Annotated in this window: 52 protein-coding genes, 4 pseudogenes and 1 riboswitch (2 of these 57 only partly in view); of the genes and pseudogenes, 9 read left to right on the top strand and 47 right to left on the bottom strand. The window is 53.2% G+C overall.

From position 1 onward, the window contains the following. From SD71_RS12025 to SD71_RS22240, 19 genes and pseudogenes are all read right to left on the bottom strand, one after another. Positions 1 to 590 carry the 5' portion of a serine hydrolase domain-containing protein gene (locus tag SD71_RS12025; protein WP_052476194.1) on the bottom strand. Its footprint begins 379 nt before the window's first position, so only the first 590 of its 969 coding nucleotides appear in the window; the start codon lies at positions 588 to 590; the stop codon falls past the left edge of the window. Positions 591 to 603: 13 nt separating this feature from the next. Then, positions 604 to 1,461, bottom strand: a complete 858-nt coding sequence (locus SD71_RS12020) for a MurR/RpiR family transcriptional regulator (protein WP_041063061.1) — start codon at positions 1,459 to 1,461, stop codon at positions 604 to 606. A gap of 144 nt (positions 1,462 to 1,605) precedes the next feature. Beyond that, positions 1,606 to 2,747: pseudogene (gene ald / locus SD71_RS12015) on the bottom strand (alanine dehydrogenase). Between the two features lie 39 nt (positions 2,748 to 2,786). Next, the gene (locus SD71_RS12010) at positions 2,787 to 4,253 is read right to left on the bottom strand and encodes a CoA-acylating methylmalonate-semialdehyde dehydrogenase (protein WP_041063059.1); all 1,467 of its coding nucleotides are present in this window, start codon (positions 4,251 to 4,253) and stop codon (positions 2,787 to 2,789) included. Positions 4,254 to 4,283: 30 nt separating this feature from the next. Beyond that, entirely contained in the window at positions 4,284 to 4,532 is a 249-nt protein-coding gene (locus SD71_RS12005) for a hypothetical protein (RefSeq protein WP_041063056.1), read from the bottom strand. 12 nt (positions 4,533 to 4,544) lie between these two features. After that, complete coding sequence (gene hydA, locus SD71_RS12000; protein ID WP_041063053.1) at positions 4,545 to 5,972, bottom strand: dihydropyrimidinase; 1,428 nt, start codon at positions 5,970 to 5,972, stop codon at positions 4,545 to 4,547. Positions 5,973 to 6,004: 32 nt separating this feature from the next. Continuing rightward, the gene (gene preA, locus SD71_RS11995) at positions 6,005 to 7,276 is read right to left on the bottom strand and encodes an NAD-dependent dihydropyrimidine dehydrogenase subunit PreA (RefSeq protein WP_041063050.1); all 1,272 of its coding nucleotides are present in this window, start codon (positions 7,274 to 7,276) and stop codon (positions 6,005 to 6,007) included. 14 nt (positions 7,277 to 7,290) lie between these two features. Next, positions 7,291 to 8,637 (bottom strand): NAD(P)-dependent oxidoreductase, encoded by a 1,347-nt coding sequence (locus tag SD71_RS11990; protein ID WP_041063047.1) that lies wholly within the window; start codon positions 8,635 to 8,637, stop codon positions 7,291 to 7,293. Between the two features lie 24 nt (positions 8,638 to 8,661). Then, positions 8,662 to 9,543, bottom strand: coding sequence for a nitrilase-related carbon-nitrogen hydrolase (locus SD71_RS11985; RefSeq protein ID WP_041063044.1), 882 nt, complete (start codon positions 9,541 to 9,543; stop codon positions 8,662 to 8,664). 4 nt (positions 9,544 to 9,547) lie between these two features. Further along, on the bottom strand, positions 9,548 to 10,819 hold the full coding sequence (locus SD71_RS11980; RefSeq protein WP_152619428.1) for a M20 family metallo-hydrolase: 1,272 nt from the start codon (positions 10,817 to 10,819) through the stop codon (positions 9,548 to 9,550). A 45-nt stretch (positions 10,820 to 10,864) separates the two neighbouring features. Next, positions 10,865 to 11,944 (bottom strand): ABC transporter substrate-binding protein, encoded by a 1,080-nt coding sequence (locus tag SD71_RS11975; RefSeq protein WP_052476193.1) that lies wholly within the window; start codon positions 11,942 to 11,944, stop codon positions 10,865 to 10,867. A gap of 55 nt (positions 11,945 to 11,999) precedes the next feature. Next, a complete protein-coding gene (locus SD71_RS11970; RefSeq protein WP_052476192.1) occupies positions 12,000 to 12,860 on the bottom strand; it encodes an ABC transporter permease in 861 nt (286 codons plus the stop codon). Further along, positions 12,861 to 13,673 (bottom strand): ABC transporter permease, encoded by an 813-nt coding sequence (locus SD71_RS11965; protein ID WP_041063038.1) that lies wholly within the window; start codon positions 13,671 to 13,673, stop codon positions 12,861 to 12,863. 3 nt (positions 13,674 to 13,676) lie between these two features. Next, on the bottom strand, positions 13,677 to 14,462 hold the full coding sequence (locus SD71_RS11960) for an ABC transporter ATP-binding protein (protein ID WP_041063034.1): 786 nt from the start codon (positions 14,460 to 14,462) through the stop codon (positions 13,677 to 13,679). A 436-nt stretch (positions 14,463 to 14,898) separates the two neighbouring features. Continuing rightward, positions 14,899 to 15,357, bottom strand: coding sequence for a hypothetical protein (locus tag SD71_RS24445; RefSeq protein WP_200889594.1), 459 nt, complete (start codon positions 15,355 to 15,357; stop codon positions 14,899 to 14,901). A 107-nt stretch (positions 15,358 to 15,464) separates the two neighbouring features. Beyond that, positions 15,465 to 16,067 carry a hypothetical protein gene (locus SD71_RS11950; RefSeq protein WP_041063031.1) on the bottom strand — a complete coding sequence of 201 codons (603 nt, stop codon included), beginning with the start codon at positions 16,065 to 16,067 and terminating at the stop codon, positions 15,465 to 15,467. 213 nt (positions 16,068 to 16,280) lie between these two features. After that, positions 16,281 to 18,101 (bottom strand): DNA helicase RecQ, encoded by a 1,821-nt coding sequence (gene recQ, locus SD71_RS11945; RefSeq protein ID WP_041063028.1) that lies wholly within the window; start codon positions 18,099 to 18,101, stop codon positions 16,281 to 16,283. 12 nt (positions 18,102 to 18,113) lie between these two features. Then, entirely contained in the window at positions 18,114 to 20,105 is a 1,992-nt protein-coding gene (helD, locus tag SD71_RS11940) for an RNA polymerase recycling motor HelD (protein WP_326998740.1), read from the bottom strand. Continuing rightward, the gene (locus SD71_RS22240) at positions 20,106 to 20,468 is read right to left on the bottom strand and encodes a hypothetical protein (RefSeq protein WP_052476190.1); all 363 of its coding nucleotides are present in this window, start codon (positions 20,466 to 20,468) and stop codon (positions 20,106 to 20,108) included. It lies immediately after the preceding gene. 190 nt (positions 20,469 to 20,658) lie between these two features. On the opposite strand from SD71_RS22240, the gene SD71_RS11935 reads away from it, so the two are divergent. The 3 genes and pseudogenes from SD71_RS11935 to SD71_RS11925 all read left to right on the top strand — a co-directional run bounded on the left by SD71_RS11935 (position 20,659) and on the right by SD71_RS11925 (position 25,377). Beyond that, positions 20,659 to 22,053: a SpoVR family protein gene (locus tag SD71_RS11935; RefSeq protein ID WP_041063025.1), complete on the top strand. Its 1,395-nt coding sequence runs from the start codon at positions 20,659 to 20,661 to the stop codon at positions 22,051 to 22,053. Positions 22,054 to 22,111: 58 nt separating this feature from the next. Continuing rightward, the gene (locus SD71_RS11930; protein ID WP_041063022.1) at positions 22,112 to 23,008 is read left to right on the top strand and encodes an SDR family oxidoreductase; all 897 of its coding nucleotides are present in this window, start codon (positions 22,112 to 22,114) and stop codon (positions 23,006 to 23,008) included. A 240-nt stretch (positions 23,009 to 23,248) separates the two neighbouring features. Continuing rightward, positions 23,249 to 25,377: pseudogene (locus tag SD71_RS11925) on the top strand (ATP-dependent Clp protease ATP-binding subunit). Positions 25,378 to 25,435: 58 nt separating this feature from the next. Here SD71_RS11925 and SD71_RS11920 read toward each other — a convergent pair. The 5 genes from SD71_RS11920 to SD71_RS11905 form a co-directional block, all read right to left on the bottom strand. Continuing rightward, positions 25,436 to 26,782: an MATE family efflux transporter gene (locus tag SD71_RS11920; protein ID WP_041063019.1), complete on the bottom strand. Its 1,347-nt coding sequence runs from the start codon at positions 26,780 to 26,782 to the stop codon at positions 25,436 to 25,438. A gap of 129 nt (positions 26,783 to 26,911) precedes the next feature. Beyond that, positions 26,912 to 27,301, bottom strand: a complete 390-nt coding sequence (locus SD71_RS11915; protein WP_052476189.1) for a LytTR family transcriptional regulator DNA-binding domain-containing protein — start codon at positions 27,299 to 27,301, stop codon at positions 26,912 to 26,914. A gap of 30 nt (positions 27,302 to 27,331) precedes the next feature. Beyond that, positions 27,332 to 27,463: a cyclic lactone autoinducer peptide gene (locus SD71_RS23065; RefSeq protein ID WP_082034201.1), complete on the bottom strand. Its 132-nt coding sequence runs from the start codon at positions 27,461 to 27,463 to the stop codon at positions 27,332 to 27,334. Beyond that, positions 27,450 to 28,001 (bottom strand): accessory gene regulator ArgB-like protein, encoded by a 552-nt coding sequence (locus tag SD71_RS11910; RefSeq protein WP_082034200.1) that lies wholly within the window; start codon positions 27,999 to 28,001, stop codon positions 27,450 to 27,452. The genes SD71_RS23065 and SD71_RS11910 overlap by 14 nt, the downstream gene beginning before the upstream one ends. Next, positions 27,985 to 28,647 carry a hypothetical protein gene (locus tag SD71_RS11905; protein ID WP_041063015.1) on the bottom strand — a complete coding sequence of 221 codons (663 nt, stop codon included), beginning with the start codon at positions 28,645 to 28,647 and terminating at the stop codon, positions 27,985 to 27,987. The genes SD71_RS11910 and SD71_RS11905 overlap by 17 nt, the downstream gene beginning before the upstream one ends. Before the next feature lie 452 nt (positions 28,648 to 29,099). Between SD71_RS11905 and SD71_RS11895 the strand changes: the two genes are divergently transcribed. Continuing rightward, positions 29,100 to 30,341 carry a sensor histidine kinase gene (locus SD71_RS11895; RefSeq protein WP_041063011.1) on the top strand — a complete coding sequence of 414 codons (1,242 nt, stop codon included), beginning with the start codon at positions 29,100 to 29,102 and terminating at the stop codon, positions 30,339 to 30,341. Here SD71_RS11895 and SD71_RS11890 read toward each other — a convergent pair. Next, entirely contained in the window at positions 30,253 to 32,148 is a 1,896-nt protein-coding gene (locus SD71_RS11890) for a PrkA family serine protein kinase (RefSeq protein ID WP_041063009.1), read from the bottom strand. The genes SD71_RS11895 and SD71_RS11890 overlap by 89 nt on opposite strands. A 158-nt stretch (positions 32,149 to 32,306) precedes the next feature. Here SD71_RS11890 and SD71_RS11885 point away from each other — a divergent pair, with 158 nt between their 5' ends. Beyond that, positions 32,307 to 33,149, top strand: coding sequence for a DUF2161 domain-containing phosphodiesterase (locus SD71_RS11885; RefSeq protein WP_082034199.1), 843 nt, complete (start codon positions 32,307 to 32,309; stop codon positions 33,147 to 33,149). After that, positions 33,146 to 33,448 (top strand): Rieske (2Fe-2S) protein, encoded by a 303-nt coding sequence (locus SD71_RS11880; RefSeq protein ID WP_041063007.1) that lies wholly within the window; start codon positions 33,146 to 33,148, stop codon positions 33,446 to 33,448. The genes SD71_RS11885 and SD71_RS11880 overlap by 4 nt, the downstream gene beginning before the upstream one ends. Here the strand turns inward: SD71_RS11880 and SD71_RS22235 are convergent. Beyond that, on the bottom strand, positions 33,445 to 34,548 hold the full coding sequence (locus SD71_RS22235) for an aminotransferase class I/II-fold pyridoxal phosphate-dependent enzyme (protein WP_052476188.1): 1,104 nt from the start codon (positions 34,546 to 34,548) through the stop codon (positions 33,445 to 33,447). The two genes, SD71_RS11880 and SD71_RS22235, sit on opposite strands and share 4 nt — an antisense overlap. A gap of 158 nt (positions 34,549 to 34,706) precedes the next feature. On the opposite strand from SD71_RS22235, the gene SD71_RS24210 reads away from it, so the two are divergent. Next, positions 34,707 to 34,859, top strand: a complete 153-nt coding sequence (locus tag SD71_RS24210) for a hypothetical protein (RefSeq protein ID WP_165418312.1) — start codon at positions 34,707 to 34,709, stop codon at positions 34,857 to 34,859. A 109-nt stretch (positions 34,860 to 34,968) separates the two neighbouring features. On the opposite strand, the gene SD71_RS11870 is transcribed toward SD71_RS24210, so the two are convergent. The 4 genes and pseudogenes from SD71_RS11870 to serC form a co-directional block, all read right to left on the bottom strand. Next, positions 34,969 to 35,475, bottom strand: a complete 507-nt coding sequence (locus SD71_RS11870; protein WP_041063001.1) for a hypothetical protein — start codon at positions 35,473 to 35,475, stop codon at positions 34,969 to 34,971. A gap of 110 nt (positions 35,476 to 35,585) precedes the next feature. Continuing rightward, positions 35,586 to 35,828, bottom strand: coding sequence for an AbrB/MazE/SpoVT family DNA-binding domain-containing protein (locus SD71_RS11865; protein ID WP_041062998.1), 243 nt, complete (start codon positions 35,826 to 35,828; stop codon positions 35,586 to 35,588). A gap of 191 nt (positions 35,829 to 36,019) precedes the next feature. After that, positions 36,020 to 36,480, bottom strand: a pseudogene (gene trmL, locus SD71_RS11860) (tRNA (uridine(34)/cytosine(34)/5-carboxymethylaminomethyluridine(34)-2'-O)-methyltransferase TrmL). A 130-nt stretch (positions 36,481 to 36,610) separates the two neighbouring features. Continuing rightward, positions 36,611 to 37,699 carry a 3-phosphoserine/phosphohydroxythreonine transaminase gene (gene serC, locus SD71_RS11855; protein WP_041062995.1) on the bottom strand — a complete coding sequence of 363 codons (1,089 nt, stop codon included), beginning with the start codon at positions 37,697 to 37,699 and terminating at the stop codon, positions 36,611 to 36,613. A gap of 126 nt (positions 37,700 to 37,825) precedes the next feature. Here serC and thpR point away from each other — a divergent pair, with 126 nt between their 5' ends. Beyond that, positions 37,826 to 38,440 (top strand): RNA 2',3'-cyclic phosphodiesterase, encoded by a 615-nt coding sequence (gene thpR, locus SD71_RS11850; protein ID WP_041062992.1) that lies wholly within the window; start codon positions 37,826 to 37,828, stop codon positions 38,438 to 38,440. 315 nt (positions 38,441 to 38,755) lie between these two features. Here thpR and SD71_RS11845 read toward each other — a convergent pair. Continuing rightward, positions 38,756 to 39,049 (bottom strand): annotated as a pseudogene (locus SD71_RS11845) (VOC family protein); the annotation flags it as partial. A gap of 232 nt (positions 39,050 to 39,281) precedes the next feature. On the opposite strand from SD71_RS11845, the gene SD71_RS11840 reads away from it, so the two are divergent. Beyond that, on the top strand, positions 39,282 to 40,148 hold the full coding sequence (locus SD71_RS11840; protein WP_041062989.1) for a manganese catalase family protein: 867 nt from the start codon (positions 39,282 to 39,284) through the stop codon (positions 40,146 to 40,148). Positions 40,149 to 40,201: 53 nt separating this feature from the next. Here the strand turns inward: SD71_RS11840 and glnA are convergent, their stop codons facing one another. The 16 genes from glnA to liaF all read right to left on the bottom strand — a co-directional run. Further along, positions 40,202 to 41,626 carry a type I glutamate--ammonia ligase gene (gene glnA / locus SD71_RS11835; RefSeq protein ID WP_041062986.1) on the bottom strand — a complete coding sequence of 475 codons (1,425 nt, stop codon included), beginning with the start codon at positions 41,624 to 41,626 and terminating at the stop codon, positions 40,202 to 40,204. Positions 41,627 to 41,881: 255 nt separating this feature from the next. Beyond that, complete coding sequence (locus tag SD71_RS11830; RefSeq protein WP_041062983.1) at positions 41,882 to 42,742, bottom strand: MetQ/NlpA family ABC transporter substrate-binding protein; 861 nt, start codon at positions 42,740 to 42,742, stop codon at positions 41,882 to 41,884. A gap of 45 nt (positions 42,743 to 42,787) precedes the next feature. After that, positions 42,788 to 43,453: a methionine ABC transporter permease gene (locus SD71_RS11825; RefSeq protein WP_041062981.1), complete on the bottom strand. Its 666-nt coding sequence runs from the start codon at positions 43,451 to 43,453 to the stop codon at positions 42,788 to 42,790. Further along, positions 43,446 to 44,468 carry a methionine ABC transporter ATP-binding protein gene (locus SD71_RS11820; protein ID WP_041062978.1) on the bottom strand — a complete coding sequence of 341 codons (1,023 nt, stop codon included), beginning with the start codon at positions 44,466 to 44,468 and terminating at the stop codon, positions 43,446 to 43,448. The genes SD71_RS11825 and SD71_RS11820 overlap by 8 nt, the downstream gene beginning before the upstream one ends. A 77-nt stretch (positions 44,469 to 44,545) precedes the next feature. Next, a riboswitch (SAM riboswitch) is annotated at positions 44,546 to 44,657 on the bottom strand. 112 nt (positions 44,658 to 44,769) lie between these two features. Next, positions 44,770 to 46,428 carry a glycerol-3-phosphate dehydrogenase/oxidase gene (locus SD71_RS11815; RefSeq protein ID WP_041062975.1) on the bottom strand — a complete coding sequence of 553 codons (1,659 nt, stop codon included), beginning with the start codon at positions 46,426 to 46,428 and terminating at the stop codon, positions 44,770 to 44,772. A 24-nt stretch (positions 46,429 to 46,452) separates the two neighbouring features. Further along, entirely contained in the window at positions 46,453 to 47,946 is a 1,494-nt protein-coding gene (glpK, locus tag SD71_RS11810) for a glycerol kinase GlpK (protein WP_041062972.1), read from the bottom strand. Positions 47,947 to 48,171: 225 nt separating this feature from the next. Then, entirely contained in the window at positions 48,172 to 49,233 is a 1,062-nt protein-coding gene (gene aroF, locus SD71_RS11805) for a 3-deoxy-7-phosphoheptulonate synthase (protein ID WP_041062969.1), read from the bottom strand. 137 nt (positions 49,234 to 49,370) lie between these two features. After that, positions 49,371 to 49,862 (bottom strand): DUF2062 domain-containing protein, encoded by a 492-nt coding sequence (locus SD71_RS11800; RefSeq protein WP_041062966.1) that lies wholly within the window; start codon positions 49,860 to 49,862, stop codon positions 49,371 to 49,373. A 33-nt stretch (positions 49,863 to 49,895) separates the two neighbouring features. Beyond that, a complete protein-coding gene (locus SD71_RS11795; RefSeq protein WP_041062963.1) occupies positions 49,896 to 50,855 on the bottom strand; it encodes a 4-hydroxy-3-methylbut-2-enyl diphosphate reductase in 960 nt (319 codons plus the stop codon). Positions 50,856 to 50,944: 89 nt separating this feature from the next. After that, complete coding sequence (locus tag SD71_RS25905) at positions 50,945 to 51,301, bottom strand: sensor histidine kinase (RefSeq protein ID WP_052476187.1); 357 nt, start codon at positions 51,299 to 51,301, stop codon at positions 50,945 to 50,947. A gap of 10 nt (positions 51,302 to 51,311) precedes the next feature. Continuing rightward, positions 51,312 to 52,427 carry a histidine kinase dimerization/phospho-acceptor domain-containing protein gene (locus tag SD71_RS11790; protein ID WP_052476186.1) on the bottom strand — a complete coding sequence of 372 codons (1,116 nt, stop codon included), beginning with the start codon at positions 52,425 to 52,427 and terminating at the stop codon, positions 51,312 to 51,314. A gap of 2 nt (positions 52,428 to 52,429) precedes the next feature. Further along, on the bottom strand, positions 52,430 to 53,116 hold the full coding sequence (locus tag SD71_RS11785; protein WP_041062960.1) for a response regulator transcription factor: 687 nt from the start codon (positions 53,114 to 53,116) through the stop codon (positions 52,430 to 52,432). 67 nt (positions 53,117 to 53,183) lie between these two features. After that, a complete protein-coding gene (locus SD71_RS11780) occupies positions 53,184 to 54,692 on the bottom strand; it encodes a S1C family serine protease (protein WP_041062957.1) in 1,509 nt (502 codons plus the stop codon). A 267-nt stretch (positions 54,693 to 54,959) separates the two neighbouring features. After that, positions 54,960 to 55,634, bottom strand: coding sequence for a response regulator (locus SD71_RS11775; RefSeq protein WP_041062954.1), 675 nt, complete (start codon positions 55,632 to 55,634; stop codon positions 54,960 to 54,962). 1 nt (position 55,635) lies between these two features. Continuing rightward, positions 55,636 to 56,703, bottom strand: coding sequence for a histidine kinase (locus SD71_RS11770; protein ID WP_326998738.1), 1,068 nt, complete (start codon positions 56,701 to 56,703; stop codon positions 55,636 to 55,638). A gap of 5 nt (positions 56,704 to 56,708) precedes the next feature. Further along, positions 56,709 to 57,671 carry the 3' portion of a cell wall-active antibiotics response protein LiaF gene (gene liaF, locus SD71_RS11765; RefSeq protein WP_052476185.1) on the bottom strand. The gene runs 30 nt beyond the window's last position, so only the last 963 of its 993 coding nucleotides appear in the window; its start codon lies off the right edge, out of view; its stop codon occupies positions 56,709 to 56,711.

Here is a 57,671-nt window from a genome sequence, read left to right as displayed (position 1 = left end):
TGCACGCTTTTCTCGTCATGCACCTCTCCTTGAACCGGCTCTCCATCCACATATTCCGTCGGAGCGATCCGATCCCGGAGTGCCGGCGGGGGACGGAACATCGTTTCTTTCATGCCGAGCGGCTGAAAGACCTGCTCGGTCAGGAACCGGTCCAATCTTTGTCCGGACACCCGCTGAACGATTTCCCCGAGCAGAATCATGCCGAGATCGCTGTACACCATACGGGTGCCAGGCTCGCTGAGCGGCTGCTGATCCAGAATCAAAGCGAGCACATCGCGTGAAGCGTTCCGTGGGGCGTACGGCAAATCTGCGGGAAGTCCCGATGTATGTGTCAGCAGATGAAGAATGGTTACAGCGGCGTCATATCTGAACTCAGGGATGTAGCGGCTGACCCTGTCGCTGAACTTTAACGCCTCTCTTTGCGCGAGAATGAGCAATCCCGGCAATGTGGCCGTCACTTTAGTCAGTGAGGCAAGATCGTATATCGTATCTGCACGGCTGTTCCCGAACGAGGTGCGATAATGGAATTTCTCATGCCTGATATCTACTGCCGCGCCGGGCAGAAGACCGTCCCCGATCCAACCGCGCATCAATCGCTCCCACTCAAACATTGCTTTTAGAGATTCGAACGGCTTTGCGCGTCCGGTCCAGAGAATCGATGCTTTCCTCGTAATGGCTGCCCGCGATTCCGACATACAGAATGTCGATCACGTTCAGCTGCGCGATCCTCGACGCCATCGCTCCGCTTCGGATGCTCTGTTCCAATGAGCTGGTGAACAAATGAATGTCTGCCTGGGCAGAAACAGGATTGTTGCTGAATTTAGTCAGACTGACGACTGTAGCGCCATTCGCTTTTGCAATGGATAACGAATCAATAATGTCCCGCGTCTCCCCCGAGTATGAAATGCCGAAAGCGACATCGCTTTCGATCATATTGGCGGCCAATGTCGCCTGACCGTCGAAGCCGAAAGCCGCCTCGCACCATCTGTTGATCCGCGACAACTTTTGCCTGAAGTCTTCGGCGATGACAGCGGAAGCCCCCACCCCGAACAAAGCGATTTTACGGGCGGAAGTCATTACCCGGATCGCCTTCTCCACCTCCTCGTCGGAAAGTACGGACAAGGTGTCCTCAATGGAGAGCATGTTATTGTAAGAAATGGATCGTATGAGCGAATCCGTTGATCCTCCCACCTGAATCTCCTGATAGGTAGAGGGTGTCTGTTCCGAATGAACCAGATCTCCTGCTATACGCAGCTTGAGCTCCTGAAAACCTTTGTAATTGAGTGACCGTGATAAGCGAATGATCGTTGCTTCACTGACGCCGGCCTCACCCGCCAGTCTCTGAACGGAGTATTTCACGATCTGCTCCGGCTTGCTGAGAATGTACTCCGCCGCTTTTCTCTCCGTCGGCTTTAACGTGGACAACCCTTCTTTAATGCTGATAAGTCCGCCCTTCAACATTAAAATCGGCTCCTTATGTAAGCGCTTCTCCTATCTATTCTAAAATGAAATTTCATTTTGTAAATACTTTTTTGTAATTTTATTTCATAAATGCAAAAGGAAAAGCCTGCTCAAGCGCGGCCTGGGCAGGCTTCAATTCGTTCTTCAAGCGGTCAATATGGATCCTTGAAGCAGTGCCTGTATATCGGTATACGGATAGCCATGCGCTTCGGCTACCGCCTGGAAGGTAACCTTTCCTTCCGCGACGTTAATCCCTCTAGCCAGCGCGCGATTATCGATCGCCGCACGCTTGTAATTCTTGGTCGCGATCTGCAGCCCGTAAGGCGTCGTCACGTTGTTCAAAGCGATCGTGGACGTTCGCGCCACCGCACCCGGCATATTGGCTACGGCGTAATGGATGACCCCGTGTTTCTCATACGTCGGCGCGTCATGGGTGGTGATGCGGTCGATTGTTTCGATGGATCCGCCTTGGTCGATAGCCACGTCAACGATGACCGAGCCGGGACTCATCGTTTTCACCATTTGCTCGGTAACCAGACGGGGAGCCCGCGCACCCGGAATCAGAACGGCCCCCACCACGAGATCCGCTTGCTGCACCGCTTCGGCTATGTTATGCGGTTATGCGGATTGGACATTACGGTTTTGAGCCGGCCTTGGAAAAGGTCATCCAGCTGGCGAAGGCGTTCCGGATTAATATCAAGAATGCTGACCTCCGCCCCCATTCCAAGGGCCATGCGTGCAGCGTTCGTCCCGACGATCCCGCCGCCTACCACCGTTACTCTGCCCGGCGCGACACCAGGAACACCGCTCAGCAATACCCCTTTGCCGCCGTTTGCCTTTTCAAGGAATCGGGCGCCGATCTGAATGGACATCCGCCCCGCCACCTCACTCATTGGAGTGAGAAGCGGCAAGCTGCCGTTGTCCAGCTGTATCGTCTCATAAGCGATTGCCGTATCTTTGCTCTGTACCAGCGCTTTCGTCAGCGCCGGCTCCGGTGCCAAGTGCAGATACGTATACAAAATCAGGTCTTCACGGAAATATACATATTCTTCAGGCAGCGGTTCTTTCACTTTGACGACCATCTCCGCAGACCAAGCGTCCCTTGCGGCCGGCACAATCCGTGCCCCGGCGTTCTTGTAATCTTCGTCGGAGAACCCGACCCCTGTGCCGCATTCGGTTTCGACAACGACTTCATGCCCCTGCTTCACGTAAGACAGAACGGATGCGGGCGTCATGCCGACCCGGCTTTCGTTGTTTTTGATTTCCTTCGGAACCCCGATAAGCATATAAAGCCTCCTTAGACCCATAGACAGCTGACGCGTGCATCAATAACGTGCGGTAACCATTTTTTTACGCGTGTAAAATTCGACGCCATCCTTGCCGTTGGCATGGAGGTCGCCATAAAAGGAATTCTTGTATCCCGAGAACGGAAAGAATGCCATGGGCGCCGGCACACCGAGATTGATTCCGAGCATGCCGGCATCAATTTCTTCGCGGAATTGGCGAACCGCCCGCGCGCTGTCCGTGTATAGACAAGCGCCGTTAGCAAATGCAGACCGGTTCGCAATTTGGATGGCTTCCGTCAGGTCCTGCGCACGCATGACCGAAAGAACGGGAGCAAACATTTCATCGGTCCATATTTTCATGCCGGGCTGAACGTGGTCGAAAATCGTCGGTCCTACAAAATAGCCTTCACCTGAGGTGGCCGTATCCGTTCTCCCGTCACGAGCGAGCAGGGCGCCTTCGCCTTGTCCGATTTCAATATAGCGAATGGTGCGCGCCTTGTTTTCCTCGCGGATGAGAGGACCCAGAAACACGCCGTCGTCCAAGCCGTTGCCGATCGTAATGTCGTCGGCCGCCTGCACGAGCCTCTCTACCAGGGTGTCCGCAATATCTCCGACAGCCACGACGACGGAAGCCGCCATGCATCGTTCGCCTGCACCGCCGAATGCGGCGCTTACAATATTCGTAACGGCGTTATCCAGGTCGGCGTCAGGCATGACGATCGAATGGTTCTTGGCGCCCGCCAGCGCTTGAACCCTCTTACCGTTAGCCGCTGCAGTCTTATAGATATACTCCGCCACAGGCTGCGAGCCGACGAAGGATATCGCACGTACGTCCTCATGCTCAAGCAGGCCGTTGACCACATCGCGGCTGCCATGTACGATGTTCAGCACCCCGTCCGGGAGCCCCGCTTCCTTCAACAGCTCCGCCAGCCTGCAAGCGAGCACTGGCGTCCGCTCGGAAGGCTTCAACACGAAAGTGTTGCCGCATGCTATGGCGAGAGGGAACATCCAGCAGGGCACCATCATCGGAAAATTGAAAGGCGTAATGCCGCCGACCACGCCAATCGGGTAACGGTACATGCCGGACTCGATGCCGGTGGCGATGTCCGGCAGCTGGCTGCCCATCATCAAGGTAGGTGCCCCGGCGGCGAATTCGACGCATTCGATGCCCCGCTGAACTTCCCCGTAGGCTTCGGTGTAGCTTTTGCCGTTCTCGATCGTCACCATGCGGGCGAGCTCTTCCCAGTGCTCAACCAGCAGCTGCTGATAGCGGAACAGAATTCTCGCCCGTCTCGGCACCGCCGTTTTGCTCCATTCCGGGAACGCGCTGCGGGCGGCCGCGACCGCTTGATCCAGATCAGCGCGATTCGACAAGGGCACTTTGGCGATGACTTCCCCTGTCGCCGGATTGGGCACTTCCTCATATTGGGAAGAGCTTGAGCTGACCCACTGTCCGCCGATGTAATTTTTTAGCGTGCCGAACATCGTTTGAATCGTATTCTCCATTTTCAGCAAACCTCCTAATCTATCGATCCGTTAAGAGACGGAACTCACGCTGGCTGATGACGCCCGCAATTGTGCGATCAACACAGACCCCAAATATTTGCGGCCATCCGCAGTCAATAATCGCAGCTCTTCGATCTCCAGCGTCCCGTCGCCCGAAACCCGCTCAAATCGGACGTCATCCCCATCGAGCAATTCCGTAACCTTCGTTACGCGGTAGCCCTTTGCAATCAAATCGTTAATCGTCGCTTTTTCTTTCATATATTCATGCCAGCTGGACATAAGCATCCTCCTTCAGCGTGAAGCCGAGATCGTACGGGACTCGGGCGCAGGCGGCTCGGAAGCGGCAAACCTGTTTCTCCGCAGATACTGCCCCGATCCGGCTTTACCGACGAACTGTTTATCACGGATGACGAATTGTCCGCGGGAGAGCACGGATACAGGCTCCCCTGTCACCTTCATGCCTTCGAAGGCGCTGTAATCCACCGCCAGATGATGGTTCGCCACAGAAATCGTTCGTTCGGCATTCGGATCGAACAGTACGAGATCCGCGTCGCTGCCGACCGCAATCGTTCCTTTGCGCGGGAATAAACCGAACAGCTTGGCACTTTGAGTCGCAATAACATCCACGAACTGGTTCAGGCTCAGCCTGCCTTTGCGCACGCCTTCCGAGTAGAGAATGGTGAACCGATCCTCAATGGTCGGGCCGCCGTTCGGGATTTTAGAGAAGTCTCCCCTTCCAAGCTCCTTCTGCCCTTTGAAATCAAAGGAGCATTGGTCGGACCCGACCGTCTGCAGCTCGCCGCTCTTAAGCGCGTTCCACAGAACATCCTGATTCTCCGGCTTCCGCAGAGGCGGCGACCACACATACTTCGCGCCTTCGAAATCCGGCTTCTCCAAATACGACTCATCCAGCACCAGATACTGGGGACAGGTTTCCCCGTACACACGGAACCCTTTGCTACGTGCTTCCGCAATTTGCCGCACCGCCTGCTCGCATGTCACATGCACGACATACAGCTGGGAATCGGCAAGCGCAGCCAGCTTGGCCGCACGTCCCGTCGCTTCACCTTCGAGCTCCGGAGGCCGAGTTCTCGCATGGTAGATCGGATCGGTGTTTCCTTCGGCCAAAGCTTCCGTAATCAGATAGTCAATGACGTCGCCGTTCTCGGCGTGCACCATAACAAGCGCGCCATGCTTCTTAGCCGACAAAAGCGTCCGGTATAAAGTGCCGTCGTCCGCCTGGAAAACGTTTTTATAAGCCATGAAGACTTTGAGAGACGTGATGCCTTCTTTTTCAATGATTTCAGGCAGCTCCGCAAGCACTTCATCATTCGTTTCCGAGATCATCAGATGAAAGCTGTAATCGATCACGGCGCGGTCCTTGGACTTGGCGTGCCAGGTTTGCACGGCGTCGCTGAGAGGTGCGCCTTTGGAGGTCAAGCAGAAGTCGATCACCGTTGTCGTACCTCCGAAAGCAGCGGCGATCGTGCCGGTCTCGAAATCGTCCTTCGTGGTCGTACCTCCGAAAGGCATATCCAGATGCGTATGCGGGTCGATCCCGCCGGGAAAGACATACAGCCCTTCCGCATCGATGACTTCCGCATCGGATGATTGCAATTGCGCGCCTATGGCTGTGATCCGCTCGTCCTCGATCAGAATGTCACCCTTGTAGATGTCGGCAGCGGTGACGATCGTTCCGCCCTTAATGAGCTTTTTCAAGGTTAACTGCCTCCTTTGCCTTATTTACTGTGCTAGTTGCCGGAACCGACTGCAGACAGTGCTTTGACGCGTTCGTTCCACGTCATCGGTTGAGCTTCAGGCGGTACTTCGACCATGGAGATCACACCGTCCACCGGGCAGACGATGGAACAAAGATTGCATCCGACGCAGTCGTCTTCCCGGACTTTCAAGTACGGCTTGCCTTCCACATCCATATGGCGCTCGATGCATTGGTGGGAAGTGTCTTCGCAGGCGATATGACACTTATTGCAATTGATACATGTCTCCGTATTGATGCGGGCGACGATGCGGTAGTTGAGATCCAGATCTCCCCAGTTCGTATATTTGCTGACGGACTTGCCGATCAGCTCGTCAACGCTTGTGAGTCCTTTCTCGTCCAGATAGTTGCTCAAGCCGTCGATCATGTCTTCAACGATCCGGAAGCCATGGTGCATGGCTGCGGTACAGACTTGAACGCCGGTGGCGCCCATCAGAAGGAACTCGGCCGCATCCTTCCATGTCGACACGCCGCCAATGCCCGAGATGGGCACGGTAACCTGCGGATGGCGGGCGCACTCCGCCAACATGCTTAGAGCAATGGGTTTAACCGCCGGACCGCAGTACCCGCCGTGGGCCCCTTTGCCGGCGACCTGAGGGATCGTGTTCCAGGAATCCAGATCAACCCCCATCAAGCTGTTGATGGTGTTAATCAAGGAAATGGCATCCGCTCCGCCTTGAACGGCGGCAACAGCCGTAGCCGTAATATCCGTGATGTTAGGAGTCAGCTTCACGATGACAGGTGTCTGGGCGGCCTCTTTCACCCAGCTGGTCTGGGCTTCGACCAGAGCAGGCACCTGACCGGAAGCCGAACCCATGCCGCGCTCGGCCATCCCGTGCGGACAGCCGAAATTGAGCTCCAAGCCGTCTACGCCAACCGCTTCCACCCGCTTCACGATTTCATGCCAGGCTTCACGCTTCGGTTCTACCATTAACGATACGACCAGGGCATGGTTCGGAAACATTTTTTTCGTTTCATAGATTTCCTTCAGGTTGACCTCTAGCGGGCGGTCCGAAATGAGCTCAATGTTATTAAAGCCGGCTACCCGCTGGTTGCCGATATTGTAACCTCCGTAACGGGAGGTCGTGTTAATGACGAGGCTCCCCAGCGTCTTCCACACCGCGCCGCCCCACCCGGCATCGAACGCCCGCTGCACTTGATAGCCCGTATTTGTCGGCGGGGCGGAGGCAAGCCAGAACGGGTTCGGTGAACGAATGCCGGCCAAATCGGTTCTTAAATCTGCCATATCTCTCAGCTCCCTTATGCCGTTTCGGCGGTTTGCCGGTTTAACTGCCTATGAATCTCGTGAGCGGTCAATTTGCCTTGCTGGGCAGCGCTGACAACCATCGCTTCCCCTTGGCCATGGCCGAAAATGACATCGCCTGCTGCGTAAACCTTCGGATGGGAAGTGCGATACGTACGAGGATCGACTGTGACGACGCCCTTGTAATGATCCAGGCTGAACGCTTCAATTAGTCCGAGCAGCCGCGTTTGTCCGATCGCTTTAATGACCGCATCCACTTCCATCAGAAATTCCGAGCCTTCGATCGGAACCGGAACGGGGCGTCCGTCTTTACCCGCTTCGGAGAGCTCCATCCGCACGCATTCCAGATGGGTCACTTTACCCGATTCATCCCCGATAATCCGCTTGGGCGCGGTCAGCCATCTGAATTCGACTCCATCTTCTTTGGCGAAGCTGTATTCGAAGTCGTAAGCCGTCATTTCACTGCGTGTGCGGCGGTAAGCGATTTTGACGTTGCCCGCTCCGAGACGCACCGAACAGGTGGCGGCATCGATCGCCGTATTGCCCGCACCGATGACAACTACGCGCGCGCCGTCCATATCGCCGGTGAAAGCATCCGTCTTCACACTCTCGATCAGATCGATCGCATCGTATACGCCTTCGAGATTTTCGCCTTCAATGCCGAGGTTAGGCACCTGCCCCATCCCAACAGCCAGTACCACAGCGTTATACTTTTCGAGCAGCTGCTCCGGCTGAACATCCACACCCACACGTACGCCCGTCCGGATTTCTACACCCATCCGGCTGACCTGCTCGGCTTCCCATAAGGAGATTTCCTGAGGCAAACGGAAGGATACGATGCCGTAAGTATCCAATCCGCCGGGCTTATCTTTCGCTTCGTATATTGTCACCGAGTAACCGAAGCGCGCCAGTTCCCGAGCCGCGGATAAGCCTGCGGGTCCGCTTCCGACCACCGCCACCTTAAGCCCGTTGCTCGGCCCCGGCGCAAACAAGCGCTCGCCGCTTTTGATCGCCGCATCCGTCGCAAAACGCTGCAGCATACCGATCGCAATCGGCTCAGACGCGTCATTCAGCACGCAAGCCCCTTCGCAAAGCTGTACTGTAGGGCATACACGCGCGCAGGAGGCTCCGACCGGGTTGGCGTCCATGATGACTTTCGCGGAGCCCTTCAAGTTGCCGGTGGCGATTTTCTTGATGAACGACGGAATGTTGATTCCGGTCGGACAAGCCGTGATGCATGGAGCGTCGTAACAGAAAAGACAGCGGTTCGATTCGTCCATCGCCTGAGTAGAGGTAAAGCCGGGATACACTTCAGCAAAATTGTGCCGCAATCTGTCATCCATCGAATAAGCTCCTCCTTTTTCAGCTTACAGCCGGGCTAGCTCCTGGTACGTTTCAGGCCGGCGGTCCCGATAGAATTGCCAGCTTTCGCGAACTTCACGGATCAGGGATTTATTCATTTGCCCAATGACGACCTCATCCTTGTCGCGGCTGCCTGTCGCCACGAAATTCCCCCGCGGGTCTACCAGATACGACTGCCCGTAGAACTCGCCCATGTTCCAAGGCGCTTCGAAACCGACCCGGTTAATCGCTCCTACGTAATACCCGTTGGCAACCGCATGGGCGGGCTGCTCCAATTGCCACAAGTATTCCGACGTTCCGGACACGGTAGCCGAGGGATTCAGTACGATCTCCGCCCCGTTCAGGCCAAGCATGCGGGCTCCTTCCGGGAAATGCCGGTCATAGCAAATATAGACGCCGACTTTAGCGAACGCGGTGTCGAACACCGGATAACCCAAATTGCCGGGCTTAAAATAGTACTTCTCCCAGAAGCCGCATCCCGCGCCGCCTGCAGCCACATGCGGAATATGATGCTTCCGGTACTTGCCGAGCAATGCGCCGTCCGCGTCGATAACGGCGGCCGTATTGTAATAGGTCGCGATTCCTTCGCGCTCGTAGATCGGCAGCACAATGACGATGCCATGCTCCTTCGCGACTTCCTGGAACTGCTTCACCGTAGGGCCGTTCGGAATTTCTTCAGCAGCGTCATACCATTTCGGCGTTTGTTCGGCGCAGAAATACGGGCCGTAGAAAATCTCCTGCAGGCAGACGATTTGGACTCCTTTGGCCGCGGCTTCACGGACAAGCCCCAAGTGCTTCTCGATCGCTTTCTCTTTGTGAACCGCGACAGGCTCGTCGCCATGCACATCATGTTTCGCTTGAATGAGACCGATCGTTACCGTATCCATAACTTCACTCTCCTTGCGCCGAGGAGGCGGCTGTCTTGCGTGAAGCCATCTCCAGTGCCATGTGGTACAACAGCTCCGTCCCGAGCGATAAATCTTCAATCGACGCATATTCTTTGGGATTATGGCTGATGCCGTCTTTGCAGCGGACGAATATCATTCCGTAATCGCACACATAAGAAAGGACCAGCGAATCATGGAACGGGCCGCTCATCAATTCCGGAGGCGTCAGACCCATCTTGGCCGCGCCGCGTCTCATTCCCTCCATAATGGCAGGTGCGCAGTACCGCGGTTCGCTGTTCGTATCCTCTGTGATTGTATAGGTGAGCCCGTGTTCCGCTGCAGTGCGGTCGATCTCTTCCCGCAGCAGCATTTCCAGTCGGTTTCGCCGGCTAAGCTCGATATCTCTCAAATCCACAGTAAAGCGGACTCTCTCAGGAATGATGTTGCGAGAATCGGGAAATACCGAGAGAGAACCAACCGTTCCTACAGTCGGCGCCCCCGGCTCGCTTGAAGCGAGTTCATTGAGCGCGAGGATCACCTTAGCTGCTCCTACGAGCGCATCTTTCCGCATCGGCATCGGCACGGAGCCGGCATGGCCGGCGAATCCTGTGAACTCAACGGTCAGCCACAGAGGGCCGGAGATGCCGGTTACGATTCCGATCGGCTGATCGAGCGATTCCAGCACGGGCCCTTGCTCAATATGCAGCTCGAGAAAAGCACCGATTTGTCCCGGACGATAGCGTGAGCTCTCGAACAGATCCGGGTCGCAGCCGAAGTCTATCAACGCCTGCCTGCGTGTGATGCCGTTCTTGTCGGTACGTTCCAGCTCCCCGTCTTCCAGCTTGCCTAGGATGCCGCGAACGCCGAACAGCCCTTTGTTGAACCGGCAGCCTTCCTCATCGCAGAATGCCGCAATCTCCACGGCCATCTCCGGTACGAATCCTTGCTCCTTGAAGGTTTGGGCCACTTCCAGCGCTCCAAGCACACCGGCCGGCCCGTCAAATCTTCCTCCATACGGCTGGCTGTCTATGTGAGAGCCCATCATCAAGACGGGGGCGTCCGGGTTTCTCCCTTCCATCCTGCCGATGAGGTTGCCGAATGCGTCGACACGGGCTTGCAGGCCCGCCTCCTCGAACCAGCTTTTTACGAGATCCACCGCTTCTCTGTCTTCCTTGGACAACGTCAGCCGGCATACTCCGGTTTCTCCGATTTTGCCGATCTGAGCCAAGCGCTGGATGCGGCCTTCAAGCCGCTGTGAATTGATGTTCAGCTTCATCGCAGGCACCTCGATCACTATCGATTTTGTGTCGGATCAATGCTTCTATTTCTTCATTGCCATATCTACGATTTCGTTCGTATAAGCTTCCTGCAGGTTAGCGGCTTTCTTGATGATTCCAAATTGGAGGGCGATATCAGCCGTTTGCTTGAATTTCGCGTCGTCCGTGTACCCCATCTTCTCCAGATCAAAGCCCTGCGGAGCAACCAGTTTGGCGACTTCCTGCATCATCGTCAGCTGATGCTCCCGGGTAGAACTGCCTGCTTCCGCAGATTTCATGACCATATCCACTGCGGCCTCCGGATTCGCGATCGCTTCCTTCCAGCCTTTAATGGAAGCGCGGACAAATTTGGCCGCCGTCTCCTTGTTGTCAGCGAGCCAGTCCTTGTTTGCGAACAGATTATCCTGAAGCATGGCGACCCCTTCACTGTTCATATCGATGACATTCAAATCGCTTGCCGGCACGCCTTGCTCCAGCACCACATGATATTCGTTGTAGGTCATCGCGGAGGCGGCATCCAGTTCGCCGCTCAAAAATTGGTCCATCGTAAAGCCTTGCTTCACAAACTCCAAATCTTTGTTGGGATCGAGTTTATACTTATCAAACAGCGCCAGAATCTCGAATTCGTTGCCGCCCATCCAGTTGCCGACCTTTTTCCCTTTCAAATCGGCCGGTGTATTGATACCCGAAGTTTTTTTGGTGACCAGCTGCAGGCCGCTGTTCTGATAGATTTGGGCGATCTGGATCAACGGCAGGCCTTCCTCCTGATGCGGCAGCAAACTGGCCACCCAGTCGATCCCGATGTCAGCCGCGCCGCTCGCGACTTGCTGTTCGCCGACAATGTCCGGACCTCCGGGCAGGATGGTTACGTCCAGCCCTTCCTCGTCGTAAAATCCCTTTTCCTTGGCTACGAAATACCCGGCAAATTGGGCTTGCGGAACCCATTTCAATATGAGCTTGACGGGCACTTTCTCCGCAGGAGCGCCGGAGCTTGCAGATGCGCCGCCGGACGGCGCGGATGACCCGGAAGCAGCAGGCTCGGGATCGGCCGATTTTCCGCATGCAGCCAGAATTACTAGCGTCAATACTGTCAAAAACAGAAACTTCAATTTCCTCTTTTTCATCGATTTCTGCTCCCTTCTCATTTTCGAATCCATACATCAATGCAAGTAGGGCGGTTTAAGCCCTTTGCGATGGATGCCACTTAATGAACACCTTCTCCAACCGCTCGACGACCAGATAGAAAAGAACACCGGCGGCAGCAGCGATGACGATGCATGACCAGCCGAGAGGCATCTTGGCAACCTTGATAGAGTTGGAGAGCAGATATCCGAGCCCGCGGGAGGCAAAGAAAAACTCTCCCACGATCGCCCCGATCATGCTTGCGGTCGTATTTATTTTCAGTGCGGTAAAAACAAAAGGAAGGCTGCTGGTGATTCTCACATACCGGAAGACCTCAAATTTAGTAGCCGCGTAGGAATGCATGAGATCCAAAGCCAACGGATCGATCATCTTCATTCCCTTGTGAGCGTTGATGGCCATGGCAGCCATCGTTGTGAAAGCTACGATCGCAATTCTTGAGCCTATATCAGCTCCGAACCATAGATTCATGATTGGAGCTAAAGCCACGATCGGCACTGCATTTAAAGAAGCCACGATCATGACGCCGCCGGATCCCCATCTCGGCCAGATGGCGGCAATGAGGGCAACCGCAAAACCGAGCGCCGATCCGATCAGCATGCCGAGAACCGCCTCTGTCAGCGTATAGCCGGCATAATTGACGAGCAGATCAAAGTTCTTGACCAGTGTCGTTCCAATGGCTGAGGGCAAAGGAAGCTGATAGGTTTTTAAGTCGAAAATACGATGAAAAATCTGCAATTCCCATAGAACGAAAAACAGGACGCCCCCGGCCAACGGGAGCCAGATCCGGCTCGCTTTGCCGTCTCCGGCCTTTCTTTTCGCCTTTTGTGACGCAGTTATCGTTTGATGTGTAACCGGGTCCTCTTGTGTTGCGACCTGCGCAGCCAAAGGTCCATCCATCTACCGGCCGCCTCCTTTGGAACGGAATTCGGGCTGCCAAGGTGCGGCAAGTCTCTCAATCCAGCCTATAATCAAATAGCTGAGCACTCCCAGCAAGGCGCCGACGATAACCGTTGACCAGAACATGTAAGTATGAGAGGGCCCATAGTACAAGTTGCGCAGCATGATCACGCCGATCCCGTGCTGCGCGCCCATCAGCTCCACCAGGATAGCTCCGGTCACCGCGAGAGGCGCCGCAATTTTGAGCCCGCTGAACAGACCCGGAAGCGATGCCGGAAATCGAAGCTTCCAATAGATCGTCCACGGCTTGGCGGCATAGGAATGCATCAGCTCGAGGGCGTAGGGATGCGCGCTTCGCAATCCCCGCAGCATATTCAAAGAGACGGGAAAAAAGGTGATATACGCGGCAATGATGATCCGTGCGGCTTGTTCATCCCGGACGATACCATACACGATCGGGGCGAGCCCCAGGATCGGAACCATCTGTGACGCGACCGCATACGGAAAGGCAAGCCGCTCCATCCACTTCGATGCGCTCATGAGCACGGCCAGCGATGCACCCGCCGCAGCACCGAGCGCAAACCCGAGCGCAGCGTTCGTTAACGTGACCCATCCTTCGTTCGCAAGTGTATTTCCGTATTGGCCGAACGTTGATACGATTTCATGTATGTAAGGAAGCTTGGATTGCGCCATCGGCACCTGCAGCACTTCAAGCAGGAGCCAGGAGGCAATCTCCCAAAGAGCGATCAAGGCAACCGCCCACAAGAAGGCCGGCAGGAAACGGAGGCGAGACAGACCGCTGAGCTCGTTCATCTCCTACACCCCTTCGAAGCTGTCCCGGATTTGCGCAATAAGCCGGAAGAAGGCTTCGCTGTTACGCATTTCTTTCGTTCTCGGACGAGGAAGGGAGATTTCCGCGACTGCCGATAGCCGGCCGGGATGGGGTGAAAGAACGAATACCCGGTCGGACAAAAAAACGGCTTCCGATATGTTATGCGTAACGAACACGATCGTATTGCCGACCTTGCTCCAGATCGACAGCAGCTCTTCGTTCAACCGCTCTCGCGAGAATTCATCAAGCGCGGAAAAGGGTTCGTCCATGAGCAATATTTCAGGCTCCATCGCTAAAGCCCGTGCAATGGCGACGCGCTGCTGCATGCCTCCGCTGAGCTGCCAAGGGTACTGATCGGCGAACTTCTGCAAGCCGACCAATTCCAGAAGCTCCATGGCCCTGGCCTCACGTTCGGATTTTTTGACGCCTTTGAGCTCGAGAGGCAGCGTGATGTTTTGTTTAACTTTCCGCCAATCGTATAAAACGGGGTTTTGAAAAACGATGCCGTACCGTTGGGCTAATCTCGCTTCCTTGGCCGACTTGCCGGCAACTTCGATTCGCCCGCCGGTTGGCTGGATGAGATCCGCCATAATACGCAGAAGCGTTGTCTTGCCGCAGCCGGAAGGCCCGAGCAGGGAAACGAATTCGCCCTTCGCGATGCTCAAGCTGACATCCTGAAGCGCCAACACATCGGAGAATGCCGCTGGATATTGCATGCTGATTTGTTCGAGCTCAATTTCTGGAACCAATGCTGCCGTCGATTCGGTCATATTCATTCTCCCTTCGCTGATCGTTGCTCGCCGCTTAGAGCTAAACAGGTTATATAATATTACTTTTAATTGGTAATTCAGAACTTTTTATGAGCAGCAGATATGGTGTAGTAAACACTCGACTATTATTTGGTCCACTCTTGTTTATATAGATGAAAAATGAAACTATGGAATAAAATTCCTATAAGGAAATGCATAAAAGATCAGAGTGTGTTCTGATTTCTGATTTCAAGTGGTTTACGTTTAGTTGTATGTTCGGCGTTAAGCGCAGGGTAAGGGGTCTTCCAGTGTTGATATTATTCGTGCGGTTAGTTTGAAAGGTTAGCTGAAGGGGAACGAAGATGTATTGTGATTGAAGTGCTGATGCGGTTGCGATAAGTGCTCGATTGAACCGATCACCTCTTGCTCTCAGGTTTTGTGAAGGGGGGCGCGTATGTCAGGAAATGGATATTGATGTTAAATTCGACATCTCCATTGTCTGTTCCTTCCGGCGCAATAAAGAATTCAAATCTTTCGTGCTTTCTCGAATTTGCGGAGCATGGGCGGTGTCCGGCAAATAATCGTTCCCAAGCGCATTTTCATTGTTAGTGTGTACAATTTGCAAAATCTCGACCGATTTTACAACCTCGACGATGACGGTATCCTTGACGACGAAGCGAACAATGGCCAGAGCTGTATCATCGAATGTATCGTACAATCTTCCGGCGCTCCTGCATCCGCGCGGAACGCTGAACGAGCTGTTGGCCACGTATCCCACTTTGCCGATCGGCGGAATCTCCGCGCGAATCGCTTCATCATCGTGCGGGTTACCGCGGTCTTTGACCAATTGCATAACAAGTCCTATTTTAAAAAAAATCGCTGCCGTAGTAATGGTTCGTTCCTGTAATCGCAACATACACCGGGTTGTCCATCCTGTTTTCCTCCTCATAAAAAACCGTTCTGCCGTGTTTATTCAACAATGACAGAACGGTTTGACAGGTGGCGGTCAGCGAATGCGTGTTCCTATTTGGATTTCGGCTTTCTTTTCTCACGATTTTGGGTATCGGCACGGATCAAGCTGTTCATGCCCGTCTTAAATTCTTCGTCTGTCCGCGGTGTATCAATCTTGGAATCCGGGAATCGAATGCCGTGCAGCTCCCAATTATTTGTAGCTTCGTTATGTTTAAAACCCTGGGACACCAAATACTTGCGTCTGTCGTCCTTGTATTCCCGCTGCTCCGGTTGAGGCTTCTGCATTGGCGGCTCCGGCGTCACGGGTGTCGGCTCCTCATGCGCCTCGGCTTTCAGCTCCTTGGTCAAAGGCTTCTTCTCTTTTTTACCTGCCAGCCACCCGAGGTCATAGCGCATTCTGGGATTTATCACATAATAAGACTTGCCCTTTATATTCTCTTTACTTATTTCGTCGGACAGCTCTTTGCGTTTCTTGAACCCATCGATAATTCGTCTAATCTGCTGCTTCTCGATATCAACCGGAACCACTTCGTTTCCCGGCATGAACACGTCGCACATGACCTGCGTGAACATAAAGTCACCCAATGCTGAATCATAATAATTGCTGAAGCTGACATTTATTTCTTTGTTATCAACCTTAATCGTCTGGTTCAAGTTGATCCTCCTTAAGATAAGCGGAACAGATAGCCTGCGTTTCTAGTAATACCCTCAATAGCTCAATCTTAGCAGGATAAAGCTGAGAGCGATACAGTGAGGCGACGAATGTCACGGAAATAACGGAACTGAGTTCCGCTAATGACTTAGAATCAACCAATCAGCTCTCGTAAAATGGCAATAGCGGAACTGAGTTCCGCTATTGTCAGCCGATCAATGTGAATATTGGCGTATGAGTTCGAGAAAATCGCGTCCGTACTTGGCAAACTTGGCTTCTCCGATTCCTTTGACGGCTCGCATGGCCTGCTCCGTCTGAGGCATGATGCTGCACATCTCGCGAAGAGTGGAGTCGTGGAAAATAACGAAAGGCGGCAAACTCTCCGCATCGGCGATTGTTTTCCGTAGCCGGCGGAGCGCATCGAACAGCTCTTGTTTTGCGACAGGAGCACTCGAACCGCGAGAGCCGGCGGAGGACGTCCGTCCGCCACGTACTGCCGCCGGATGAACAGGTTCTACCCGGCGATACACGCGTTCCTCATCCTGCATCACTTGCCGTACACGTTCGGTTAACTGCACGACCGGATATTGGCTGTCGGTCATACGTAAATATCCGTCGGCCACCAATGCGTGAATGAGCTGCACGACTTCCTTCTCCGGTTTGCCCTTCATCCGCCCATAGTAGAGTGAACGGTCGAATCCGAAATCGCGGACCTTCGCATCGTTTGCACCCCGCAGCACTTTTGCCGTCAACGTCACTCCGAATCGCTGGCGCATCGCCGCAATACAAGCAAAAACAAGCTTGGCTTCATCGGTGACATCAAGCAACTCGCGTTCATCGGTGCAATTGGCGCACATCCCGCACGGTTCGCCGTCCTCCTCGCCGAAGTAACGCACGATCGTTCGCTGCAGACAGTCACCGGTATGCGCGTACTGAACCATATCGTTCAACAGTCGGTAATCGTTCTTCTTGCGGTCTTCATCGGCTTCGCTTTGTTCGATAAAGAACTTCTGTGTGACGACATCTTGCGGCGAGAACAGAAGCACACACTCTCCGGGTTCGCCGTCCCGTCCCGCACGGCCGGCTTCCTGATAATAAGCCTCGAGGTTTTTCGGCATGTTGTTGTGAATGACGAAGCGGACGTTGGACTTGTCGATGCCCATTCCGAAAGCGTTGGTCGCGACAACGATCTGAAGATCATCCCTCTGAAAAGCGTCCTGCGTCCGCGCGCGTTCTTCTTCGCTGAGTCCCGCATGGTACTTCCCCGCTTCTACTCCCAGGCCGCTGATGAAAGCATGAGTATTCTCAACCTCCCGCCGGGTCGATGCGTATATGATGCCCGCCTGGCCCGGATGCTCCCGAATAAATCGGGCGACATATTCACGCTTGTCCGCGTTGCGAACGACGTTAAGTGTGAGATTATCCCGGGCATAGCCGGTCGTGACGCGAACCGGAGCTTCCAGCCTCAGCCTCGCGGCGATATCATCCTTGACGATATCCGTGGCGGTCGCTGTGAAAGCGGCCATGACCGGCCGCGGATGAATTTCTTTCAGCAGCCGTACAATGGTCATATAACTTGGACGGAAATCATGCCCCCATTGCGACACGCAGTGCGCCTCATCGACCGCAATAAGCGGAATTTGAAGCCGGCGCACGAGCATGCGGAAGTTCTCTGATTCCAGCCTTTCGGGAGCGATATACAGAAGCTTGTATCGTCCGTCCGCGACGGCCCTCATTCTTTCATTCGTCTCTCTTGCCGAAAGCGAGCTGTTAATGAAAGTCGCAGGGATCCCCGACTGATTGAGGGCATCGACCTGATCCTTCATCAACGAAATGAGCGGCGAGACGACTAACGTAACCCCGGGCAGCAGCAGCGCGGGAATCTGATAGCAGACCGATTTGCCCGCTCCGGTCGGCATGATTCCGAGCACATCTTTGCCCTTGAGCAGAGCTTCGATCAAAGCTGCCTGGCCATTGCGGAAGCCGTCGTATCCGTAAAATGTTTTTAACGCTCTAAGCGCATCTCGTATTTCCATTGAACCTCCAATTTAATCCTCCGGGAGCCAGCGAGACGGTTCACCCGTATGATAAACGTGCAGCACATGCAAAGCGCGGGTGCACACGGTGTACAGCAGCTTGCGATCTTTTTCCTTGCCGTAACGGGAATCGGACGCATCCCAGACAAGAACCGCATCAAACTCGATGCCTTTCGCCAAGTAGGCAGGCAGGACAGACACGCCCTTGGGCAGCTCCGCCGAACCTCCCGTTACATGGGTGATCGGCACCTCGTCCGGAAGCTGCTCCTTGAGCATAGCCGCAGCATTGCCGCTTTCGTGAGCCGTCTTCGTGATGACCCCGATCGTGCCGTAGCCCTGCTCCATCAGCCGGCTGATATCCACGGCTATTTTTGCCCCCAGCTGAGCTCCATCTTTGCATGCAACGACAAAGGGAGCTTCACCTTGGCGATGGAAAGGCCTGATGCCCTCCGCATCTTCAGGTGTCAGAATCTGCTTGGTAAACTCTACGATCGGTTCCGTAGAGCGATAGCTTGTCGTCAAGCGCCATACCGCCGTGTCTTCCGCAGGCATCAAGCGGGTCCAGCCGCCAAAACCGCCGTTGTCCTGAGATTGAAGATAGATCGCTTGATTGAAGTCTCCGAGCACGGTCATTCGCGCCCGAGGGTAGCGGCGCCGCAGGAACGCCGCTTGAAACGGCGAATAATCCTGGGCTTCATCGACAAACACGTGTAGAATTTCCCCCTCCACGCGCCGGAAGCCCTCTAAAGCTTCCGATACATACATGAGAGGTGTCGCATCTTCATGATCGACCTGTTTGCGTCCCATTGTTTCTTCCAGACGCTGAGACATCCACTCCCAACCCGCCGGAAGCTTGCCATCAGGAGAACAGGCCGTAAACAGCGAGCGGCTTTGAAACAGCTCTCTATAGGTAGCCACAGCATCGAGAAAACGATAGCCTCTAACCGCCTTCATAAGCGGAGCGATCGCTTCCTCGGCAACTCGCCGCTTCAGCCTATCCGTCATTTTCTCCTCGTCGTCGAACGCCTCATCGTGAAAGCCGCCGCTGCGCCGTACATCAACATAAGCCCGTTGGATTTCCTCGCCATCCACAAGCTCTGCTGCATCGGCGACCCAATCCTCATCCATCTGGGCTTCCACCCATGTATTCAGCCGTTCCACGAGCCACCGCCGCAGCGCCGCTGCCCGCACGCCAAAGCCTTCGGAGGCGCGAACGCTGTAGAACCGCTCCGACATTTCCGCCGCCGATACGATCGTTTCACTGCGAAAACGCAGCGGGCGAAAACGGATCCCGTCCGTCTCCAGCTTTTTGAGATAAGCTTCCACCGTTATAAAAAAGTGCTCCGAGCCTTTGTAACGAACAGACTGCTCGCGGCCGGCGCCTTGCGCTGTCGCGTCGGCCGCCGACAGTGCTTCCGTCTGCGAGAATAAATCCTCCACTTGGAATCTGCGGCCGAGCCTCGCCTCAATAATCTCGCGGAACGTCATCTGGCGCATGTTGGCTTCACCCAAATCCGGAAGCACCCGGGACACATAACCTTTGAACACCGGATTCGGTGAAAATAGAATAATCTGATCCGGCGACAAACTTTGGCGATACCGGTAAAGCAAATAGGCGATCCTCTGCAAAGCCGCTGAGGTTTTACCGCTCCCCGCAGCCCCCTGTACCACAAGCAAGCGATGCTTTTCATCCCTTATGATCTGGTTCTGTTCCTTCTGGATCGTTGCGACAATGCTTTTCATGGCAGTATCCGAGCCTTCCGATAACACGGCCTGCAGAATCTCGTCGCCCACCGTCTCGGACGTATCGAATACATGCTTCATCTGCCCGCCCCGGATGACAAACTGCCGCTTGAGCGTCAATTCCCCTTCGTTCTCGCCGTCGGGCGTCGTATAAGAAGCCGGTCCAGGCTCGTGATCGTAGAAAAGGCTTGATACCGGAGCTCTCCAATCGTATACATAAAAGGTCTCGCCATCCTCGCCCACCAGAGATGCGCGTCCTATTTAAATTACCTCGTTCCCGCGGCCTTTTTCCGTGAAATCAATCCGTGCAAAGTAAGGAGAATCGAACTGCTTGGTCAGCCTCTCTACCGTCTCCGAAGCGACGCGATGGCTGCGTTCCCGCTCCGCAAGCAGTTCAGCCTGCTGCATAATGCTGCGCCAGGTTTCGCTCACCTCCGACGAATCGGAGAAATTGAGCCGGACGTCATCCCAGAATTCCTGCCTGATGCCGACTACATCTTCACGCCTTTCTCCGAGTAAAGACAGCTCTTTGCGCATCCGGCGGCTTACCTGTTCCAGCACCTCGCGCAGCCGTTTCTCTTCCTCTTCCCGAAGCCTCGACTCCGGCGTCGATTCTTGAGTCACCGTTCCCGTTCACTCCTTAGTGAAACCATCATTGTATCCTCTGTTGTATCATGCTCATTGTGCAAGCGCAAGCGTCAGACCCCTTAGCTTATTCCCTTTTCCAATATAAAAAACCCCATACACTTCCCGCCTGCTCCAACATATACATAAGGTGGTGAAATCTCTGTTTACGGAGGGGGCTTGACTGTGTATGCCGCGTGAAGAAGAACAACGGGAGCTTGAGCATGCCATAGCGGAAATTACGGAAGTCGCAAAAGGCTTCGGACTCGACTTTTACCCGATGCGCTACGAAATCTGCCCGTCGGACATTATTTACACCTTCGGCGCTTATGGTATGCCGACCCGCTTCAGCCATTGGAGCTTCGGAAAAACCTTCAATAGAATGAAGATGCAGTATGACTTGGGGCTGAGCAAAATATACGAGCTGGTCATCAACTCGAACCCCTGTTACGCTTTCCTGCTGGACGGCAATTCCCTCATTCAGAACAAGCTGATCGTGGCACACGTACTCGCGCACTGCGATTTTTTCAAAAATAACGCGCGCTTCTCGATCTCCAACCGGAATATGGTCGAAACGATGTCGGCGGCGGCGGAACGAATCAGCCAATATGAAATGGAGTATGGAACAAGCGAAGTGGAACGCTTCCTGGATGCGGTCATGGCGATACAGGAGCATGTCGATCCCGCGATCCACAAGCCATACGGGCTGGACAAAAAGCATTACATGGAGCTTATGAAAAGGCGGCAAAAGGAAAAGGAAGGCGACAGCCATACCGCTCGTTCTCCCTACGAGGATCTATGGGAGCTGGAGAAGCCGGATACCGGCCATGGCCCTGAGCCCGCCGCCGGCCGCAAGTTTCCTTTGCAGCCTGAGAAAGATCTGATGTGGTTCATTCAGGAATTTTCGCCGGTACTGGAAGACTGGCAGCGGGACATCATGAGCATGCTGCGCGAAGAGATGTTATATTTCTGGCCTCAGCTCGAGACGAAAATCATGAACGAAGGCTGGGCCTCTTATTGGCATCAGCGGATCATGCGGGAGCTTCCTCTGACCAGCGAAGAGACGATCGAATACGCCAAGCTGAATTCCGCCGTCGTGCAGCCGTCGAGACATTCCATTAATCCCTATTACTTGGGAGTGAAAATTTTCGAGGATATCGAAAAGAGATTCGGGCGGGAACGGATTTTTGAGGTGCGTGAGCTGGACTCGGACCAATCCTTTCTGCGCAACTACTTGACCAAGGAATTGACGGATGAGCTGGATTTGTACATTTTCGAGAAGAAGGGACCTGAGTGGCAGATTACCGATAAAGCATGGGAAAATGTTCGGGATCAGCTCGTGTTTTCCCGCGTGAACGGCGGCTATCCGTGCCTCGAAATTACAGACGGCGATTGGCAGCGCAGCGGCGAACTTTATGTCACCCACCGGTTCGAGGGTATGGAGCTTGATTTGAAATATGTGGAGCGCACGCTTCCTTACCTGGTGCAGCTGTGGGGCAAAACGGTGCACCTGGAAACGACCACTGATGATAAAAGAATGCTTTTTAGCTGCGACGGTAAAAAAACCGCCCGCAAAGCTGTGTAACTGAAGGCTCATATGTTTAACCTATTCTATAAAGAAAGACGAAAGGAGAGGTTAAACGATGAGCAACTCGCACACAAATGATCCTGTAGGAGGGACGCCCGAGCGCCCCGGTTCTTTTCCCGAGCAGCATCAGAACCGGCAGCCGGGCTTGGAAACGAAGATGACTCCGCGGCCTGAGTCGGAATCTCCTGCCTATCTGCCTGCCGGCAAGCTGAAGGGCAAAGCGGCCATCGTCACCGGCGGAGACAGCGGCATAGGCAAATCCGTCAGCATTGCGTACGCCAAAGAAGGCGCGGACGTTGCGGTCGTTTATTTGAACGAGGATGCGGACGCGCAGGAAACGAAAAAACAGATAGAAGCCGAAGGCCGCAAATGCCTGCTCATCGCCGGCGATATCGGCGATCCGGAGTTCTGCAAGAAAGTCGTCGATCAGACGCTCAGCGCGTTCGGGCGTCTGGATATCCTGGTCAATAATGCCGCCGAGCAGCATCCGAAGCCGAGAATCGAAGACATTACGCCGGAACAGTTGGAAAGAACTTTCCGCACGAACATTTTCTCGATGTTCTATCTTACTTCCGCCGCTATGCCGCATCTCAAGTCCGGCTCGGCAATCGTGAACACGGCTTCTGTAACGGCATACCGGGGCAGCCCGCAGCTGCTCGATTACTCTTCTACCAAGGGCGCGATCGTGTCTTTCACCCGTTCCCTGGCGCTTAACGTGATCGAGCAAGGAATTCGTGTCAATGCGGTAGCGCCGGGGCCGATCTGGACGCCGCTCATTCCTTCCACGTTCGATGCGGACACGGTGGCCAAATTCGGTTCGAACTCCCCTATGAAACGTGCAGGGCAGCCTGACGAGCTGGCTCCCGCCTATGTATACTTGGCGAGTGACGATTCGTCGTATATGGCGGGTCAGGTGCTGCACGTGAACGGCGGGGAAGTCGTCAACGGATAACCTGTTCGACTATCATGAAGGCGGCTCGCCGGCTATGGCTGAGCCGCCTTTTTGTGCAATGATTTAGCAGTAAAGCGTGCCGCCGTGCATGCTCTTGCACAATTCATTAAAATTTACTATAATAAAAGTCAAAGTTAGTCAAAGTCAAAATGAACAAATGTATTTGTAGAGATCACATGCAGCCTTCGTTTATATACACGCAGCACTGTCAGTCATTTTAACGGAGAGGGGTAAGACGCTATGCATTGTCAAAAATGTAATATTCAAGAGGCCGCCATTTGGCTTAATCTGCAAGTCAATCAGAAATCCGAAAAACTTTACTTGTGCAAAGATTGTTATGCAAAGATGCGGAGCGGCGCACCGTTCCCAGCGGCAATCGGTTCTCATTCCAACATGCCGTCCTTTGAAGACTTCTTTAAAGGATTCATGCAGCCGTCGGAACAGCAGGCACCGCAAGCTTCCGCCGAAGCGGCGGGTAAAAGAGGCGGTATCCTGGATCAGTTGGGCCGGAATCTGAACGATGCGGCCAAAGCAGGTATGATTGATGCGGTAATCGGCCGGGAACAAGAAATCGAGCGTGTCATCGAGATTCTGAACCGGCGCAACAAGAACAACCCTGTGCTGATCGGGGAACCCGGCGTCGGCAAGACCGCGATCGCGGAAGGCTTGGCACTGCGAATCACGGAGGGTAAAGTTCCTTCCAAGCTTCTGAATAAAGAGGTGTATTCCCTCGATGTCGCTTCTCTGGTCGCGGGCACCGGCATTCGCGGTCAATTCGAGGAAAAAATGAAGCAGTTGATCGCCGAATTGCAGCAGCGCAAAAACGTGATTTTGTTCATCGATGAAATCCACTTGCTGGTCGGTGCAGGTTCCGCTGAGGGATCCATGGATGCCGGTAATATCCTGAAGCCCGCTCTTGCTCGCGGCGAAATTCAGGTAGTCGGCGCCACCACGCTGAAGGAATATCGTAAAATTGAAAAAGACGCCGCGTTGGAACGCAGGCTGCAGCCGGTCACTGTCGAAGAGCCTACAGTGGCAGAGGCCGTTGAAATATTGAAAGGGCTTCGGGCTAAATATGAAGAGTTTCACCAGGTGCAATACCCTGACGAAACGATCCGGGCCTGCGTGCAGCTGTCCCATCGTTATATCCAGGATCGTTTCCTGCCCGATAAAGCGATCGACCTTCTAGACGAAGCCGGCGCGAAACTCAATCTCCGGGCATCCGAAGGAAACGGCGGAGAGCTTCGCGCACGTCTGGAAAAAATTAAAGCGGACAAAGAGCTCGCTACCCGCGAAGAAAATTATGAACGCGCAGCGCAGCTACGCGATGAAGAGAACGAACTGCTTAAACAGCTGGACGGGAATGCGGGGGTGAATCCTGTTGAAGTTCGGGTTCAGCACATTCAAGAGATCATCGAGCGGAAGACAGGCATTCCTGTCGGTAAACTGCAGCAAGACGAGCAGGCCAAAATGAAAAACCTGGCCGAACAGCTTGCCGCGAAGGTTATCGGTCAATCGGAGGCCGTCGAGAAAGTGGCGAAAGCGATCCGCCGCAGCCGCGCAGGTCTGCAGCAGAAAAATAAACCGATCGCTTCCTCCTGTTCCTCGGACCTACCGGTGTCGGGAAAACCGAATTGTCCAAATCACTGGCGGAGGAACTGTTCGGGAACAGCGAAGCGATGGTGCGTTTGGATATGAGCGAATATATGGAACGTCACTCCGTGTCCAAATTGATCGGCTCTCCTCCGGGATATGTCGGTCATGACGAGGCAGGGCAATTGACCGAACGCGTTCGCCGCAATCCTTACAGCATCATCTTGCTGGATGAAATCGAGAAAGCTCATCCCGATGTCCAGAATATGTTCCTGCAGGTGCTCGACGACGGACGCCTTACCGACAGTCAGGGACGTACGGTGAGCTTCAAAGACACCGTCATCATTATGACTTCGAACGCCGGCACCGCGGAAAAGAAAATTACCGTAGGCTTTTCCGCCGAAGGGTCTAAAGCAAGCTCCATTATGGATTCGCTCGGTTCCTACTTTCGGCCGGAGTTTCTTAACCGTTTCGATGCCATCATTCCATTCGATTCACTGGGAGAAAACCATCTCATTAATATCGTGGACAAAATGCTGATGGAAGTCGAAAGTAATTTGCACGAACAAGGCATTACACTGATCGTAACGGACGAAGCAAAGAAAAAGCTTTCCGAGCTCGGATATCATCCGACATTCGGAGCAAGGCCGCTCCGCCGTGTGATCCAGCAATATATCGAGGATGGAATCACAGATCTTATTCTGGATTTGGAGCATGTGGAACGAATCCGGATCGACGTTCAAGACGATACGATTAAGGTCGACAAAGTCGCATAATGTGTATATCCGCCAACGACCTGCCCGTACTTACGGACAGGTCGTTTTTTTGCACCATTCAGACCCCCGCTTCCTTCACCCGAACGGCGTTGAAGTCCGTGCGATAGTAGCGGAACATGACGGACAAGCCTAACACAACAAGGAATGAATATAACGACAGCCATGCGCCAAGACTGCCCCAATCGAGCACGATAACGAACAGATAGCTTGAAGGCACGAACACGCACCAGCTGAGTACAAGGGAAGCGCGCATAAGGAACGTCGTATCGCCTATCCCCCTAAGTCCTCCGGCGTAGATATTATAGAAACCGTCAAAGATTTGCAGATACGCGGATACCTGGATGAGGAAAGCTGCAAGTTCATATACCGCCGGATCGTCACTGTATAACCTTGCGATCGGCTCCGCCCAGACCAATTCAATCGTACCCAGGACAATGAGGAATATTGCGCCCAGAATCGCCACATCCGTTCCCGCTCTTCGAGCGAGATCAGGCCTTTTGTGTCCGATTTCCTGTCCCACGATAATTGTCGCCGTCGCTCCGAACGCGAACGCCGGCATGAATCCGAATGACATGACGCTGAGGGCCACCTCATTCGCCGCCACCGCGAATTCGCCAAGCGTAAACACGAATATCGTAAAAATGTACATAGATACGCTCATTGAGAATTCCTGCAAGCCCAGCTTCCCGCTCTCTTTCCCGATCAGGCCCAGCTCTTTCCAGTTCATTGCCGGAATGTTCCTCGTTCCGAATCGACGATGCATCAGCCCCCAGAACACGACGGCACACAGCAGAAGACCTGCCGCTTCTCCGATCAGGATGGCCCAGCCGGCGCCGATGAGCCCTAAGTCCGGAAGCCCCCAGTGCCCGTAAGTGAGCGCATAAGTCAAGGCCACGATCAGCACATTGTTGATGATGGATATGATCATGGAAATTCGCGTATCTCCGACCCCGCGGAAAAAACCATGAAAAGCGAAATTGATCATGCTGAACGACATCGCGTAAAAACGCATTTCCAAATACGCATCGCCCGCCGCAAGCACGTTGCCGCTTGCCCCTGTGACGCGTAAGATCGCGCCGCTAGCCAGCCATCCGGCCAAGGCGATGAACAGAGCAACTCCAACGCTCACCACGAGGGCAAGATACGTTCTCTGCATGCCTTTGCGCATGTCGTTCCCACCGTAATTTTGGGCGACCAGGTAATTCACCGAGTGGCCGACTCCGGAAAATGCGGCGAAAACGTTATACATAATGATATTAGAAACACCCACCACAACAATGGCCGTAGGCCCGAGGTCGCCCACCAGAATCAGGTTAATGTTACCCGTCACCGTTTGCGTCGCGAATGCGAATAGCGAGGGCAGAGCTAAAAGAAGAATAGCATACCAATTTTTAAGTATTGTCATGTTGAAGAATCGCCCTTCGCTAAGTAGGATTCTCCCATTCTCCCGCAGCGGACATAGAAGTGTCAATGTGTGAAAAATAAAAACCAAGCCTCGGCGGCTTGGCAGATGATCCCTTGTAAGCTGAGCTGTTCACTTCTTCCACAACAAAGACGGTTTGGGAAACGTGTTATACTGCGGCTTGTCCTCTTTGGCCAAATGCTCTACCTTGCTCTTGTTGGCTTCAGAAACGGTGGCAAACTGGCTGTCTTTGCTCCAAGGATTCTCGAAATAAACCTTGCGAGCTTTAGGATCATAAGCCTGAACGTGATTCATGTTCACTAGATTAGTACGGTCCAACCGTTCGAATCCGAGATCCTTAAAAACGATAAGGAGCTCGTCCAGCGTTGTGGGGTAGAAATACATGCAGTCCTTCGTATGGAACTCCGGACCATCGCTTGTCGGCTTAATCGCGATCAGATCATTCAAATTCACTATGCATGAATTCCCGTCACGATCGAGCAAACGAATTTGTTCCGACATGTTTTCATCCCCTCCTTGCGAAGCTGTGAATTACGCTTGTTTCTTCAATTCACTTGGAGTTTCAGGACGATAAAGGACCCAATAAGATGCTGTGCTGACAAACACGACTGCGCATAACGCCAATAACTTTGAAACAATAGCAGCTGCTTTACTCGTTTTCATTGGTGCCCACCTCCTTTCTTTTAATATAGATGAGAGTGACAGACTGTGCAAATAATGCCAAAGTGATTACGGGATTTAGCCAGAAGTAGTTTATCACTACGATGACAACGGAGATCAGTTTAAACAAGGGAAAATACTTTTCCGAAACTTGAATATGTTCTTTAATGTTCGAAGGTGCGAAAATGGCCGTCAACGCCAAGCTGATGGTGTTAACGATCCAGTAAGAGTCGGATTGAAGTGGAATAAAAGGGATGGCAATGAAAATAATCGTTGAAAAAATAAAGCATGATAACGGAGTTTTGAAGTGGTATCCGCCTGAAACGAAACGTAAAGCCATAAAGCTGACGGCTGCCAGGAATGTCGCTAAGAGCTTGCCGAGTAACAATCCGATTAGAAATGCCGCCGAGAAGGTGATGGCATTATGTAAGATTCCGATGAGAGCATATCTCATAACCTCCACGCTGGCCGTATCCTTCGGATTCGCTTCTTTCAGCTTCACGGCAATGCGTGTGGCGAGCGCTTCAATCATTCGTTTCATCCCTTCTCAATGTCATATAAACGTGTATAACGAGAGTCAGCATAAGAACGGATGCGATCAGCAAATATGGCGGGTTGTCGCTTTTCAGCAGTGTTAGATTGGAAAACAGAGTGACGACGAACGCAATCAGGATGTAAACGATAAACCCTTTGTTTTTGCCGGTCAGCGAGTTCTTGGAAAACCGGCTGCGGGCCTCGATAAAGCTGAAGCCCCCTTTGAAGAAATAAGTCAAAAAGCTTAGGATCGATATCATGATAAAGGAACATGTCTGGAGGATATACGCAGTGGAAGTCGCAGCTTCCAATGTCTCCAGTACAATCAAACCGACATGTGAGGCCGCCGCAATGATGCAGGTCTGTACCAATCCGAACGCGATGTATCCTGTAAGAACCATGATGATGGAATTCGTCACGCTTACTTTCAGTGCGACCTGGATATAAATCAAAAATATTAAGTTTTGAATGAGAGGAGAGATCGCACCCAGGTCATTATTGATGAATGAATAAGAAACAAATGAAAGTAATATTGAAATCAGGATGATTTTGGAGATGTTTTCCCTTAAGGAGAAACGAAATTGTACCAGAACAAACAGAAAGGAACCAAAGTATTCTAGAGAAGAAAAGAAAATAAATTGGAATAAGCTCATCTGAAGGTGTTCTCCTCTGTGACGACGACACTGGTGAATTATACAAATATTTTATCATTATTCTCAGAAAACGCATCAAAAAATTTAATGCTATATATAATTGCTCAACCCGACTATAATTAATGGTATCAAATAACGATTATAAAGTTCATTTATACCACTTCATCCAAAAGAGGTTTCAGCATTGGATACTTTGCCGGACATTCTGAAACTGCATATCCTGGTATCTCTCCCGCAAACGTATATCTATCTGCTGTTTGTCTTTTCCTTTCTTCAACGGCAACCTAAGCGTCTATACGCTCAGCTTGCCGTATTTACATTTGCGCACGCCATCTATACCGATCTCTTAATGCTGTTTCTTCCTTCCTATCTGCACCTGATTAATTCACACTGCGCTGCTTGCGTTGTTTTTTATTCTGTTTAAAGATCTAAATACGAAGCAAAAATTATATATGTATGTTTTCAGCAATGTGTTCGCTATGGTCATGGATCTGATCAGTCTTGCTTTTGCCATATTTATACTGGGGGTTCAGAATCGGGAGAGTCTCATCGGCGAGCATCTCTATGAGGCCCTCGGCGTCTTGTACCCTCAACTGCTGATCATATTGGCCGCTTCATGGTTCATACGGAAACGCAACGTTTTTTCCGCGAAGCAGCTGTTCGTTTTAGTGATGGAAGGCGAACGAAGTGCCCTGACCAAAGTCATTGTGCTCATGATTTCGCAATTTGTGCTGCTTGCCGGGTTGATTATTATCCAGTACAGCAGCGATCAACATAAGCCGCTTATCGTCTCTATCGTTATATTCATGATAATAATCGTAAGCTTGTATGCCTTGGCCCTCACCCTTAGGCTGCTGATTCGCACCCGGGAGCAGGCGGTGCTCGCTACCCAAGAGGTGTACGTGGACGATATCAACGACATGTTTACTTCAATCCGCGGACAGCGCCATGATTTTCTCAACCATGTGCAGGTTATTCACACGATGGCCCAGATGGGCAAAACGGAACAGTTGAAGTCTTATGTCGGCGAGCTGGTAAAAGAAACCCGGGACGTGAGCGAAATTGTGCATCATTCGTCGCCTGCCTTGGCTGCGTTCGTTCAAGCGAAGCTGACCGTCGCGCTCGGCAAAGGAATCGTTTTTACTTATGAACTCCCGGATAACTGGAACGTGCAGCAATCCTCCGTCCGTATTATCGATATCGTGAAAATTATGGGAAATCTCGTCGATAACGCTTTTGACGAGGCGCTTCTCCTTCCTCCCGATCAGAGAAAGGTGCACGCGTCCATGCAGCTGCAAGATAACAGCATACTGCTAGAAGTTGTCAATGAAGGGCGGGGGCTGGATGACAAGGAAAAAGAAAAGATTTTCATTTCCGGTTATTCCACCAAAGGTGAAGGACATTCCGGTCTAGGACTGGCTATCGTCATGGAGCGGATCCGGCATTACCGCGGAGAGATCGCCGTGGAGAGTTCGGACGACGGAACAACCTCGTTCCGCATCAATCTGCCTCTTCGGGAACCGGTGTGCTCCCCGCGTCGCGTAAATAAAAAAACACCCTATACACTTGGGAGACCCAGGTGCAGGGTGGCGAGGAGGCTTAAGTTTACCGGTTTAGCAAGCTTCCCACATACCGCATCAGCTCGTTGGCGCAAACCGGGCAATAACCGTGCTCGTCGATCAAGCGCTTCGTGACCTCGTTGATGCGCTTTAACTGATTCTCATCCGGCGTTTTGGTCGATGTTGTGATCTTCACGATATCTTTCAAATCGGTAAACAGCTTTTTCTCTATGGCTTCGCGCAGGCGCTCGTGCGTGCTGTAGTCGAATTTTTTGCCTTTGCGCGAATACGCGGATATACGGATGAGAATCTCCTCCCGGAACGCTTTCTTCGCATTTTCCGAGATTCCGATCTGCTCCTCGATCGACCGCATTAACCGCTCATCGGGATCCATTTCTTCGCCTGTCAGCGGATCCTTGATCTTAGCCCAGTTGCAATAGGCTTCGATATTGTCCAGGTAATTCTCGAACAATGTGCGGGCGGACTCTTCAAAAGAATAAACGAACGCCTTCTGCACTTCTTTCTTGGCGAGATTATCGTATTCCTTGCGGGCAACGGATATGAAGTTCAAATATCTTTCGCGCTCTTCCCTGGTAATCGAGGGATGCTGGTCGAGGCCGTCCTTCATCGCACGGAGCACATCTAGAGCGTTGATACACGGCAAATCATGCTTGATCAGCGCGCTGGAAATCCGGTTGATGACATACCTCGGGTCGATGCCCGACATGCCTTCTTCCACATACTCGTTCTGCATTTCCTTCAAATCCGCTTCCTTGTAGCCTTCTACCTCTTCCCCGTCGTACATTCGCATTTTTTTGACGAGATCCATGCCCTGCTTCTTCGATTCCTTCAATCTGGTGAGGATGGAGAAAATGGCGGCGGCGCGCAAAGCATGAGGGGCAATATGAACGTGGCTCATATCGGACTGCCCGATCAGCTTCACGTAAATCTTCTCTTCTTCCGTTACCTTCAGGTTATAGGGGATCGGCATGACGATCATACGCGATTGCAGCGCTTCGTTTTTCTTGTTCGCAATGAACGCTTTGTACTCCGATTCGTTCGTATGGGCGACGATGAGCTCGTCGGCGCTTATAAGAGCAAAGCGTCCTGCTTTGAAGTTGCCCTCCTGCGTGAGGGAAAGCAGATTCCATAGAAACTTCTCGTCGCATTTGAGCATTTCCTGGAATTCCATTAGTCCCCGGTTGGCTTTATTCAGTTCGCCGTCAAAGCGGTAAGCTCTCGGATCCGATTCCGAACCGAATTCCGTTATCGTGGAAAAGTCGATGCTCCCCGTCAAATCGGCGATGTCCTGGGATTTCGGATCCGAAGGGCTGAACGTGCCGATCCCGATCCGGTTTTCCTCCGATATGAGCACCCTCTCCACCGGAACCTTTTCGATGTCGCCGTCGAATTCCGTTCTTAGTCTCATTTGGCATGAAGGACAGAGATTTCCCTCGATCCGCACCCCCAGCTCCTGCTCAACCTCAACGCGAAGCTCGTTCGGGATAAGATGGAGCGGCTCCTCATGCATCGGGCAGCCTTTGATCGCGTAAATGGCTCCTCTGTCGGTACGGGAGTATTGCTCCAATCCCTTCTTCAGAAGCGTCACGATCGTCGATTTACCGCCGCTCACCGGACCCATCAGGAGCAAGATTCTTTTGCGCACATCGAGCCGCCGCGCGGCAGAATGAAAATATTCCTCCACCAGCTTCTCCATCGTACGGTCGAGCCCGAAAATTTCAGAATTGAAAAACGTATATTTTTTATTGCCGCCCTTCTCCTCCACACCTTGAGAAACGATCATGTCGTAAACCCGGGCATGCGCCGTCATCGCTGGAGTATTGTTACCACGAAGCAAATCAATATATTCACCGAACGTCCCCGACCAGTTCAGCTTCTCACTCTCGGCCCGATAATCCGCGATCCGTTTGAAGATATCCATGCCGTTTCCTCCTCGCCCTCTTTCTCTAGCCATCATAGGAACGTACTACATAACTATGCGCAGGGATAAGCGAAGTTGCCCAATATCACGGTTGAAAACTCGCCGTGCATGCTATAATGTCGATAGCGTCAGCTTTACGTCAGATGGGGGAGAATCCGGTGGCTGTCAAACTAGAAACTGAACTTTACCCGCCGCTGAAAGCCTTTTTTACCGGACGCGGATATGAGGTGAAGGCCGAAATTCGCGGATGCGACCTTGTCGCCTACCGGGCGGACGAAGTCCTGCCGGTTATTGTGGAAATCAAAAAAATCTTTACTTTGCCGCTGCTGCTCCAGGGCGTAGACCGCCAGAAAACCGGAGCATCCGTGTGGCTGGCCGTCGAACGGAACCGCGCCAAGCGCGGCGCGCATAATCAGCGGTTTAACGAGCTCACCGCGCTGTGCCGCCGTTTAAATTTGGGGTTTCTTACCGTCACGTTCTACCAAACGAAGCCTGCGGTTGTAGACGTATGGTGCGAGCCGCAAGGCACCCTCCCAAGCTCGTCCGCGGCTGTGAGCGGCAAAGCTGCAGAGTCTCCGGAACCTTACATAGCGGCTTCGGCCGCAAGAGGGCCGCGGCAGAAAAAGAGAGCGGCGCGATTACAGCAGGAGTTCAATGCCCGAAGCGGCGATTACAACTTAGGCGGCAGCACGAAGACTAAGCTGGTCACCGGCTACCGCGAAAAGGCCATACAGTGCGCCTTGGCGCTCGCTTGCCACGGCCCCTCCGCTCCGCGGATGGTCAGGGAATGGACAGGCTGTCCGAATCCGGCAGCGCTCCTGCGCATTAACTATTACGGCTGGTTTAAGCGTATCGGCACAGGCTTATATGAGCTTACGCCCGAAGGTGCGGAAGCGCTTCTGGAATTCAGCGAAGTAACCGCCGTTTGGGCGGCGAAATTCCCATGGGCTGCGGAGTGGCAGCATGCTGCTCAGCGCTCAGGAGGAGAGCAGACGAAATGAAAGAAATCGAATTAGGGCCGATTGACTCCTTCAAGGAATACCCTGCGCAAATAACGCTGGACGAAACGCCATACTGGCTTGTCCATACGAAGGAAGGGGAATATCGGCTGCTTATGGCGATCTGTCCCCATGCAGGGGGAGAAATCCGCCCCGTTGAGAATATGTTCCTTTGTCCGCTGCATTGGTGGACTTTTGACGGCGAGACCGGCAATTGTACGAACGTTACGGATGAACGGCTTATGCAGCGTACCATTGAAGTCCGGGGCGGCAATTTGTTCGCGGTGGGTGAAGACCGCTAGCTCCGGGACCAGCGCCCCGTAAATTCTTCTATGCTCTCGCTGAGCCGTGTGACGCCAAGCTTAATTTGCCGTTCATCGGCAAAAGCGTGAGTCAGCCGGAGCGTGTTTTTATGCGGGTTCGCCGCATAGAACGGCGCTCCCGGCTGGAATATCAACCCTTTTAACCAGGCCGCCCGCAGCAGAGACTCTCCGTCCAAGCCAGAGGGAAGATGCAGCCATAGATGCAATCCGCCCTTCGGCGAAGTCCACATCAAATCCGGCTGACCGCAGCGCCTCAATTGTTCGGTCATCTGTCTCAGCCTCTCCGCACACTGTACCCGAAGCATCTCGATGAGCGGTTCTAACGGCTGCGTGTCCAGCAGCCGCGACAATGCCAAATGCTCCACCGGGAAGTTTGCTTTACCGGCGGCAGGCATAATGTCGATGGAAGAACCGGCAATCCAGCCGAACCGGAAGCCTGCGATGAGTCCGGGCGGGAGCTGCCCGATTGAAAGGCTGCCGGGCTCCGGCTTCTCCAGGCATCCATCATTGTCGTATAGAAGCATTTCCTGCCTGTCGTCCGTCACGAGCAATACACCGGATTCCCTGCAGGCTTGCGCCGCTTTTTTCTTGCGCTCGGGGCTCCAACTGCGGCCCTCAGGATCGGTGCATGCAGCTGATATATAGACCATTCTCGGGCGCTCCCGGTGTATAGCTGCTGACAGAGCATCCGGATGCATGCCCTCCTCGTCGCCCTGTACCGCCTTCACCTGCATGTCTGCCTTGCGAAAAGCGTGAAGCGCAGCTCTCGAGGTCAGATGCTCCGTTAATATGACGTCACCGGGTGTAAGAAGCTTCTCCAGCAGCCATGCCAAACCGGCATCTGCGCCGGATGTTAACATTAACAGCTGTTCGTCTCCTCCTGTTTTATGCTTCAACAATCCGGCCGCCAATTGCGCACGCAGCCTTTGTTCCGCTTGCAGGCGGAGACGTTCGGGAGCACGATTGACGGCTGACTCCACTGCTTCCTTAGCCGCAACAGTCAACCGTTCTTCCCAATCCGCTCCAGACACCAGCCCTTCTTTCGGCCAGCCGCCCATCCAGTTGATGATCGGGCTCAAGGCGATCCTCCCCCTGACTATCTCATGTTTGTTACCATTGTATGCCGGGGGGACTGAAGTCAGGTCGAGAAAAACGCAGGGGAAGTTCACAACAATTTGCGTTTTCTTTTTTTACCGGCGTTAGGTATAATAAGAGGAGCTAAGTGGAGGTGTGGGACATGTTTCTTGCGGAAACAGCAGCGAAAGCGGCGGAACATCTGGGATTCCTCGGGATGTCCAATAAGTTTTGGATTGTTATGATTGTCATGGTTTTGTTCCTGACCGCAATTTTGACATCCTCTTATAACGAAGACAAGACCAAAGGCCTTTAATGAACCACACAAGAAAAGCCGGATTCTCCCGTTCTGACAGGACGGAGAATCCGGCTTTTTTTCTATTGGAATGGCCATAGGCGATGTTGTCGTTTTCGGGACGGCATGATTAATCTTGCAGTACAACCACTTCAACAGCTTCAATAGCTGAATCCATTTTCTTATAAGGCTTGATCCAGACTTCCAACTCTTGATATTTGGTGTTTGGATTACGCGGGAGAGGCTTCGCAAATTCGTTCAATTTTAAAGGTGAAATAAGAGTTTTTGTATTTCCCTTTCGAATATAAACCTTCGTGCGCTCCGTAAAATCAATATGTCGAAATCCCTGAAAGTCTTTAGGATAAGTTGCGTTATATTTTTCGAAAACAGGCTCGGTCACATAAAATTTATCCATGTTCAATGTATACGCTATTCCGTACTCCTCGTTCACGGGCTCCTTCCTTTGATCCACTAATCCGATGAACTCACCCGTATAATGATATAGGATTTCTTCTTGCATCTCGGTGTTATTTAGGCTGCAACTGGAAAGAAGGAAGAGTATGCCAAGCAGTCCAACCAGCTTTTTTTCGCATCCACTTCCCCACTTTCCTGCATCTAATGAACATAATTTTACCATAAAATTGATAAAGTCCTTCGACTATACAAAAAATGGCGGCCAATTTGGACGCCATTTTTCCTAACAGAACCCGTTACCCACCGGGACGGTCTCATTATTGCAGGCTGTTATTACAGCCCTTGCATATCCTTCAGGCAGGATTCGCATACATAACGTTCCTTGAATTCTCCGACGCCTTCCATCGAAGAACAAAACACGCAGCGGGGCCGATAACGCTCCAGAATGATATGATCGCCCTGGACCAGAATCTCCACCGGATCGCCTTCATTCATTTGATATCTTTTACGCAACGATTTGGGCAATACTATGCGCCCTAATTGATCGACTTTACGAACCACGCCTGCAGGTTTCAATGCAGTTCCTCCATTCATACACTATTCTAGCTAGTAATACTGAAACCTTTTAGCCAACCTATAGCGTTCGATATTGCGACTCTATTTCCTTCTAAATACAAGATTTGCTTAAAATTATACAATGTTTCGACAAAAAACCTCGGAAAAACGAGGAATTTGTCGAACGATTAACATGTTGATCCCCCATCGTGTTAAGAAACAGGAAAATCATTTTGCCGAAGCGCCTCGTAAATGACAATAGCAGCGGAATTGGCCAGATTCAGAGAGCGCACTTTATCCGTCATCGGGATTCGGATCCCCGTCTCCGCATTGGCGTCCAGCAGCGCTTTCGGAAGACCCGCGGTCTCCTTCCCGAATACAAAGAAATCGCCATCCCGAAATTGGAAATCGCTGTACCGTTTGCTCACCTTTGTGCTCGCAAAGAAAAAGCGCCCTTCTGGATTGGCCTTTCGCACCTCTTCGAAGGATCGTAATAAGTAATATTAACCGCATACCAGTAGTCCAAGCCCGCTCTTTTTAATGTACGGTCATCCGTGTCGAAACCAAGCGGCCGAACCAGATGCAAATGTGTGCCGGTAGCTGCGCAAGTGCGGGCGATATTGCCCGTATTGGCCGGGATTTCCGGTTCCACGAGCACGATATGAAAAGACATGATTCAGTTACCCTCCTTTCGTTCGAAACAAACGCGGGATGTGCAGAGCCGTATCCCGATATTTATTGATTGCCCCTCCGGCCAGAAAAAATAACGGTACACAGTACCGTTATCTCCCGGTAAGTCCGATTTAGCCGTTCCGGCTTTGGAAATCCTTCATAAAATTGACGAGCGCACGGACACTTTCCACAGGCACCGCATTGTAAATGGATGCCCGCATGCCGCCTACGCTGCGGTGGCCTTTCAGGCCGACAAAGCCTTCAGCTTCCGATTCCTTGACGAACTTCTTATCCAGTTCCTCGGAGCCGAGGCGGAATGTCACGTTCATGATGGAGCGGCTGCCCGGTTCAGCGAACCCGCGGTAAAAACCGCTGCTTCCGTCGATCACTTCGTACAACAGCCGCGCTTTTTCACGATTCCGTTGTTCCATCGCCGCAGCGCCGCCTTGTTCTTTTAACCATTTCAGCGTCTCATTCATCATATAAACCGCAAAGGTCGGCGGAGTATTGTATAACGAGTCGGCTTTCGCATGCGTGCTGTACCGCAGCATGGTCGGAACGGGAAGATCGGGCTGTCCGATCAAATCCTCGCGAATGATGACGATGGTAACACCGGAAGGGCCGAGATTTTTTTGCGCGCCGGCATAAATGACGGCGAATTGGGAAACGTCAATAGGACGGCACAGAATATCGCTGGACAAGTCTCCGATTAACGGCACCGAGCCCGTGTCGGGATATTCCCGCCATTGCGTTCCCTCGATCGTTTCATTGGATGTAAGATGGAGATAGGATGTATCCTCGCTGTATTGCAATTCGTTGATCGCAGGAACGCGTCTGTATTGATCGGCTTCTGTGGAAGCTGCAATGGTAATATCGCCGAACATTTTCGCTTCCTGAATCGCTTTCGTCGCCCAGCTGCCCGTTGCGATATACGCCGGCGCCTTGCCCGATTTGATCAAATTCATGGGAACCATGGCAAACTGCGTGCTCGCCCCGCCCTGGATGAACAACACCTTGTAATTGTGCGGAATACCCATCAATTCGCGGAGAAGCGCAACCGCCTCAAAATGAACTTTCTCATAGACAGCGCCCCGATGGGACATCTCCATCAAGGACATGCCGCTGTTCTCGAATTCGACGAACTGCTTCTGCGCCCGCTCGAGCACCTCCAGGGGCAGAGCCGCCGGGCCGGCGTTGAAATTATAAGCACGGTTGGCCATCTTATTCCCACCCTCGTGTAAAATAATAATAGGCTTATCATAGCAAAGCCATGTGTATGGAGCAACCTAAAATGAACTGGTTTCGGCACACTTCTACATAAATTCCGAACGAAAGCGGTGTCAAGAATGGAAAATTTTCGTCTTTTTCTAGGATTGAGGTTATCGGAAGCCGCAACAGAATATCTTTCCTGCAAAATGCAGGCTTTGTCCGAAGCTGTCAGCTTTCGCAGCTGGGTACATCCGGCGGACTTGCACGTGACCCTGCATTTCCTAGGCGACACGCCTGTGGCGCGGGTGGATGCGCTAAGCGCTGCCGCGGCCGAAGCCGCCGCGGAGTTCGCGCCGTTCGCGCTTGCGCTGACCGAGGCGGGCACCTTCGGCCCGCGGTCGGCGCCGCGCGTGCTGTGGTCCGGCCTGGCGGAGCTGGCCGAACCAGGGGGCGCGCTGGCCGCGCTGCACGCGGCGCTGGGCGCGCGTCTCAGCGCCTCCGGCTTCGCGACGGAGGCGAGGCCCTTTCGCGCGCACGTGACGCTTGCGCGCGGCGGCGCCGCCGGCTTCAGCCCGGCGGCGCTGGAGGCAGCGTGGCGCGGCGCTGCGTGCGACACGCCGTCAGCGGGCGCTGCGCAGCCGGAATTGGCTCCGCCCGCCGTATGGACAGCGGACCAGGTCACGCTGCTCCGCACCCACTTAGGCCGCCGCCCCAGCTATGAGTCGATCGGCGAGTTCCCCTTCAGCCGCTGAGTCGCAGAACGTATGCCAGAGTGCACTGGGGTTGGGCGCCTCGATTAAAAGGAAATCCTGTGGTTAATTTCAGCTTTTGACGCCGTTTTGGCACTTTATATGGAAAGTCTCCAGCTAATTCAGCTCTGATCGACTTTGCAGTACTTTTGGCCGCGATAAGATGGCGCTTTTTAGCTCATTTTCTGCGAACAATCCTGGGGAAACAATTAGCTGGAGGATTTCCAGTTTATTTTCTCGTCACTGACGATCTCTCCATCCATCACGCAATAAAAAGGCATCCCCCGTATCAACACGGAGATTGCGCTGCCCGCCATTCTAACCTTTCAAAAGAAATTCGTTGCCGTCCTCATCCTCGAACCGCGCATAGGTGCCCCAAGGCATCGGGTTCGGCTCCTCCAAAAACTTCACGCCCGCCGCTTTCATCCGTTCGAACGTGCCGTTGATATCGTCACATAAGAATACGATCCCCGCCTTCATTTCCTCCCAGCCGGCCATCATCGACTTCGGATAAATCACGAGGCAGGATTGCGCATTGGGCGGTGCCACCTCGAGCCATCTGCCGTCCGGTCCCATCGGCGTGTCCCGGCGCAGCTCGAAGCCGGCTTTCTCCGTTTATTTTACTTCTAGCCTGCTTGGGATGCTCGTCCAACCAGGAAATTAAGCCCCCCCGACGACAGCCCAACGGTTTCCGGCTCTATCCGAACCCTTTTCACGCAAAGTTCCACTCTCGCCGACCATCAATAGCTTACCGCGTACAAACACCTATTCCCGCACATCGGTATAAAATGCTTAATCAAAGCCTCATCGGTTTGAGTCCATAGCATGAAAGGGGTGGAGGAGTTTGTTTTACCATATCAAAGAGCTGCAATACCAAGCGAGGCCTGAACGCCCCGACCCTCTCCTTGCCAAGCGGCTGCAGGAAATTCTGGCGGGTAAGTTCGGTGAAATGACGGTGGCGATCCAATATTTATTGCAGGGATGGAATCTTCGCGGCGACGCGAACAGCAAGTATAAGGATTTGCTGCTGGATACAGGCACTGAAGAACTCGCCCATGTGGAAATCGTGTCGACACTCATTGCGAGGCTGCTCGATAATGCGCCTTGGCAGGATCAAGATGCGATTGCCGCACAGAATCCTATGGTAGGCGCCATTCTGGCCGGTATGAGTCCGATGCATGCAATCTATTCCGGATTGGGAGCACTGCCGTCCGACGCTGAAGGGTACCCTTGGAACGGACGTTATGTAACGGCTACAGGCAATTTATTAGCTGACTTTCGGGACAATCTGGCAAAAGAGTCCGGAGGCAGAGTGGAGGCCGCGAGAGTGTATGAATCGACTACCGATCGCGGGGTTCGCGACACGCTGGCATTTCTGATTGCCCGAGATACGATGCATCAGAATCAATGGGCGGCCGCACTTTCCGAGCTTGAAGAGAATGAAGGATTTGTTGCGCCGGGTACGTTCCCGCAGGAAAGGGAGCGAAGAGAGTTTTCTTATGTGTTTTTCAACTTTTCGAGAGGCGAGCAAAGCGCACAAGGACGGTGGGCCCGTGGACCTTCATGCGACGGCAAGGGAGTCTTTCAGTATGTCACCAACCCGCAGGCCATGGGAGAGCAGCAATCTCTTCCGCCTGCACCGCCTTATATTCATGACACGCCGCCGTCTGTGGTGCAAGACTATAAGATGTCGATGCCTCCAAATATATAAAAAAACAAAAGCTCCCGCGATGGGAGCTTTTATCTTGATTGTTGAATCTCATATTAGCAGTCGAAGTACAGACCGTACTCGTGAGGATGAATGCGGATCGCGACCGCTTTGGCCTCAGCACGCTTCACACCGACATAGTTGTCGATGAATTCCTTCGTGAATACGCCGCCTTCGGTGAGGAAGTCGGAATCCGCTTCGAGAGCGTCGAGCGCTTCGTCCAATGTGCCTGGAACGCTGCGGATTTCTTTCTTCTCGTCATCGGAAAGCTCATAAATGTTCTTATCGAACGGACCGTAACCCAGAGCTTCGGGATCCAGCTTGCGCTTGATTCCGTCCAGACCAGCCATAAGCATCGCTGCGAAAGCAAGGTACGGGTTAGCCGTGGAGTCCGGCGTGCGGAACTCGACGCGGCAGCCTTTTGGCGTTACAGCCGCAACCGGAATACGGACAGCTGCCGAACGGTTACCTTTGGAATACACCAGGTTCACCGGCGCTTCGTAACCCGGAACGAGACGTTTGAACGAGTTCGTCGATGGGTTCGTGATCGCGATCAAAGCAGGTGCATGGTACAGAATGCCGCCGATGAAGTTCAGAGCCATTTGGCTAAGGTTCGCATAGGCGCCTTTTTCATAGAACAAAGGAGTATCGCCGTTGAAGATGGACGTATGCACGTGCATCCCGCTGCCGTTATCGCCGAAAAGCGGTTTAGGCATGAACGTTGCGACTTTGCCGTATTGGCGGGCTACGTTGTGGATGATGTATTTGTATTTCATCAAGTTATCGGCTGTTTTAGTCAGCGTGTCGAAACGGAAGTTGATTTCCGCTTGGCCGGCTGTCGCCACTTCGTGGTGGTGACGCTCGACGCGCAGGCCGGTTTCTTGCATCAGGCGAACCATCTCGCTGCGGATGTCCTGCTGGGCATCGACCGGCGCAACCGGTACATAACCGCCTTTGGTACGGATTTTGAAGCCGAGGTTTCCGCCTTCTTCTTTGCGGTTCGTGTTCCAAGAGGCTTCCTCAGAGTCTACGAAGAACGAAGAGGAATTCATAGTGGACTCATATCGAACGTCGTCGAAAATGAAAAACTCGGATTCCGGTGCAAAGAAAGCGTCCGTGCCGACACCGGATTTCTGCAAGTATTCTTCGGCTTTGTGTGCGATCGAACGAGGATCCCGCTCATAGCGGTCGCCGTCCGGTGTATGGATATTGGACATTACGATCAATGTCGCATGTGCAGTAAAAGGATCAACGTATGCCGTTTCCGCATCCGGCATCATGACCATGTCGGATTCCTCAATGCCCCGGAAGCCCACGATGGAAGAGCCGTCGAACGCAACGCCATTTACGAATGTATCTGCGTCAACTTCTGTGGCCGGCAGCGTGATGTGGTGAGCACGACCGGCAAGGTCGACAAAACGGAAGTCAACGAACTCAATGTTGTGTTCTTGAATCAAATTCAATACTTTTTGAGCAGACATCTTGGTATTTCCTCCCCATTTCCGAACATTAAGCGCGTGAAAACATCATTTCGTTCAAGTTTTCACCTTACTTATGAAAGTAATTATAAAACTCCACTTTTCGAGCGTCAATAGTTATGTCAGGTATTTTTTATTCATATGTGAGCATAGCTCACACTGTTCATCTAAAAGCCATGAAATCATTGGGACAATCGGCTTTCTCCATGAGAAAGCCCTATGCCAACGGGCATAGGGCAATTCGTGCGTTATCTCAACTTAGAACGCCGGTACGACGGCGCCTTTGTACTTATCATTGATGAACTGCTTCACGTCTTCGGAGTTCAGCGCCTTTGCGAGCTTCTGCATGGCATCGGACTGGGCGTTGTCCGGACGCGCGGTGAGGATATTCACGTAAGGCGATTCTTTGTCCTCAATGAACAGCGCATCTTTCATCGGATTTAGGCCTGCTTCGATTGCGTAGTTCGTATTAATCAGCGCAAGGTCCACCTCGTCCAGCGCACGCGGCAGCATGGCGGCTTCCAATTCCTTCAGCTTCAGGTTTTTCGGATTCTCTGTGATGTCCTTCACCGTACCGGAGATGCCGACGCCGGCTTTCAACTTGATCAAGCCGTTCTTCTCCAGCAACGCCAGCGCGCGGCCGCCGTTGGACGGGTCGTTCGGAATAGCCACCGATGCGCCGTCCTTCAGCTCATCCGTCTTCTTGATCTTGCTGGAGTATGCGCCGAACGGCTCGATATGAACGCCCGTCACCTTTACGAGATCCATGTTCCTATCCTTGTTGAATTGTTCCATGTACGGAATATGCTGAAAAAAGTTGGCATCCAGTTGCTTTTCATACACTTGTACGTTTGGCTGGACATAATCCGTGAATTCCTTGATTTCAAGGTTAACCCCTTCAGCTTTCAGCGCAGGGACGATATGCTCCAGAATTTCAGCCTGCGGTACAGCGGTCGCGCCGACTTTCAGCGTTACGGGTTCGGACGACGCGGTGCTGCCCGCTTCATTAGAAGCGGAAGCACTCGCTGAATCGGGACTCGTATTCTCCGGCTTCTGTCCGCAGGCGGACAGCGTAAATGCAAGCACAATGGTCAACGAAAGAAACAGTATTTTTTTCATGAGTGGTTCTCTCCCTTTTCTTATCTAATAATGTGTTGGTTCTCTCTATTTGCGAGAATAATGCCGGACCAGCCGGTCGCCGATCATTTGCAGGATCTGCACCAGGATCAGCAGGATGATGACCGTAATGATCATGACGGTCGTCTCGAACCGATAATAGCCGTAGCGAATGGCCAGATCGCCAAGACCTCCGCCCCCAATGGCGCCCGACATTGCGGTGTAGCCGACGAGCGTAACCGCCGTGATCGTAATGCCGGCGATCAGGCCGGGACGCGCTTCCGGAAGCAATACCCGCCGGATGATCTGCCATTTGGACGCGCCCATCGACTGGGCGGCCTCCACCACACCCCGGTCGACTTCGCGCAGCGACGTCTCGACCAGCCGCGCGAAGAACGGCGCTGCACCAATGACGAGGGGCGGAATCGTGCCGCGAACACCAAGCGAAGTACCGACTAGAAACTTCGTTACCGGGATGACGAGAATCATAAGAATGATGAATGGCACCGAACGCAGCACGTTGACGACCACCGAAAGCACCCAATATACGACCGGCTGCTCCAGCAGCTGACCTCGCCTTGTCATGTAGAGCAGAATGCCGATCGGCAGACCGAGAATCAATGTGAAAAGGGTGGACCCGCCGAGCATCGTCAATGTGTCCAGCGTATTCTGCCAGATGTCGCTCCAATCGACGTCAGCCAGCCAATCAAGCATGATCCATCACCTCCACATCAAGCCCACGGTTCCGCAGAGCGAGCACTGCTCTTTCGGTTTCCTCACCCGATCCCTTGAGTTCCAGAACCAGCTGACCGTAAGGCGTCTCCTTGAGGCGAGACACAGTGCCCTGCAAAATGATGAAAGGGACACCCGTGTCTCGCATCGTTTCATATAAGACGGGCTCATAGGTTTGCTCCCCTACGAAGGTAACACGGATTCTCGTCCTGTCACGCGGCTTAGAATCGTCGGTATCGATAAGCCTTGCGTCAGCAGCGTCCTCCGTCTGCGCAACAAATTCCCTCGTTGTCGGGTGCTGCGGCTTCAGAAAAACATCCGCAACGGCTCCCGATTCGACGATCCGGCCGCCGTCCAATACCGCAACCCGGTCGCAGATTGACCGGATAACCGCCATCTCATGCGTAATCAGTACGATTGTGATGCCAAGCTCGCGGTTGATTTCGAGCAGCAGCGACAGAATCGATTTCGTCGTTTGCGGATCGAGCGCGGATGTCGCTTCGTCGCAGAGCAGTACTTTCGGATTCGTGGCGAGCGCCCGCGCAATGCCGACACGCTGCTTCTGACCGCCCGACAATTGAGCGGGATATTTATTTTCTTGCCCCTCGAGGCCGACGAGTCCGACGAGCTCTCGTACCCGCCGCTCTATCTCTGCCCGGGGAGCCTTGGAAAGACTTAGAGGAAACGCAATGTTCTCCGCCACAGTGGCCGAGGAAAGCAAATTAAAATGCTGAAAGATCATTCCGATGTTGCTGCGCTCTTGCTGGAGCCGCCGGCCGTTCAGCGCAGTAAGCTCGATGCCGTCAATGTGGACTGTACCGTCCGTAGGCCGCTCCAGCAGATTGATCGTCCGGATCAATGTGCTCTTTCCCGCTCCGGAATGACCGATCACTCCGAAAATTTCTCCTCTGCCGACCTCCAGATTGAGCGTATCAAGCGCCGTTATCGTACCTCGGCCTGCTTGATAGTCCTTACGAATGCCGGACAGCTTGATCATTCCTTACCCCTCCTTTTTTCGGTATATAAAAAACCTCCATACCAAAGGGTACAGAGGCCTGTCGTTCGCTCATGACCCTCTCATCTTCCGGACCTTGCGTCCGGCGGAATTGGCACCGAACTCCACACTTGCGTGGATCGGTTGCCGGGCATCATAGGGCCGTTATCCCTCCGCCTCTCTTGATAAGAAGTTGTATATGATGATATGAAAATCATTATGAAACAAAGCAATGAATGTAATTTTAATAGATAACAACTAGTAAGTCAAGAAATGTGTCGAAATTTGTCTGACTTCATCTCATTCATCTAAGGGCTGTCGTCGCCGCATTGATTTCCACTAGCAGATCCTCCTCAAATCTTTCGCGCATCTCATTCGTCCAATTCAGTTTGTCGGACATAACGCGAATGACCGCCTCCCGCCATCTGCTTACCTTCTGTATGTCAAAGAATAGCGCTCCCGTGCGCCGAATGAAAAAGTCCGCCGGTGTCGCCGCCATTTCCTCATCCATTGCATACAGAAGCTCCGCGTAAAGTTCAACAGGCATTCCGTACGATTCTGCTTCATCCGTATTACGCGTTACCCGTTCGAGAATCTTCCCCGCATTCGTTCCATAACGATGAGCGAGCCGGGCAGCCGCCGCTTCATTTAGTCCGGCGCGAACGCCCTGAGCTGTACATTCTCTTACAAAAGCCGGGTATGCAGCGGATCCGTTCACTTCTCCACCCGATATCGGCAAGCTGCGGGTAATGGAGCCGCCGAACCGTGTGCCTTGTTTTGCAAGCTCCTCCGCCACGCGATCGACAACGGTCTCCGCCATTTTCCGATAGCCCGTGAGCTTTCCTCCTGCGATTGAGATGAGACCGGCATCCGAACGGAAGATTTCATCCTTGCGGGATATTTCCGAAGGATCTTTGCCTTCTTCATGTATGAGAGGACGCAGGCCGGCCCAGCTGGATTCTACGTCCTCGGCAGTAAGCTTGAGCTCGGGAAAAAGCGGATTGACCGCGTCGAGCAGGTACCGCCGGTCTTCTTCCGTCATGCGGGGATTCGCTTTGTCGCCGTTGTAATTGGTATCGGTCGTTCCGACGTAGGTTTTCCCGTCTCGGGGAATGGCGAATACCATCCGACGGTCCGGCGTATCGAAATAGACAGCCTGCCTCAAAGGGAAACGCTCGCCGTCAAAAACAAGATGCACGCCTTTCGTAAGATGCAGCGTCTTGCCGTGCTTGGACTCGTCTTTTTCTCTCAACGTATCCACCCAGGGGCCGGCCGCATTCACAACTGTCGCCGCATGAATTTGATATACTTCACCGCTCATCCGTTCCTCTACGGTCACTCCGGCGATCCGCCCGTGTTCATAGATGAACCCTGTTACTTGGGCGTAATTCACTGCGGCGACGCCGTGCTCGGCCGCCTTCTTCATCACTTCAACAGTGAGGCGGGCATCGTCCGTACGGTATTCAACGTAGTTGCCGCTTGCCAGAAGACCCTCTCTTTTTAACAGCGGTTCTTGATCAAGTGTCTGCTCAGGGCTCAGCATTTTACGCCGCTCTTCTTTTTTCACCCCGGCCAAAAAGTCGTATACCGCCAGCCCGATCGACGTGCTGAACCGGCCGAAAGTTCCGCCTTTATAAATCGGCAGCAGCATGCGGATCGGTGTAGTGACATGAGGCCCGTTCTCGTACACGATGGCTCTCTCCTTGCCGACCTCCGCAACGACGCGCACTTCCAGCTGCTTCAAATATCTCAGACCGCCGTGAACAAGCTTCGTGGAGCGGCTTGAAGTTCCTGACGCAAAATCCTGCATTTCGAACAATGCCGTAGTCATGCCGCGGGTTTGGGCATCCAGCGCAATGCCGGCGCCGGTAATACCTCCCCCGATGACGATCAGGTCGAAAGTCTGTTTTGCCATCTGCTGCAACCGTTCGTTACGGGTAGCTGCCGAGAATGATGCTGCCATTGTGATTCCTCCTCGTTGACCAGCTTATTTAAAAGCAATCGCCGCCTTGACGGCCTTTTTCCAACCGTTATACAGTTCACTGCGGCGCGCTTCATCCATTGCCGGATCATAACAGGTATGCACCTTGGCATGTTCGCTTAAAGCTTTACGATCTTTCCAGTAGCCGACCGCCAACCCCGCCAAATAAGCGGACCCGAGCGCCGTAAGTTCTCCCAGCTCCGGACATTCGACTTGGACGCCCAGCATGTCGCTTTGGAACTGCATGAGGAATTTATTGCCGACCGCGCCTCCGTCGACACGCAGCTTGGTCAGCGGAATTCCCGAGTCATCTTCCATCGCCTTAACCACATCCTTGGTTTGATAGGCCAAGGATTCGAGTGTAGCTCGAATCAAATGGGCTTTGCCGCTGCCCCGGGTGAGCCCGAATACCGCGCCGCGGACATCGCTGTCCCAATAAGGCGTTCCAAGCCCGACAAACGCAGGCACCACATACACGCCATCGCTGGAGTCGACTTTCTCGGCATAGGATTCGCTTTCGGAGGAACTCTCAATCAGCTCCAGCTCGTCGCGCAGCCACTGAATGGCGGATCCCGCCACAAAAACGCTGCCTTCGAGCGCATATTGAATATCGCCGCCAATGCCCCAGGCGATTGTTGTGAGCAAGCCGTTTTTGGAGCGGACCGCCTCGCTTCCCGTGTTCATCAGCATGAAGCAGCCGGTGCCATAAGTATTCTTAGCCATGCCCGGCTCCCAACATTGCTGGCCGAACAAGGCCGCCTGCTGATCTCCCGCTGCGCCTGCAATCGGCACAGCCATGCCGAAGCAGCTGGATGGATCGGTATGTCCGTAAACTTCAGATGACGACCGGACTTCCGGCAGCAGCGCCGCGGGAACGTCCAACAGCCGCAGCAGGTCGTTATCCCATTTGCGTTGATAGATATCATACATGAGCGTACGCGAAGCATTGGTATAGTCCGTCACATGCACGCTGCCGCCGGTCAAATTCCAGATGAGCCATGTGTCGATTGTTCCGAAGAGGAGCTCGCCTTTTTCCGCCAGGTCTCGTGCGCCGGTTACGGTATCCAGCATCCAGGTCACTTTCGTGCCGGAAAAATAAGGATCGATACGAAGCCCGGTTCGCTCGCGAAAAATATCCTCATGCCCCTGCCGCTTCAGTAGGTCGCAAAGATCCGATGTTTGACGGGACTGCCATACGACCGCATTGTGAATCGGCTGTCCGCTCCGTTTGTCCCATATGACCGCCGTTTCCCTTTGATTCGTAATGCCGATAGCCTCGATCTGGACGGCTTCGATGCCGGCTGATGTGAGGACGTCGCCCATCACTTTGAGAGCGGACTGCCAGATTTCAACCGGGTCGTGTTCCACCCATCCCGGCTTCGGATAGAACTGCTTTATGGACTGCTGCGCAATTGCAACCGAATGTCCGTCACGATCGAAAAGGATTGCCCGCGTGCTGGTCGTCCCTTGATCCAGCGATAAAATGTACGTGTCCTTCATGAGCTTATCCTCCAGAGCACCGGATCACGGCGCATCATGCTCCCTATCGTGCTCAGTTTAAAAGAAAAAGATGGGAAACTCAACGTACCGTGTGTCGATTAAGAGTTACTGGCGTTGACGGAGGTGAGTTAGCATGTGTCATAACGGCGCGTTCCACTAAAAAAATCACACCGCCGCTCGCCGTTTCGGCAAACAACCGGTGTGATCTCAGAATATTTGAGGGCCTTACTTCCTCCAGGTCGCAAAAGCTTCAGCCGGCGCTTTCTCGGTATTAAACTGCTTGCCGCAAAGCGGCGCAAGCTGTTCGAGCTCTTTCAGCAGATTTGCGAACTGATCCGGGAACAGGGATTGGACGCCGTCTCCCGTCGCGGAGTTGTCCGGATCGGTATGCATTTCGATAATGAGTCCGTTCGCGCCGGCTGCTACGGAAGCTTTGGTCATCCTTTCGACCAGCTCGCGGCGTCCCGTGGCATGACTCGGATCGGCGATAACCGGCAGATGGGACAGTTCCTGAATGACCGGGACAGCGGCCAGGTCGAACGTGTTGCGGGTATAGGTTTCGAATGTCCGAATGCCGCGCTCGCACAACATGACATTAGGGTTGCCGCCGGCTAAAATATACTCGGCCGCGTTAAGCCACTCGTCATAAGTGGAGCTGAAGCCGCGCTTGAGCAGCACCGGATTTTGAATCGTGCCGAGCTTGCGGAGCAAATCGAAGTTTTGCATATTCCGCGTTCCCACCTGCATGATGTCCGCATACTCCGCACAAATATCTACAAATTCGGGCGCCATAACTTCCGTAATCGTGAGAAGGCCGTATTTGTCTCCGGCTTCCTTCATCCACTTGAGCCCTTCCACACCGATTCCTTGAAAACTGTATGGACCGGTACGGGGTTTAAAAGCGCCGCCGCGCAGCACCTGGCCGCCGGCTTCCTTCACCAGACGGGCAATTTCATCGATTTGCTCAGGAGTCTCGACCGCGCAAGGCCCGCCCATCACAACCAGGTCGTCGCCGCCGATTCTGACGCCTTTCACTTCGATGATCGTATCATCCGGATGAAACTCCCGGCTCGCCAATTTATAAGATTTAGAAATCTTAATGACGTTCTCGACACCCTGCATGGAACGGATATGTTCCGCGAGAGACGGCTCGGCTCTGCCGATAATTCCGATGACCGTACGGTCTTTGCCATGAGACACATGCGCCTGAACGCCGCTTTTCTCAATATGGCGAACGATTTCCGCAATACGCTCTTCAGCGATATGCGGGGAAGTTATCACGATCATCAGTTTCACTCTCCCTATCATTTTAACACTTATACGCTTCAACGCTTATACGCTTTTAAGCACTAAAGTAAATATAGCTAAAAAAAGAGCACCTGTCAACCACGTTCTACTGCTAGAACGGACAGGAGCTCTTTGATTCAAGCGTTCGCTTCCAGAGTTGCGCGCCTTTGTTTTCTTTTGTCCCGGCGCTTGTTTTTGAATGCATTGATGCTGTATTTGATTGGAAAATAGAACAAGATGCCCAGCGCAACGCCGTCGATCATTCCACCGACAATCAGCTTCACATTGGCGAGCAGAAGGCGGTCCACCCATTCCGGGACGAACGACAAATGGAATGAGAGATGTTCCGGCAGCACCCATCCGCCGACGATCGAATTGGGGATCATCATTGGAATGTAGATCAGCTTGCCGAATACGAAGCCGATCAATGCAGCGGCAAAATTACCGCGAAGCAAGTACGCGAGCGGTAAAATTAACAGAAAAGCAAAACCCAAGGTGGGAAGTGTAAACATTTCGACGGCCAACCCGATCGCAAAGCCCATCGCGACCATCGAAGCTCCTCCCTTGGCGCGAATGAGCATCAAGTATTTGTATTTCAGCCAACGCCGCAGCAAGCGAATTCGATGCATGGAATGCTCCTTCCGATTCTATCGCAAAAGCGGTCACTTTCCGGCTTCGACTGTTTTCTCCCTGACATTCGGCAGGAGCTTGTTCGGATTCACCGTTCGACGCACTATCCAGGTGTCCGGTTGATTGGGGTCGTATTGTTCGAGGTACGAGATGACCTCTTTGGTCAGGGCGGTGGGCGTCGAAGCGCCGGAGGTCACTGCAACCCTTTCAATCCCCTGCAGCCACTCCTGCCTGATCTCGGTCACATCGGCCACCCGATAGGCGGGAACGCCGGCAATCTCTTGCGATACTTGTGCCAGCCGATTGGAGTTGTTGCTGCGCGGGTCGCCGACCACGATACAAAGCTGGGCTTCCTTCGCTTGATCGGCTACCGCTTCTTGACGGACCTGCGTCGCCAGGCAAATTTCATTGTGTATTTCGGCCGATGGAAAAGCTTTGATCAGCAGTGAGATGAGATGCTTAATGTCCCACTGCGACATGGTCGTCTGATTCGTAATGATAATCCGGTCCGTTGTTAGACTGAGCGCTGTTATATCTTCTTCCCGTTCAATCAGATGCACATGGCCCGGGGCGATTCCGATCGCGCCTTCCGGCTCGGGATGGCCCTTCTTGCCGATGTAGATGACCTCATAACCTTCAGCGGTCTTCTCCCGGATCAAATCATGGGTTTTGGTGACATCGGGACAAGTCGCGTCTACGACGGTCAGTCCTTTGTCCTTGGCCCTGCGGCGAACTTCCGGAGAAACGCCGTGCGCGGTGAAAATGACGGTGCCATGATCGATCTTCTCGAGAATTTCAATCCGGTCGTGCCCGTCCAACGTGATAATGCCTTCTTCCTTGAAAGCTTCCGTGACATGACTGTTATGCACGATCATGCCCAATATATAAATAGGGCGCGGCAGATCCAGGTTACGGGCCGTTTGCAGCGCCAACACCATCGCATCCACCACGCCGTAACAATAGCCGCGCGGAGATATTTTAACGACTTCCATAAGCTTTCGCCTGCTTTCTTGCCCGTTCTGCAAAAGCCTCCATGGATCGTAAAGGCTGCGGGCGTTACGATGTATATTATTATAACGCATCAATCGGAATATTGCACCGCCGTGATCGGCAGCCAGACGGTGAACGCGCTGCCTTCTCCGAGTTTGCTCCTTACTTCGAGCCTGCTGTCATGCATGTCGGCGATCCACTTGGCGATCGACAGTCCCAGTCCGGTTCCGGAGGTTTGACCTCTTGAAACGTCGGCGCGATAGAACCGCTGAAAAATGTGCGGCACTTCCTCAGGCGTTAATCCGATGCCGGTGTCGGATACCGTCAGACCGACATGAGATTCGGATTGCACCGCGGAAAGGCGAACTTGTCCTGACGGTGTGTACTTAAAGCCGTTCTCGATAAGAATGAATAACAATTGCAGCAAATAATCCCGGTTACCCCGCACCCATACGCCCTCAAGTGTATCGAAGGGTCCCGCAACCCATTCCGCGTTCCTGGGAAGAAAAGCCGCCCGCCGTGCGGCCTCTTCGGCTAACGGCCGCAGCGGCAAATTTTCCATCTCCATCACATACTCCCGCGTCGGCACGGGCGAGCGCAAGCAAATCATTAACCAGTCTGCTCATCCTGCGCGCTTCGTCTGCGATGTCCCGAATAGACTCCAATGACATCTGCCGCTTGTCGGCAGAGGACAGCCCGCTGCCGGCACCCGGCTCTCCTTCTCCTTCCCCCTGCCGCTGTTCATCCGACCAAATTTTCTCCAATAGATCGATGTTGCCGCGAATCGTCGTCAGAGGTGTCCTTAATTCATGCGAAGCATCGGAAACAAACCGGCGCTGCGCGGTGTTCGATTCCTCCAGCGTTTTGTATGCCCGCTCCAAGCCTGTCAGCATGCCGTTTAATGTGTCGGTTAAGCGCCCGATCTCATCATCGGATTTCTCCCGCGGAATTCTTAAGCCAAGCTCGGACCCGCCTTGAATTTGCTCTGCGGCTTCGGTTACCCGATTAAGCGGACGCAGCGCCTGCCGGGACAAGATCATGCCGAGCCAGAAAGCCGCTACCAGACCGGCAGCTACGGAAATCCACAATATCGTTCTTAACCGGGTGAAAAACTGCTCTTCTCCTCCTATAAATGCGCCGACTTGCAGCAATCCTACGATTTTGTTTCTCAATTGAATCGGCTGCTCGTAGACCAAGAAGGGATAACCTTGCACTTGGGTGGATACGAAGCGGTTCTCGGCCTCCAAGAAGTCCGGATGAGGATAGGTTATATTCCATCTGACCAGGTTATTCGTTTTGCTGCTGACGATGCCTTGCGTATCTTCCGTATAGTTGATGACCTGCACACCGATGGTATTCACATCGATGCTGCCCGTAATTCTAGCGTTCAAATCAATCCCGCCGGAGAAAAAGCTGCCGGAAACCCGGATCTGTTCCGCTTCCTGCTGCAATCGATGCCGCAGGTCCGACATCGTGTTGTTGTAGACGACGCTGTACACGATAATACCGACTGCCACCAACAGAACGGCCAGCAGCCCGGAATACCAGAGCGTCAACCGAAGCCGGATGGACATGCCTAGCTTTCTCCTTTCAAGATGTATCCCGCGCCTCGGACGGTTTGGATCAGCCGTTTCTCTCCTTGCTCTTCGAGCTTCTGCCGGAGCATGGCGATATAGACCTCGAGCACGTTCGACTCACCGCTGTAGTCGTAACCCCAGATCCGCTCCATGATCAAATCCCGTGACAATACCCGCCTGGGATTCAGCATAAAAAGATGCAGCAGGTCGAATTCTTTGGCGGTCAGCTCGATCCGCCTGCCTCCCCTAGCCGTTTCTCGCGCCTCAACATCCAAAGAGAGATCCTCATACTGTAAGAGCGTCTCCGTACCGGCTGTCTCCGGCCGCCTTCTGAGCAAAGCCCGAACACGCGCCATCAGCTCTTCAAGAGCAAACGGCTTAACGAGATAGTCATCCGCTCCGAGATCCAGTCCCTTCACCCTGTCATGCACTTCATCACGCGCAGTCAGGAGGAGGACCGGAGTCTTGATCCCGGCCTCGCGCAGCCGCCTGCACACCTCCCAGCCATCCATGTTGGGCATCATGACGTCCAATATAACCAGATCCGCGTTCCGCCGGCTGAGCAGGTTCAAACCCGCCGTACCGTCCGGAGCCGTCGTTACTTCGTAACCCTCGAACGCCAAGCTGCGCCTGAGCAGCGAAGTGATTTTCTCATCATCATCGATGACAGCGATATGAGGCCTCATCCGGATCGTCCTCCCCTGGCACAAAAGAGCGGGAAAACCGGTTATGGCCCTCCCGCTGTTTCCAACGTTACTGAGTCTGGTACTCGTTCCTGTCGCCGATCTCTACAGGGACATCGATTTTCTTGTCTGACCTTATTACATTAAGCGTGACCTTATCTCCGACCGTTTTCTTCTGAATGGCTGCGATCAATTCTTCCTTCTTGCTGACACTTTGACCGTCGATTCCGACAATAACGTCATATTGACGCAGGTCGCCTTTGTAAGCGGGGGAGCCGTATAGAACTTCCGTGACGAAGGCGCCGGCGGTGCTTTTATCAATACCGAGCCTCGTTGCGATATCCGCTGTCATATCCGCAAGAGTTGCGCCAATGAATGGTGCCGGCTTTTGCGGAATCTTGGTATTGCTTTTCAGGTTGTCGAGCACTTCCGTGATCGTGCTCGTCGGAATAGCGAATCCGATTCCTTGCGCTTGAGCGCTGACTGCGGTATTGATCCCCACGACCTCACCCTTCAAGTTGAGCAGCGGTCCGCCGGAGTTGCCGGGATTGATCGACGCGTCCGTCTGAAGCAAGTGTTGATAGTTGCGTTGGCCGTTACTGTCCGGAATACTGATCTCACGTTCGTTGGAGCTTAATACGCCTACTGTTACGGTATGGTCGAATCCGTAAGGATTGCCGATTGCAACGACCCAGTCTCCCATGTTCAAGCTGCTGGAGTCGCCGAGCTTCAATGTCGGGAAATCCTTGCCTTCAACTTTCAATACCGCCAAATCCAGGTCGTAGCTTGAGCCGAGCAATTTGGCGTTGAGGGGTTGATCGTGTCCGTTGACCGTTACTTTGATCTGATCGGCGCCGCCGATTACGTGTTGGTTGGTCAGGATATAGCCGGTCGAATCGAAAATAAATCCGGATCCCATACCGGTCGGCTGAGCAGCGCCGTTATCGCTTCCGTTGCCGCGATTTCCGCCCTCGTTGCCGTTGCCGAAATTATCTCCGAAGAATTGGCGGAAGAACGGATCCTCAAGAATACCGCCGCCTCCATTGTCGTTCGCGCTGCTGCTCGAGTAGGTTTCGATTTTTACGACCGCAGGAGATGATTGCTCGAATATCTTGGCAATGTTGTTGGGTCTAACCACATCCGTCGAATTGTTAACCGGGCTGCCTGCAGGCTTGGACACGGCTTCCTCGGCATTCATCGTACCGCCCAGCAGCGAAGATGAAAACCAGTTGTTGTGATCGGCAGCAAACATCAAGGCTCCCAGAGTTACAACACCGACCAGGAATGCTGCGAACATCGATCGGAAGGAACTTCTTCTCGGGGGCTTGGAGCCCCAGTCACGGGAGCCTCCGGATACCGTAAACGGACGGTACTCCTTGGTGGAGGAAACAGGAACGATGATGTCCGGCTGGGATTGCTCGGGGTATGGACGCTCGCTTCCGGTTCTCTGGCCGGATCCGAACGGACCGAATGTATAAGGCTCGGATTCCCTGCGGACGTTGGCGTACGGATCGTCCCTGGCCGGCTCCTCGGAAGAGAAGCCCTGCCTATCATCCGGCTTTCTGTTTTGATCATCCATTGTGTATGCCTCCTCGCGCGCCGGAAAAGATGGGCGCAATCTTGTGTCTTTGATTAGATGTTAATCATCAATCCTTAAAACTATCTTAAACCGAAATGAAGATGAAGTAAAAGATATACCGCGCAGGTCATTTACCCGGGAAAGCGCGGATATGAAAATAACGGCATTGCCGAATGCCGTTATTCGTTAAGTTAAGTATATATGATGTGATGGCAGACAAAATTACCCTTGCCCTATTATTACTAGAATGCCCGTAAAACGGGCGCTTTATCCGTTTTTGACCCAGCCTTTTCGGTGAGCATAGATCGCAAGCTGCGTGCGGTCTTCAAGCTCACACTTCATGAGCAGGTTGCTCACATGGGTTTTAACGGTTTTGATACTGATATGCAGCTCGTCTCCGATTTCTTTATTCGATCTTCCTTCGGCTATGAGCAGCAGCACCTCACGTTCCCGTTCAGTCAAGCCTTCCGTCTCATTGTCGGTGGAACGTTTGCGCAGCCCCCGTGTCAACGCTTGGGAAACTTCGCCGCTCATCACCGGCATGTTACGGATCGCTCCCTGCATCGCGTAAATGAGTTCATCTGCAGATACCGTCTTCAGAACATAGCTTACCGCACCCGCTTCGATCGCTTCGACGATCTTGTCATCCTCAAGAAAACTGGTCAGAATGATGATCCGAAGATCCGGATACTTTTCCAGCAGCGCTCGAGTCGTCTCCACACCATCCATGTCGGGCATCATCAAATCCATGAGTACCAATTGAGGCATCCCGCCGTCAAATCGTCCGCTTTGCAGAGCTTCGACCGCATCCTTGCCGCTTGCAGCTTCCCCGATGACTTCAAATCTGGAGTCTAACATTAAATAAGTGCGAAGGCCCATGCGCACCATCTCATGATCGTCAACGATGAGCACCTTCCAAGGGGATACCGAACCATCTGCCATTTCACTTTTCTCCTCTTTTAAGATCAACATCGGTCACTGTCTCGTCGTCCGTGTTCGCGGTGAATTTCGGAAGCGAGACCCTTACTCGTGTGCCGGAGCCCGGCTTCGTAACAACTTCCGCCTCGCCGCCAAGCGTCTGTGCGCGTTCCCGCATCGTAAACAGGCCGTATGCGCCGGTCCGCACATGATCTCCGCTGAATCCTACGCCGTTATCCTCGATATGCAAGGAAATTTGCTGGTCCGTTTCACCCAGATATAAGCGGACGCTGGTAGCTTCCGCATGTTTCACGACATTCGCCATCGCTTCCTGAATGATGAGAAACAGCTGATGTTCCTTAGCGTCCTTGAGCCGCCGGTTAATTTGCACGTCAAGCGTACCCTGAAGACCATTCTGGCGGCAATAGTCGGGGAACCATTTCTCCAACGCTTCCGCCAGCGTTCTTCCTTGCAGCTCCATGGGACGCAGCTGAGCAATCAGGCCTCGCATTTGGCGCTGCGCCGAGGATGACATTTCGATGAGCTGGGCCATCACCTTCTGGGCTTGAGCGGCATCGCGATCGAGCAGTTTCGGCAAGGATGAGGCAGACATATGCAAAGCGAACAGCTGCTGACTTACGGTGTCGTGCAGGTCTCTTGCCAGACGGCGCCTTTCCTCGAGAACGGCTGCTTCCTTGGAAGAGGCGTCTTCCATAATGTGCCGTTCCCCCATCTTCTGAAGCAGCTTCAGCCGGGATTCCACATCTCCGATCATCGCGTTGAAGTCCCTGTAAACGTCTGAGAATATGTCCGAGCTGATGTCCGGAAGACGAGCAGTCCAATTTCCTGCAGACGCTTGCTTGATGACCACCTGAAGCTGGTCCAGCCGTCTATGCGTCTTTTGCCCGAAACGATAAGATATAATCATCTGCGCAATGACCAGACCCGATGTCCAGCCAAGCCACGATTCGATATCCGGGGGATTATCCGTCATGACAATCCAACCGAAGTAAAGAAGCAGCATGAGAGACAATGTGGCCAAACCCGAGTATATCGCAGATTCCCATTTGCTGTTTTTTACGAACCTCATCATCAACTTTAACCTACCTTCGTCACACGAACGTCTCCGATAAAGCTGCTGACAATGAGCACGACCCGCTTATCGGAATCCGCAAAACTCGGCGTTTCTACGGACATTTGGTTAAAAATGCCGCCGCGTCTCTGGTCCAGCACTTTGACGTCGCCGATCAGGCAGCTGGATATGACCTGTATTCCCACTCCGATATCACTCGGAACGAAAACTTTCACATCGCCGATAAAGGAAGACACATAAACTCTCGTCTCTCCGACCGGTATTTGCGCTTTCGTTAAATCCAATGTCGTGTCGCCGATAAATTGAGAGATGTTCATCGGGCGCAGCTCCCAGTAATCGTGGCCAAGATGCAAGTCCCCGATGAATCGGCTGTAACTGACCCGCCGGTGCCAATCGTGCTCGTTCCAGCCGGCCTTCCACCATTCTTTCTGATCGTTGCGTTGTTTCCAACCATAGTGATGGACTTTGGGCTGCGGAGCCTCCGTTTGTTGAAAGGATGGCCCGGCGCCTTGGTTCGGATTGGCCTCCGTATAAGAGACCCTGTCGTGCGGTTCATCAAACCCGGGCGGCGCAGGCGGAGGCCCGGGAGGCATTGGCGGAACCGGCGGGGTAACGGGGTTCCAGTGATCGGAAGGCCGATGCTCCCGCTGCTTCTTGCGTGGACGATGGCCCCTTGTGATCATACCTATACCGAATAAGATCAGCGCAATGGGTCCGATTAATTGAAAAATATCCGATAAGTCCCACTCGAACCAATCCAGATTTCGGCCGAGCAGCATGACACCGATGATGACCACGATCGGGTTCCACCACAAAGCGCCGGCGTGCTGCAGGAGCATGCCCTGTAACCCGAAAAGAATAATAATGACCGGCCAATAATCCGAGAATAAACGACCTATTTCAAGAGAGATGGTGCCCGTCTGATTCAACAAGAAGATTACGCCGACCGCCACAAGCACAATCCCCCA

Source organism: Cohnella kolymensis (assembly GCF_000829465.1).
Classification (GTDB): domain Bacteria; phylum Bacillota; class Bacilli; order Paenibacillales; family Paenibacillaceae; genus Cohnella; species Cohnella kolymensis.
This window is presented reverse-complemented; position numbering and strand designations above follow the sequence as displayed.

Excerpts from the sequence above, each read along its gene's own strand:
- SD71_RS12020 (WP_041063061.1), bottom strand. The coding sequence starts at position 1,461 with ATGTTGAAGGGCGGACTTATCAGCATTAAAGAAGGGTTGTCCACGTTA.
- SD71_RS12010 (WP_041063059.1), bottom strand. The coding sequence starts at position 4,253 with ATGGAGAATACGATTCAAACGATGTTCGGCACGCTAAAAAATTACATC.
- SD71_RS12005 (WP_041063056.1), bottom strand. The coding sequence starts at position 4,532 with ATGTCCAGCTGGCATGAATATATGAAAGAAAAAGCGACGATTAACGAT.
- preA (WP_041063050.1), bottom strand. The coding sequence starts at position 7,276 with ATGGCAGATTTAAGAACCGATTTGGCCGGCATTCGTTCACCGAACCCG.
- SD71_RS11990 (WP_041063047.1), bottom strand. The coding sequence starts at position 8,637 with ATGGATGACAGATTGCGGCACAATTTTGCTGAAGTGTATCCCGGCTTT.
- SD71_RS11985 (WP_041063044.1), bottom strand. The coding sequence starts at position 9,543 with ATGGATACGGTAACGATCGGTCTCATTCAAGCGAAACATGATGTGCAT.
- SD71_RS11980 (WP_152619428.1), bottom strand. The coding sequence starts at position 10,819 with ATGAAGCTGAACATCAATTCACAGCGGCTTGAAGGCCGCATCCAGCGC.
- SD71_RS11975 (WP_052476193.1), bottom strand. The coding sequence starts at position 11,944 with ATGAAAAAGAGGAAATTGAAGTTTCTGTTTTTGACAGTATTGACGCTA.
- SD71_RS11970 (WP_052476192.1), bottom strand. The coding sequence starts at position 12,860 with ATGGATGGACCTTTGGCTGCGCAGGTCGCAACACAAGAGGACCCGGTT.
- SD71_RS11965 (WP_041063038.1), bottom strand. The coding sequence starts at position 13,673 with ATGAACGAGCTCAGCGGTCTGTCTCGCCTCCGTTTCCTGCCGGCCTTC.
- SD71_RS11960 (WP_041063034.1), bottom strand. The coding sequence starts at position 14,462 with ATGACCGAATCGACGGCAGCATTGGTTCCAGAAATTGAGCTCGAACAA.
- SD71_RS24445 (WP_200889594.1), bottom strand. The coding sequence starts at position 15,357 with ATGTTGCGATTACAGGAACGAACCATTACTACGGCAGCGATTTTTTTT.
- recQ (WP_041063028.1), bottom strand. The coding sequence starts at position 18,101 with ATGGAAATACGAGATGCGCTTAGAGCGTTAAAAACATTTTACGGATAC.
- SD71_RS11935 (WP_041063025.1), top strand. The coding sequence starts at position 20,659 with ATGCCGCGTGAAGAAGAACAACGGGAGCTTGAGCATGCCATAGCGGAA.
- SD71_RS11930 (WP_041063022.1), top strand. The coding sequence starts at position 22,112 with ATGAGCAACTCGCACACAAATGATCCTGTAGGAGGGACGCCCGAGCGC.
- SD71_RS11920 (WP_041063019.1), bottom strand. The coding sequence starts at position 26,782 with ATGACAATACTTAAAAATTGGTATGCTATTCTTCTTTTAGCTCTGCCC.
- SD71_RS11915 (WP_052476189.1), bottom strand. The coding sequence starts at position 27,301 with ATGTCGGAACAAATTCGTTTGCTCGATCGTGACGGGAATTCATGCATA.
- SD71_RS23065 (WP_082034201.1), bottom strand. The coding sequence starts at position 27,463 with ATGAAAACGAGTAAAGCAGCTGCTATTGTTTCAAAGTTATTGGCGTTA.
- SD71_RS11910 (WP_082034200.1), bottom strand. The coding sequence starts at position 28,001 with ATGAAACGAATGATTGAAGCGCTCGCCACACGCATTGCCGTGAAGCTG.
- SD71_RS11905 (WP_041063015.1), bottom strand. The coding sequence starts at position 28,647 with ATGAGCTTATTCCAATTTATTTTCTTTTCTTCTCTAGAATACTTTGGT.
- SD71_RS11895 (WP_041063011.1), top strand. The coding sequence starts at position 29,100 with ATGTATGTTTTCAGCAATGTGTTCGCTATGGTCATGGATCTGATCAGT.
- SD71_RS11890 (WP_041063009.1), bottom strand. The coding sequence starts at position 32,148 with ATGGATATCTTCAAACGGATCGCGGATTATCGGGCCGAGAGTGAGAAG.
- SD71_RS11880 (WP_041063007.1), top strand. The coding sequence starts at position 33,146 with ATGAAAGAAATCGAATTAGGGCCGATTGACTCCTTCAAGGAATACCCT.
- SD71_RS24210 (WP_165418312.1), top strand. The coding sequence starts at position 34,707 with ATGTTTCTTGCGGAAACAGCAGCGAAAGCGGCGGAACATCTGGGATTC.
- SD71_RS11870 (WP_041063001.1), bottom strand. The coding sequence starts at position 35,475 with ATGGTAAAATTATGTTCATTAGATGCAGGAAAGTGGGGAAGTGGATGC.
- serC (WP_041062995.1), bottom strand. The coding sequence starts at position 37,699 with ATGGCCAACCGTGCTTATAATTTCAACGCCGGCCCGGCGGCTCTGCCC.
- thpR (WP_041062992.1), top strand. The coding sequence starts at position 37,826 with ATGGAAAATTTTCGTCTTTTTCTAGGATTGAGGTTATCGGAAGCCGCA.
- glnA (WP_041062986.1), bottom strand. The coding sequence starts at position 41,626 with ATGTCTGCTCAAAAAGTATTGAATTTGATTCAAGAACACAACATTGAG.
- SD71_RS11830 (WP_041062983.1), bottom strand. The coding sequence starts at position 42,742 with ATGAAAAAAATACTGTTTCTTTCGTTGACCATTGTGCTTGCATTTACG.
- SD71_RS11825 (WP_041062981.1), bottom strand. The coding sequence starts at position 43,453 with ATGCTTGATTGGCTGGCTGACGTCGATTGGAGCGACATCTGGCAGAAT.
- SD71_RS11820 (WP_041062978.1), bottom strand. The coding sequence starts at position 44,468 with ATGATCAAGCTGTCCGGCATTCGTAAGGACTATCAAGCAGGCCGAGGT.
- SD71_RS11815 (WP_041062975.1), bottom strand. The coding sequence starts at position 46,428 with ATGGCAGCATCATTCTCGGCAGCTACCCGTAACGAACGGTTGCAGCAG.
- glpK (WP_041062972.1), bottom strand. The coding sequence starts at position 47,946 with ATGAAGGACACGTACATTTTATCGCTGGATCAAGGGACGACCAGCACG.
- aroF (WP_041062969.1), bottom strand. The coding sequence starts at position 49,233 with ATGATCGTGATAACTTCCCCGCATATCGCTGAAGAGCGTATTGCGGAA.
- SD71_RS11800 (WP_041062966.1), bottom strand. The coding sequence starts at position 49,862 with ATGCATCGAATTCGCTTGCTGCGGCGTTGGCTGAAATACAAATACTTG.
- SD71_RS11795 (WP_041062963.1), bottom strand. The coding sequence starts at position 50,855 with ATGGAAGTCGTTAAAATATCTCCGCGCGGCTATTGTTACGGCGTGGTG.
- SD71_RS11790 (WP_052476186.1), bottom strand. The coding sequence starts at position 52,427 with ATGTCCATCCGGCTTCGGTTGACGCTCTGGTATTCCGGGCTGCTGGCC.
- SD71_RS11785 (WP_041062960.1), bottom strand. The coding sequence starts at position 53,116 with ATGAGGCCTCATATCGCTGTCATCGATGATGATGAGAAAATCACTTCG.
- SD71_RS11780 (WP_041062957.1), bottom strand. The coding sequence starts at position 54,692 with ATGGATGATCAAAACAGAAAGCCGGATGATAGGCAGGGCTTCTCTTCC.
- SD71_RS11775 (WP_041062954.1), bottom strand. The coding sequence starts at position 55,634 with ATGGCAGATGGTTCGGTATCCCCTTGGAAGGTGCTCATCGTTGACGAT.
- SD71_RS11770 (WP_326998738.1), bottom strand. The coding sequence starts at position 56,703 with ATGATGAGGTTCGTAAAAAACAGCAAATGGGAATCTGCGATATACTCG.